Raw genomic sequence first — 57,671 nt, forward strand, 5'->3', positions numbered from 1 at the left:
CTTCAGCCACTTTGTGGCCTGCCTCGTCCCAGGTGATCCAGGTGCCGTGCATCTTGTTTTGCCGGAAGACACGGGTTTCGTTTTTCTGGCCGCTTTCAAAATAGATGGTGGTCACCCCTTCTTTTTCACCCTTGCAACGGCCATTTCAATATGGATATTTCCTGAGGGGAAGTATTCGATGTAAGTGCCCGAATAGAGTTGACCTTTATGGTCATAGAATTTACCGTCTTCACCCTCTACCAATTGGGCATGGATGAGTGAAAATGAGGCGAAAAAGGCAAAAAATAGCAAAATTGTCTTCATGGTTTTAATCTTTAGCAGTGGCTACTCCGTTATTATCTTTGACAGAGATCATCGATTAAAAACTCCCGACATTGAATTCCTGTGTGTAGAATATAACGTAAATATAGCACTGAGGTTGTGTTTTTCCTATTAATATTTTTGGGGGCGATTCAAAAAAAACACCACTCTGATGACAGAGTGGTGCTAAATTGTTTGTTTTGAATGAATAATAGATTGTGCCTTTTAACTTATTTGTCCAAAGTTTCCATTTGAAGATTCAAAGCGTGCAGCTCGTTACTGTTGACCTTAATGGGTTTTGTTTCGTTGTTGCCGTATGAAATGTAGTTGGCCATGACTTTATATTCTCCTGCTTTCACGTTTTCAAAAACAAACTTACCATCAAAATCGGTATAGGTCTTTAAATCGGTGCCTTCTACACGTACTTCAACGCCAGTCAGTGACTCACCGGTGGTTTTATCCAATACCACACCTGTAATGGTGTTGTTCAGCGCAGGGGCTGCAGCGGGTTCTGCCGGATTGTTGGCGATGGTTACGGTGCTGATGCTACTAACATTAATGCGACCAGAATAATTGCTTTAGCTTTCATATTTTTATATTTTTAGTTTAAGTAAAGCCCATTGCAGGCTTTTTCTCTCTTTGTTCAACAGCAAAAGTAGTGCAGTCATGTTAACTGAGTATTAAATGCCGGTTATGAGTGCTTTAATAAATTGTAAAGAGAATGGTATCGCCTGATACCTGCTATACCAATTGTACATTCGTCCATTATGCCTATATTTAAGGAAGCGTAATCAAATCTCTATAAATTCGAACCATTATGGCCATGAGAAAAAAAGCATTATTTGGTATGATCCCTTTGCTGTTGCTTGCCTGTTTTCCCACATTGAACGCTCAGCAAACCTGGGCAAAAACCGGCTCATTTACCACATTTACGGATGTGGGTGAGCCTGGCATTAAAGGCCAGGCCAGTTATCGTGAGCCCGACCAAAAGTACCGGATCTCCGGTTCCGGAGAAAATATCTGGTATGGTAGGGACAGTTTTTCCCTGCTCTCAAAAAAATGAAGGGCGACTTCATCGTTCAATCCCAATTTCAGTTTTTGGGGGAGGGACATGACGCGCACCGTAAAACCGGCATCATGTTCAGAGGCTCCGTGTCGGAAGGATCGCCCATGGTGGCTTGTACGGTTCATGGGGACGGGCTGACTTCGCTACAGTTTCGAAGCGTGGAAGAGGCGGCGAAGAAGTGCGCTTAACCAGCGCCAAAGGTCTGGATGATGGTTCCGAATATTCGCCGGACGGCCAATTTATTTACTTTTGCTCCACAAGAACCGGCACCATGCAAATCTGGCGGATGGAGCCCGATGGTGCCAACCAGACGCAACTGACTTTCGATGACCTGAACGATTGGTTTCCGCATGTTTCTCCCGACAACAAGTGGCTGGTTTTTGTTTCCTTTCCCAAGGAGGTGCCGGCCGACCAGCACCCCTTTTACGAGCGGGTGTACTTGCGGCTAATGCCCATTGAAGGAGGCGAACCTAAAGTGATTGGTTACCTGTACGGTGGACAGGGAAGCATCAATGTGCCCAGCTGGTCGCCCGACAGTAAAAAAGTGGCCTTTGTCAGTAATGGTGACTAGCGTTTATTTCTTTTTCGATAATAGGCTGGAGATTGTCGCATCATTCGTTTAAAGCTCTCCCGACTATGGTCCATCGAAAGAGGGATTACCGTTTCTACAACGGTTAATGAATTTGGGGTTATATTTGGAATAAAAAAATGGATGTTATGGGACAACGAGTGGATAAAGTAAAAAGGAATAAGGGTGTTTGGTATTTGGCTCCGGGAGTAAAGAGCCATTTATTTCGACTGAATCTTTGGGGGATTCTGTTTTCTGTTCTTAGTATGGCCTCCTCTTGCAGCAGCGACGTCAGGCAAATTGATTTATCCGGAAATTGGGGCTTTGCGCTGGATTCTACGGATGTGGGTGTATCAGACAAGTGGTTTGAAAATGAACTCTCAGGGAGTGTAAAACTACCCGGGACCTTAGACGATGCTGGAATAGGAACACCCAATACCCTGATGCCAAAGCTTGAAAAGCCTCAGGTTTTACGCCTGACGCGGAAACATTCTTACACAGGGCCAGTCTGGTATCAGAAAAAAGTGCTTATTCCTGAGAATTGGAAAGGCAAGAATATAAGCCTGAAATTAGGCAGGGTCATATGGGAAAGCCGGGTTTGGATCAATGACCAGCCGGTTGGCTCGCAAGAAAGTCTCATAGCGCCACATTATTACGATCTTTCACAAGTCTTAACTCCCGGAGAACACTTGATTACCATACGGATCGATAACCGAAAGAAACACAGTATCAGTGTTCGTGAAATGGCACATGCTTATACCAACGAAACACAGATCATCTGGAACGGGGTCATCGGAGATCTCAATCTTACTGCTTCTGACCCTGTTTTTGTATCCAATATTCAGGTATACCCCGATGTGGACAATCAAAATTGCAGGGTGGTGTGCCAGGTTTCCAATCAAACTTCGCAAGAAGTAAGGGGTGTTTTGAATATCTGGAGTCAATTGAAAGGTGGAAGTGATGCCTTATCTTCACTAAACAGGGAAGTTTCTCTGGCCCCCGGCCAACAAATGGTTGAATTTATCTACCCGATGGGTGATGACATCAAGCTTTGGGATGAGTTTAATCCAAATTTATACGTCATGCATGCCAGTATTGAAGGAGACGGCTTTGCTGATCAGCACACCACGACCTTTGGTATGCGACAGATTACGAACAACGACGCTAAATTCCAAATCAATGGCCGAAGGTTGTTTCTACGTGGAACACTGGAATGTAACATATTTCCTTTAACCGGGCATCCGCCAATGGATAAGGCTGGTTGGGAAAAGGTTTTTACTACTGCCAGAGAATGGGGATTGAATCATTTGCGTTTCCATTCCTGGTGCCCGCCTAAAGCCGCCTTTGAGGTCGCCGATGAGATGGGCTTTTATCTTCAGCCTGAGTTGCCGGTATGGACCCTGGATATTGGTGAAGATATGCCCACGGTTGCGTTTTTGAAGGATGAAGCCGATCGCATGATTCGGGAATATGGTAATCATCCGTCCTTCAGTTTCTGGTGCCTGGGCAATGAATTACAAGGAGATTTTGAGATTTTAGAATCCATTTTACTGGATTTGAAAGACAGGGACAAGCGTCATTTGTATGCAACAACTGCTTATACCTTTCAGGAAGGTCATGGGAAGTGGCCCGAACCCCATGACGATTATTTTACCACGCAAATTACGAAAAAAGGCTGGGTGAGGGGTCAGGGCCTTTTCGACACGGAATACCCCAGTTTTGATAAAAAGTATACTTCATCCATTGAGGGTTTGCCGGTTCCGCTGGTTACCCACGAGATAGGGCAGTATGCCGTTTTTCCCAATTTAAGGGAGATTGATAAATACACAGGCGTTTTAGAACCTTTAAATTTCAAGGCAGTACGTGAGGATATGCAACAAAAGGGCTTGTTAGACAGAGCGGATGATTATTTGAAGGCTACCGGAAAGTTTGCGGCCATTCTCTATAAAGAAGAGATAGAACGCGCCATTAAATCGGATGGTTTAAGTGGCTATCAGCTTCTTGATTTGCATGATTTTCCGGGACAAGGTACAGCACTTGTTGGTTTATTGGATGCTTTTTGGGAAAACAAAGGAGTAATAAGTTCTGAAGAATACCGGCAATTTTCTGCGCCGGTTGTACCTTTTGCCAATTTTCCAAAAGCAGTTTATCTGAATAATGAGGAGTTTTCTGCTGTATTGGCCGTCTCCAACTATTCTGATACCATACTACCAGGTGGGGAAATATCCTGGGAGCTGACATCCACAATGAGTGATTTCAGAGAGAGTGGCATTGTCAAAGCACCTGAGATAAATATCGGTGCCAATTCTGATCTGGGAACAATTTCCGCCAAATTGAATGAGATTAATAAGGCAGAAAAACTAAATCTGGAAGTAACAGTTGGTGATTATGCCAATAGCTGGGATGTGTGGGTTTATCCGGCGGAACTAAATACCGTAATGGGAGATGTATTATACACCAGAGACTTGTCCGAAGCGTCCAAAGCTTTGGATGAAGGCAGAAAGGTTCTTTTCAATCCTGATTTTAACAAGATAAATGGTTTGGAAGGTAAATTTGTTCCTGTTTTCTGGAGTCCGGTTCATTTCCCGAATCAGGCAGGAACTATGGGTTTACTTTGTGATCCGACCCATGCTGCGTTTAATGATTTTCCCACGGATGCTCATTCTAACTGGCAGTGGTGGGACCTGTGCAAACAGTCCCGTGTTGTTTCAATTGACAGTATTCCCGGCGCCGATCCGATTTTGATTAATATAGATAATTTTAATCGGAACAGCAGTTTGTCATCCATTTTTGAAACAAAGGTGGGAACAGGAAAATTGCTTTTCTGTACCATGGATTTATCTACGGACATGTCCAACCGTCCGGTAGCCAGGCAATTGTTGCACAGTTTATTGAACTATGTGAAGGGTGAAAGTTTCCATCCTTCAGGAGATGCATCCATTAATGAAATCGTTTCACTTATTAGCAGAAGTGAATCGGACATCAACAACGGAAGCATTTACGACTAATGATAAAATTTGAGAAAGGTTGATCCGCTAAAAAAAAACCGGCCCATCATCGATGGACCGGGATTTTTTTCTGAATAGATATCATTCACTGTGGGTTGTACTGGATTCGAACCAGTGACCCCTACCCTGTCAAGGTAATGCTCTAAACCAACTGAGCTAACAACCCCTTTGTTGTGGTGCAAATGTAAGGGAAATTTCTAAAAATGCGGTGCTTCCTAAACAAAAAAAGATCCCTGATTAAGGACCTTTTTTTGAGATTTTTCTTCGGGCTGATTTTTAAGGAAAGGCTTTTTGCGTTTCGGGGACAAATATAGACATAAATTAACACCAAGCCAAATCCCGGGGGTGATTATTTTTCTTCTGTAGCTCTTTTGGCATCCAGATCGGCAATGATTTCCTCCATTTTTTGGTCGCTCAGCTTGTAAAAAATCATAAACAAACCTGAAATAAGTGCGGCAATGCCCGGCACATAGCTCATCATGTACTTAATGCCCTTAATGGTTTCAGGTGCCTGTTCCACATTGGCCTGAAATCCGTAGAGCGCCAACAGCCAAAGGGTGATGGAACCACCCAGGGTCCATCCCAGTTTTTGCGTCATGCTGGAGGCTGAAAAGACCAAACCGGTGGCCCGTCGGCCCGTCTGCCACTGCGAGTAGTCGGCCGTATCGGCATACATCGACCACAACAAGGGGAAAATAATACCGGCACAGAAGCTGATGAGGGCCTGCAGGATGTAAATAAGGTAGAGGCTGTCGCGGGTCACAAAGTTGAAGAAAACACTTAGAATGGCGGCGCCAAACATGGCATACATAAAGGTTTTGCGCTTGCCAGAATGGCAGAGACCGGTTTGGCCATTATCACACCAATCATGTTGGTGGCCTGACCCAGGAACAGGTAAAAGGTGCTGTAGGCAAAGGTCATTTTGGAAAAGGCCACGGCCGATTCACGGGAAAAATCATCGCTGATGTAGTATTTAAAATAGTACATGGCTACACCATCCCGCACCGAGTTGAAAATGAGGGTGGCGACACCGGCCCCTAACAGGACAAACCAGGGAATGTTTTTCCCCAGATTTTTGAGATCTTCTTTGAGGTTGTTCTTCTGGTCTTTGGGTGGGGTGATGCGTTCCCGGGTCCACGAGAAGGTCATCAGGAAAAAGCCGATGGCAATGACCCCTATCACCACCATGGTGAGCTGGTAAGCCGTTGACACCGGGACCATTCCGCCGAAGAAGTCTACCATGGGTTGAAAGATGGCGACCACCAGCAGACTACCCCCGAAGGCAAAAATCATGCGGTAGGAGGCAAAGCTCGTGCGCTCATTGCCATTGGCCGTCATTACGCCCAGCAGACTGGCATACGGCACGTTGATGGCCGTATAGGCCATCATCATGAGTGTGTAGGATATGTAGGCATAAACAATTTTGCCGGTCAGATCGAGATCGGGCGTGGTAAAAAGCAGCACCCCGATAATGGCAAAGGGGAAGGCCACCCATAACAGGTAGGGCCTGAATTTGCCCCAGCGGGTCTTGGTGCGGTCGCCAATGATGCCCATAATGGGGTCGTTGGCGGTATCCCAAATTCGGGTCACCAGAAACATGGTACCTGCTGCGGCGGCGGGTATGCCAAATACATCGGTATAGAAAATGGCCAGATAGAAGGTGAAAATCTTCCAGAACATGGATGAGGCTGCATCGCCAAATCCATAAGCTATTTTTTCTTTGAGCGTGACTTTAGTAATGGTCATACGAGTTGAATTGATTTTTAGGTAACAATAGATCGTAAGGTTATTAGATCATTAGGTTGATAGGTAAAGGGATGACTGTTTTATTCGACTGGTCAATTCCATGAGGGCCCGGGTATTGTGATAGGGGCATTTCCAGAACCCCCCTTTGGGGGCCGTCAATTCTGGTTTTCCTGTTGCATCGATGCTTAAGAACCATTCGCCGTTTTCCCGATCGATGAGGTTTTGCTCAATGTAGGCCCATAAAGCATACACCTTTTCCAGGTACAGCGGTTGGCCGGATATTTGCCAGGCATCCATGAAACCAACCATGCCTTCGGCCTGCACCCACCAGTGGCGGTCCTGATCCAGATGACCGGAAGATAAGTCTTTTTCATAAAAGATGGAACCATCGCTTGAACATCCTTCGCGCAAGGTGACCTCGGCCATACGCAGACTCATGGCCTGCACTTCTTTGAGCAATTGTGGGTCGCCCAACACCTCCGCGGCTTCATGTAAAAGCCAGGCCCCTTCAATATCGTGGCCATAGGATACCATATTGGATTTGACCGTCCAGTCCCTTTCAAAGAAAAGTTGGAAGTGGGCGGTGGTGTTATCAATGATTTTATCCAGAAAAACACGGATGAGTGCCTCCATTTTTTGTCCCAGCTCCGCCTTGGGCCACACACGAAACAGGTTGGTATAGGGCTCAATGATGTGCAGATGGGTGTTCATCGACTTGGGCTCATTGGCATCCTTGGGACTCAGGCGCATATCTTCCATGGGGCCCCACTCCCGTGAAAGGGCTTCGAGGTAGCCGCCATGAACCGGATCGGCACTGTGTTTTTCAATCAGATGGTACAGTTCAAGGGCATAATCCAGGCTCTCCTGCTTGTGGGTGGCTTTATAGTATTCCGACAAACCATAGATGCCAAAGCCTTGGGCATAAATTTGCTTGCGGCCATCCAGCAGCTCCCCTTTGTGGTTGAGACTCCAGAAAAGGCCGCCATGCGTTTTGTCCCAGAAGTGGTCGATGAGGTATTGATAAGCGCGATGGGCCACCTGAAGGTAGGCCTCCTCCTTTAAAAAGTTGTAGGCGGAGGAGAAGGTCCACAGGATGCGTGCATTCAGCACAAGGCCTTTGGGGGCTGATGGAACGGCCTTTCCCCGGCGATCCATCTCTCCGTAAAATCCTCCAAACGCCTGATCGATGGAGTGTTCCTGCCAAAACTGAAGGATGTCTTTATACCCTTCTATTAATGACGTTTTAAAAGTATGTGACAATGCTTGCATGGTGTTGAATGGTCGGTGAATCAGATGTATTTTTGGTTGTTGTCAACCAGTTGGTTGATGCGCTCTACAGAAGCAGCGCTTGTGAGGTCGTCCTGGGGGGTGTTCAAACAATAATCCACCAGTTGCTCCAGACTTGAAACGGCGACGTGCATGCGGGTGTCGGATGAGGCATAATAGATGAATACCTTTCCATCGTCATCGGCGATCCATCCGTTGGAAAATACCACATTGGACACATCTCCCACGCGCTCTGCTTCCAGCGGAGCGATAAAATGTCCGGCCGGTTTGTGGGTAATGACCCAGGGCTTTTCCAAATCTGTCATGAACACATACAAAGTATAACGTAGTCCCGCCGCCGTATTTCTAACCCCGTGGGCCAGTTGCAGCCAGCCGTTTTCCGTTCGGATGGGGGCAGGGCCCAGACCGTTTTTGACTTCGTAGATGGTGTGATAGGTTTTGGCATCCACGATGACTTCCTCCCTGACTTCGGCTTTGGTGATGCTTTTTGACAGACCAAAGCCGATGCCGCCGCCTTTGCCGGTATCAATGAAACCGTCCTGGGGACGTGTGTAAAAGGCATATTGACCTTCAATCAGATGCGGAAACAACACCACGTTGCGTTGTTGTCCGGTAGTGGAAATTAAATCGGGCAGGCGCTCCCAGGCGATTAAGTCCTTGGTCCGGGCAATCCCTGCTGCTGCCACGGCGCTGCTGGTGTCGCCCTTGGGTGCCGATGGGTCTTTGCGTTCGGTGCAGAATACGCCGTAGATATAGCCATCATCGTGTGGTGTCAGGCGCATGTCGTACACATTGGTGTCCGGTTCATCGTTTTGGGGCAGCGTGATGGGGCGGTCCCAGAAGCGGAAATTGTCAATGCCATTCGGACTTTCGGCGATGGCAAAGAAGGATTTTCGGTCGTTGCCCTCCACGCGCACCGCTAAAAGATACTTGCCCTTCCATTTGATGGCACCGGCATTGAAGGTGGCATTAAAGCCAATGCGCTCCATGAAATGCGGGTTCGTTTCCGGGTTCATGTCAAATCGCCAGTGCAAGGGAATATGGTCGCGGGTCAGAATGGGGTTTTTGTATCTGCTGTAAACACCGTTTGTGCTGAAGAGCGCTTCGTTGGACTTTTCTAACAGTTGTTCATGCGTCGCCCGGATATGTTGAAAGCGACTCGTAAAAGAATTGTTTGGCATAATGGTATGTTATTTTGTTTTTTACTTGTTTGAGGGTGAGACCTTTATTCTTTGTCCGTGGTATAGGCTGACCAGTCCTTTAATAACCAGATGTTTTCCTGTTTCACGAAGGCCTTAAAATCTTCGGCTGCCGGATGCCCGGTGTGCGGTACATAAAAGTGGCTCAGGTCGTGGTTGCGCCATACCATGGCATAGGTTGTTTTACGGGTCCACTCAGAAGCGTTGATCAGGGCACCTAAGGTTTCTGTGTACCAGTTTTCGTCACCAATACCGTCGAGGCCGGTTTCTGTAAAGGCAGCCACTTTGCCGGTCTGGTCGGCATACTTCGCCACAATCTCCAGCTTTTGGATGGCCGCCTGCAGTCCGGTTGCTCCCTGACTCAGATCGTAATAATTGTCCACCCCAATGATGTCGACCAGGTCATCGCCCGGGTACCAGGTGAGATATTCTTCCTGCGAATTAAAATGGCGGTCGGGCGAGTAGGCCGTCAGAAAATTAGTGACGCCATTTTTGTGCAGATATTCGATGCTGAAGCGGAATAGTGCTTTTAATTCTTCGGGTGTTGTCAATGAGGCGCCCCACCAGAACCAGCTGCCATCCATTTCATGCCAGGGTCGGAAAATAAATGGGATGCTTCGCCTTCCCCGGTTTTGAGTGCTTTGAAAAAGGCAACGACCTTATCCAGGTGGTCCAGAAAGACCTCGTGGTGGGAACCACCGGGCAGGATGTGTCGAACGACCACCTCATCGGTTTCCCAGGAACTTTTGGTGCTGTCCACGGCCGAATAGGGGTGCCAGCTAAAGGTATTCACCGCGCCATTTTTGTGTGCCCAAAGGGCCAGTTCCCGCATGGTATCAAAAGGCACCTGGTCGAGGTTCACCGCATGGCCCAATTCTATACCGCCCAACTCCCAACCGAACAGGGCCGGATAATCACCGGCCAGACGCTTCACGTCTGACTCCCCTTCCACATACTTCCAGCCAATGCCATAGGCCAAATCGTCCTGGTGGCCAAAGAGGGTGGCTTCTCCGGCCATGGACTGCAGGTTTTCAAATAGTACTTGGGAGGAAGATTTAGGTGCTTCCTCTTTGGCTTGGGACTGGCACGACAACAGGGTGGCCATCCACACATCACGACCGGGTATCCCGATACTCAGTTTTTTGGAGGTGGTGCCCTGGTCTTTTTTGGCCCAGACATCACGAATGCTATGGGTGGATTTTGAAAAATCCACCTGTCGGTTAAATACCTCGTCGGTAATCACATGGTCTTTCCAGTCGAAGGACACATCAATGGCTGCATCCCCCCTGTTAAGAAACATCACGGCCCATTGGTTTTCGCTTAAAGGTTTAAACCAGATTTCCAGGTCGCCATCTACCAGGTAGCGGAAAGCCTGAATCGCCAGTTTGTCCTGGTTAACGGCAATCACCTCATCGTTGGTGAGTATTTCGAGGGTTTCTTCGGTCATGTTGCGCAGGTCGTTTCCGGATATAAGGGGTGCCGATAGCATGGCCCAAATGGAGAAATGGCCCCGGTCTTCGTTGACACTCATTCCGTTACCAACCTGCAGCATATCGGGGTCATTATAGTGACCGGGGCCTGATACTTTCGGATGTTGAATTCGCGGTGCATGTCCAGTATTTTCAAAATGCCCCAGGACGACCAGTCACCATGGCTGTGTTCGCAGTCCCAGCAGTTGTATATATCTCCGGTGGTGCGCCAAAGGTGTCCTACTTCACGGGCCCATTCCCAAGGTTTATTGTGGCCCCAGTCGCACAGGCTGAAAACGATGGGTCTGCCGGCTTCTTTGAGTGCCTGACTCATGGTGGTATAAGCGCCAATTCCCGTCAGGCCTTCGGTATCGCACCAGTCATACTTTAAATAGTCGATGCCCCAGGAGGCATAGGTTTTGGCATCCTGGTATTCATGTCCCCGACTCCCGGGGTAACCGGCACAAGTTGTGTTGCCGGCATCTGAGTAGATGCCGAACTTTAAGCCTTTGGCGTGGATATAATCTGCCAAGGCCTTCATCCCTGAAGGAAAGCGATCGGGATCTGCCTGGATAAAGCCCAGACTGTCCCGTTGGGCGTGCCAGCAGTCGTCAATCACAATGTACTCGTAACCGGCATCTCTCATACCCGTTTCAACCATGGCATCCGCCATTTGGCGGATCATGTCTTCATTAATTTCGCACTGAAATTTGTTCCAGCTGTTCCAGCCCATTGGTGGGGTCAGGGCCAAATTTTCAAATTTCTGCGCATGTGGATTCAACGCCAATATCATCAGTGCCATAAATGTCAAAAGACTTGTCTTCATGTTGCCGGCTTTAAAAGATTAATAAGATCGGTATCTGCCAAAAAGCGGGGTGTAAAGGGGGTGGGCCAATGAGGTGTTTTAACGGCTGCAAATTAGATGGAAAACCCCTTCGCAACAAATACAATTCTATCACTTACTTATAAGATTATAAATCCGGCCATTTATCTGCCGACCTCTATTTTTAAGGTCTTAATTATTATTCCCTTAGAAGGCTTGTTCAACCTTTTTTGATGAATGCCTGTTACCTCTTTGCGCAATTTGTTATTTTTGTTTTTTTATTCTCACGGACGCTTTTAAGCCATTATTCTTATGTCGTTAATTCCCTTCACACACCTGCATGTGCACTCGCAATATTCTATTTTGGATGGTCAGGCCAGCGTTAGCGCTTTGGTCAGTAAGGCCGCTGAAGACGGGATGAAAGCCATTGCACTGACCGACCATGGCAACATGATGGGCATCAAGGAGTTTTTTGATACCTGTAAAAAGAAGGGGGTGAAACCCATTATGGGGGTGGAAGCTTATGTGGCTGAGCGGACCATTGCTGACCGGTCCGATAAGGTGTTGGACCGGTCGGGACGCCACCTTATTTTGCTGGCCAAGAACAAGACGGGCTACCGGAATTTGTTAAAGCTGACTTCGATTGCCAGTGTGGAAGGGTTCTTTTACCGGCCACGTATTGATAAACAACTGTTGGAGAAGCACCATGAAGGTTTGATTGTGACTTCTGCCTGTCTGGGTGGTGAGGTGCCCAGAAAAATCATGAATAACGATTTGGATGGTGCCCGTCAGGCCATTTTATGGTACAAGGATATTTTTGGGGAGGATTACTATCTGGAACTGCAGCGGCACCCTTCGGAAGATCCGCGCATGCGAGAGCTGGTTTACGATGAACAGGTGCGGGTCAATGAGCAGTTGTTGATGTTGTCGAAGGAGCTGGGGGTTAAGGTGGTGGCAGCCAACGATGTGCATTTTGCCGACGCAAAAATGGCAGAGGCGCATGACATTATGATATGTATGAATACGGGCAAGGATCAGGAGGATGAATCCCGTATGCGCTATACCCGCCAGGAGTGGTTCAAAACCACGGAAGAAATGAACCGGCTTTTTGCCGATGTGCCGGAAGCTTTGTTAAGCACGCAGGAAATTGCCGAGAAGGTGGAGGCCTTTGAACTCAACTCAGGCCCCATTATGCCGCTGTTCCCCATACCGGAAGATTTTGGAACCTGGGAAGGCTATAAAACCCAATTCACCGAAGACGATTTAAAGCAGGAGTTTGGCCCCGAGCGTTATGAAAGTCTGGGAGGTGATTACGACCACCTGCTGCGGGTAAAGCTGGAGGCAGACTATCTGGAGCATCTGACTTATAAGGGGGCCAAAAAGTTTTACGGTGATCCCTTACCGGATCATGTGAAGGAGCGGATTGATTTTGAGCTGGAGACGGTGAAAACCATGGGTTTTCCCGGATACTTCCTGATTGTTCAGGATTTTATCAATGCGGCCCGCGACATGGGCGTGCTGGTGGGCCCCGGCCGGGGATCGGCCGCGGGATCGGCGGTGGCCTACTGTGTGGGAATTACCTCGGTGGACCCCATTAAATATGATTTGCTGTTCGAGCGTTTCCTTAATCCGGACCGTATTTCCATGCCCGATGTGGACATCGATTTTGATGACGATGGCCGGGCTTTGGTACTCGATTGGGTGGCTCAGAAATATGGCAAGGATAAGGTGGCGCATATTTGCACCTTGGGAACCATGGCCGCCAAGTCGGCCATAAAGGACGTGGGGCGGGTGCTAAGGCTGCCGCTTTCGGAAACCGACCGCATTTCCAAATTGATTCCTGAAAAACCGGGCACCAAGCTGGCCAATGCTTTCAGGGAGGTTATTTCGCTTGAAAAAGAAAAGGGCAGCGTGGATCTGGCTTTGGTGCACATCGAGAAGAAACTCTCTGAAGCCCGTAATGGTGGCAAGGATAAAGAGGCCGCCCGTATGGAAATGCTGCAGATTTTTGCCCGCGAAATTATCAAGGGACGGATGGAGGAGGACGGCAAGTTGTTGAAGACGCTTGAACTGGCCTGTGATTTGGAAGGTTCTATCCGGCAGACCGGTGTGCACGCCTGTGGCGTGCTCATAGGGCGCGATCCGCTGGATGAGCACATCCCCCTGATGCCGGCCAAGGAAGCCAATTTGTTGGTGACCCAGTACGATGGCACGCTGGTCGAATCCATCGGTTTGTTGAAGATGGACTTTCTGGGCTTAAAAACTTTGTCGATTATCAAGGAAGCTTTGGAGCCATCAAACTTTCCAAAGGCTTGGATGTGGACATGGAGCAGATTCCGGATGATGACGAAAAAACCTTTCAGTTGTTCAGTAAGGGAGAAACCACCGCCATTTTCCAGTTTGAGTCGGCCGGTATGAAAAAGTACCTGCGGGAGTTGCAACCCAACCGTTTTGAAGATCTGGTGGCCATGAATGCCCTGTACCGCCCGGGTCCCATGGAATACATTCCCAACTATGTAGCACGTAAACACGGTCGGGAAGACATCTACTACGATCACCCCTTGATGGAATCCTATCTGAAAGACACCTATGGTATTACGGTCTTTCAGGAGCAGGTGATGCTCTTGTCACGTAAGCTGGGCGGCTTCACCCGTGGTGAATCCGACTCCCTGCGGAAGGCCATGGGTAAAAAGCTTTTTGACATGATGGCCAAACTGAAGGCCAAATTCGATGAAGGCTGTAAAGCGAACCCCGATTTTGTCAAAGGCTGCGAGGAACTGGATAAAAAACCGCAGGAGGTCATCGACAAAATATGGAAGGACTGGGAAGCCTTTGCCAGTTATGCCTTTAACAAGTCGCACTCGGTGTGTTATGCCAATTTGGCGTATCAAACGGGTTACCTTAAAGCCCACTATCCGGCGGAGTTTATGGCGGGGGTATTGAGCCGCAACCTCAGCGACATTACCAAAATTACCACCTTCATGGAGGAGTGCCGGCGCATGGGCATGGATGTGCTGGGACCCGATTTGAATGAGAGTTTCCTCAAGTTTACGGTGAATAAGGAAGGCGCTCTGCGCTTTGGAATGGCTGCCATTAAAGGTGTGGGTGAAGGCGTGGTGATGGAGATTATCAAAGAACGGGAGAAGCGGGGCCCTTCAAAGATGTGTTTGATTTTGTGGAGCGCATCAGTCTCCAGGTGATCAATAAAAAAGCCGTGGAAGCTCTGGCAGCCGCTGGTGCCTTTGATAATTTGGGTAAAATGCACCGGGCGCAATTCTTTGCACCCATGCCCGGAGAAGAGGGCTCCTTTATTGAGCGTATTCTGCGTTACGGCAACCGTTACCAGGTAGATAAGGCCTCGGCACAAAATTCCTTGTTTGGTTCGGGTGATATGGCCATCGAAATTAAGAAGCCGGAAATTCCCATGTGCAACGAATTTACCACGCTTGAGAAGCTCGAAAAGGAGAAGGACCTGATTGGTATTTATCTGTCGGCCCATCCCCTGGACGATTACAAGCTGGAGCTGCGGAATTTCTGTAATCTTCAGGTGAGTGCTTTCAGTGATCTGGAAGCCATTCGTGGCAGGGAATTTACCGTGGGTGGCATGGTCACCAATGTGCGTAAGGGACTCACCAAAAAAGGAAATGATTTTGCCATTGTGACACTGGAGGACTTCAGCGGGTCCTTTGATTTTGCCTTTTTTGGTCAGGATTACATCAATTTTGTCAGTATCATCAATAATGCACGGTTTTTGATGGTGAAGGGCCGGGTTCAACCCCGCAAGCGTTGGAAGGAGGATCAGGAGGAGGTGCTGGAGGTAAAGGTGAATAAGATTTCGCTTTTGTCGGAGGTGCTCGAAAACCAGGTGCAAAATTTAACCCTGCGCATTCCTTTACAGGGCTTGACGCATGAAGTGGTAACGGAATTGGCCCAAATATCCATGGAAAACAGAGGCAAGGTGACTCTGCGTTTTCAGGTGTATGACGAAGAAAATGAGCGACAGCATGTGCAGCTATTGTCGCGCTCTGTATCTGTTAGCCTGACCAGCGAGTTGGTTCGGTTTTTTGAAGAGCGACCGGAAATTTCTATGTCGCTGAGTTAGGTAATAAATGGCAAATTTGGTTATCTTTGAACAAGGCAGGCTGTTAAGTGTTTAATCTTTCACAGTGATTACCAATGCGTAATCCCTTGCAAGTTAATGTATCGTATTAATTATATTAGAAAATTTAGAAATTATGGCAATTGAAGTAACTGATGCTAATTTTGAAGAACTGGTTTTGAAAGCGGATAAGCCGGTTTTGGTGGATTTTTGGGCTGAGTGGTGTGGCCCTTGTAGAATGGTAGCTCCTGTTGTAGCTGAACTGGCCGAAGAATATAAGGACACGGCCGTCATTACCAAAATGGATGTGGACAGTAACCCTGAAACTTCTGTAAAGTTTGGCATTCGCAACATTCCAACCATTTTGTTCTTTAAGAACGGAGAAGTGGTGGACAAGCAGGTAGGTGCCGTACCAAAAACCATTTTGGCCTCTAAATTAGATGCCATCGTATAACTCAGAAAAGCCAAAAGCTTTATAAAAAAACGGCTGTCGCAAGACAGCCGTTTTTTTTAGCCTAGGATCATTCCGATAATAGTGGCAGAAAGCAGCGACGCCAGCGTACCCGCCAGCAGCGCCCGCATTCCCAACTGAGACAGCAGCACCCGTTTGCCGGGGGCCAGTGACCCGATGCCGCCAATCTGAATCCCGATGGAGGCCACATTGGCAAAGCCGCAGAGAATGTAGGTGGCCATGATGATGGATTTTTCCTGCATGAAGGCGCCGGTTGATTTGAGTTCTCCCAGACTGACATAACCAATGAACTCCGTCATGATGAGTTTCTCACCCAATACCCGTCCCACCAGGTCGATGTCGGGACCCGGAACCCCCAACAACCACATTAGGGGGGCAAATAAATAGCCCAGCATGAATTGCAACGAAAGTTCCGTGTAGCTGCCATTGGTGGCGGAAGCAATGATTTCATTCAGGCCGGTCCAGTCGCCCACCTTCAAAAAGATGAAATTGAACATGGCAATGAAGGCGATAAAAACCAGGAGCATACCGGCCACATTCACGGCCAGGCGAACGCCCTCGGTGGTGCCGTTGGATATGGCATCCAGTACGTTTTTGCCGATGCGTTCCTTGCTGACTTCCACCTCTTTCTCAATGGCTTCGGTCTGGGGCACCAGAATTTTGGCAATGACCACCACGCCGGGTGCGGCCATGATGGAGGCGGCCAGCAGATGCTTGGCGTAAATGAGTTCCTGAACCGGGTCGCCACCCCCCAATACTTTTATGTAAACGGCCAATACCCCGCCGGCCAGGGTAGCCATACCGCCGGCCATGACCAGCAGCATTTCTGAGCGGTTCATTTTCTCCAGGTAGGCCTTGATCATCAGGGGCGACTCGGTCTGTCCCAGAAAAATATTTCCCGCCACCGAGAGACTTTCGGCACCGGAGAGTTTGAGCAGTCGGGTCATGCCCAAAGCCAGAAAATAAACCACCTTTTGAATGATGCCAAAGTAAAACAGCACACTGGTGATGGCGGAAAAGAAGATGATGGTCGGCAAGATGGTAATGGCAAAATTGATCAGTGAAGACTCAATCTGACCAGTGATCATGCTGCTGAAAAGGAACTCAACGCCCGCCTCGGTAAAGCTGAGGATTTTGACAAAGATCTTGCCCACCACATCGAAAATGGACTGGACAAAGGGAACGTAGAGAATGCTGAGGGCCAGCGCCAATTGAAGGGCCAATCCGATCAATACCACCCGCCAATTGATGGCTTTGCGGTTGGTGCTGAAAGCCCAGGAAATGGCTATGATAACAGACATGCCGACGATTCCCCGAAGCAAACCGGTCAATGAAAAGCCGCCGCCTCCGGGAACAGCGACCTCGCTTAGGGTGGCTGTGGATTCGGCTAACAGACTTGAGGCGCTAAAAATGGCAAGGAGCAGCAGGGCAATGAATTTCTTCATAGAGGTGGTATGAGTAGGACTATTTATCTCTTTTATTGATTTCGTCCCTGATTTTTGAAGCCTTCTCGTAGTTTTCAGATTGAACCGCCTCGTCGAGCATCACCTGAAGTTCTTCGAGTGATTTGGTGACTAAAGGATTGTCTGGAGTACCTTTGGTTCCGCTGGTGGAAGAGGCGGAAGTTGTTACGGGTCCGTTGGCATCTTTGGCATCACCAAAATCCAATACAATGCCGGCTTTGGCGAGAATTTCTTCGTAGGTAAATATGGGGCAGTTAAAACGAAGGGCCAGAGCTACGGCATCTGAGGTGCGGGAGTCAATGCGTACCACTTCGTCATTTTTAACACAAACCAATTCAGAATAAAAAATGCCTTCTTCCAATTTGTAAATCACCACTTCGAGCAACTGAACATGAAAGGCTTTGGCGAAATTCAGAAACAAATCGTGGGTCAGGGGACGTGGCGGTTCCAATCCTTCTAATTTGATGGCAATGGATTGGGCTTCCACGCCGCCGATGATAATGGGGATTCTTCGTTCGCCTTCTTCTTCCGCCAGTACAAGCGCGTAGGCACCTGATTGCGTTTGCGAATAGGAAAGTCCCAGTATATTAAGTTTTACTTTTTGCTTGTTCATGAAAAAGGTGATTTTCTGCCTGAATATCAGCTGTTACGTTTTTGGTACCGGCCAAAATGATGGTTTTAAAATTCAATTTATGGTTCCAAAAACAAATATAGGAATTTGTTTTTAGAACAGGGATGTTCGGGCCAATTTATTGGGAATCATCTCTTGGTTGCAGGAGGGCTGCCACTATGGATGGAAGCGCCAGGTTGATGACCCAGATTAAGAATACGGAGGCAACAATGCCTGCGCTGTTGGGCGATAGCATGCTGAAAAGAAACAGGGCGATCGAACTTCGTATGCCCAGGTCGGCCACCGCCATAGTGGGCAATAGGGTGATGGCTGCGTAGTAGGTCATTATCAGACCCAGGTCTGATAAGCCCGTTGAAATATCAAAAAACCAAAGCATCAGCCACAGTTGAAAATTGTAGATGGCATACCGCAGAATGGTTAGTCCGCCCACTTTCACTGTCCGTCTCACGCCCAATTGACCAATGGCCCGGAGATGGGCCAATAGTTGCCGGACGAGGGGCCGGCTCTTAAATATGCGGGCCAGGACGTACAGGAAGATGGCCATGAGGGCGACTGCAGGGTGGTGATGAGCGAATATTCCAGGATGCCTTTTTGCAGGTTGGCAAAGATGGTATTGTCTGCCGCCGTGAGGTTTTGGGTGAGTATGATCCCGGCCAGTCCACCCAACATCAAAACGACGTTTTGAATGATGCTGCCCGTAGCTGAAAGCAGAAAACCCTTCGTGCGCAGTCCCGAACGCAACAAAAGTCCCTTAACCACCGGTTCGCCTGCACGGGCCGGGGTGATCATGCCCGTCTGTATGCCTTTGACCACCTGATAAAGGGTGTTGTGCCAGGATTGATGGACGATGGCGCCTGAAAGTTGTCGCCACTTAGCGCTTTCCAAGGCAATGTTGATGACGGCCAGCATCAGTTGCAGACAAAGAAGGCCGGTCAGTGGCCAGCGTTGGTGATAGAGCGTGTCAAAAAACAGTTCCCAATCCTTAAATTGAATCAGGCGCCAGGTGATGTAGGCCAGCGCTGCCAGGGATAGGCCCCATTGTAAAAAGCGGGCTACGACCTTATGGTGGCGCCTCCTCATTGAGCCGGCTTATTGACGAAGGGCAGGGCCAGCAGAGCGAGGAGTCCCAACACAATGATCATGATGTTGAGGGCGCCATGCACCACCAGCGCAAAGATGCCGGCATCACTGCTGCTGACGCCATAGGCCACCAATGCAATGATCACCATGAAGTGCCAGGGGCCGATGCCACCCTGTACGGGAGCGACCATGGCCAGCGTGCCAAAAACGAAAACGGTGAGTGCTGCCAGAGGGGTGAGGTGACTGGTATAACCGAAGGCAAAGAAGTTGAGGTACATCATTAAAAAATAGAACACAAAGATGAGAATGCTATGTCCTATAAACCAGGGTTTGTTGGGCACGTTGCGGAAGGAGAGAAAGCCTTCCTTGAATTTTACCCATAAGCCCTTTATTTGGTAAAAGGCTCTGCTGGCTCTTATTTTTTTCTGAAGAGCCAAATGGAACCAGCGATTAAAATCACAATGACATAGGGCGTGGGCGTGGTAAAGGAGCTGAAAAGTTGGGAAAAATCGAAGGCACTGCCGGTAATGGAATGGAGGACTTTGAATTGCAGAAGCACGACCAATAGTAAGGAAACGAGCATCGAAAGGATGTCCAGGGCCCGCTCGGCCACTACCGTGCCTATGAGTTGGGTGAAGGAAATATTTTCATGTTTGCTGAGAACGGCACAACGGGAGACTTCACCCATACGCGGAATGGCCAGGTTCGCCAGATAGCCGATGGTAAGGGCCAAAAAGGTGTTGAGGAAACGGGGGCGCTTGTCGTTTAAAGGGGTAATCAGCATTTGCCAGCGGATGGTGCGACTGACATTACTCAGTAGTCCGGCCAATAACGAGGCCAGTATCCACCAATAATTGACATCTTCTTTGATGGCGGTCAATAGTTTTTGCGGATCCTGATCGCGGTACAACCACCATAGAATCAAGGCGCCTGTTGCCAAAAACAGGATGAATTGGAGGACTTTCGCCTGCTTTGTTCTCAAAGTCTGTTTTTTTACGTATATTTATTGCAATCGGCGCTGTGCAAAAGGTTCGGGTGTGAAAAATAGTTTTACCTTTGCAGCGCTTTTGGCATGCAATGTTACAAAATGTATCGTTTACCGCCAAAAATGGCAGGGCCTTGTGCCAACTTTAGCATGTATAAACTGTGTAACCATGGACTATGAAACGTGTAAGAGCGAAGAAATACCTGGGGCAGCACTTTCTCAACGATCTGGATATTGCCAGACGGATAACTGAAAGTCTGACAACTCCTCCGTCTCAAGTCATTGAGGTGGGGCCGGGAATGGGTGTTCTTACACAGTTTTTGTTACAGCGCAGTGATATGGACCTTCATCTGGTCGAGATTGATACCGAATCGGTAGAATACCTCCACCAACATTATCCCCAATTACAAAAGCGCATCATTGAAGGCGACTTTTTAAAAATGGATTTTAAGAAGTTGTTTCCCGATAAATTCTCGATCATCGGCAATTTTCCCTATAATATTTCAAGTCAGATTTTCTTTAAGGCTTTTGACAACCGCCATCAGGTGCATTCAGTGGTGGGCATGTTGCAGCATGAAGTGGCCAGGCGCATGGCTTCGGGACCGGGCTCCAAAGAATACGGGATTTTAAGTGTGCTCCTGCAATCCTTCTTCGATGTGGAGTATCTGTTTACGGTGGATCCTGAAGTGTTTACACCGCCCCCCAAAGTTCAATCGGGCGTTTTGCGCATGGTTCGAAACAATGTAGAACAACTACCCTGCGATGAACGTTTGTTTATTAGGGTTGTCAAGGCGGCCTTTCTGCACCGCCGAAAAACCATGCGTAACAGCTTAAAAAAGATCGCTTTTAATCATGAGGCCGTTATGCACTTACCTGTTTTCAATCTGCGCCCAGAGCAAATGTCGGTGCAGGCCTTTCAGGAACTGACTCAATTGATCCAGGATCACCCCCTTTGTGAGTGATTTCGTTTTGTGTAACCTTTAAAAATTTCCGTGTATGGCTAATTTTGAACTGACCAGAGAGTTGATCGAAGAAATCAGATGGCTGATTGATCAGAAGGATGAAGCTTTACTGTCGGATATATTAAAGGACATGCACCCGGCCGATATTGCTGAGATATATGAAGAGCTCAGCATTGAAGAGGCCAAGTTTCTGTACTTTTTGCTGGATGATGATACCGCCGCCGATGTTCTGATTGAACTGGAGGAGGACGATCGGCTGCGCTTTTTAAAGGCGCTGCCCAGTGAGGTCATTGCCCGCCGGTTTATCGGTCGGATGGATTCCGATGATGCCGCCGATGTGATTGCAGAGCTGGATGAGGATCGCCAGAAGGAGGTGCTTTCCTACCTGGAGGATATCTCCATGGCAGGTGACATTGTGGATCTGTTGAACTACGATGAAGATACGGCCGGTAGTTTGATGGCCAAAGAGCTGATTAAGGTTAAGGAGTCGTGGAACATTGTCACCTGCCTGCGTAGCATGCGCCGCCAGGTGGAGGAGGTGGATGATGTCTATTTTGTTTATGTGGTGGATAACGACGGCGTTCTCAAAGGAACCCTTTCCCTGAAAAAAATGTTGCTGAGTTCAACCGACACCCTGGTTCGTGATATCTACAATCCCGATGTTATTGCCGTGAGTGCGGATGTGCATTCTGAGGAAGTGACCAACATCATGGATAAGTACGATTTGGTAGTTTTGCCGGTAATTGATAGTATTGGCCGTTTGGTGGGTCGCATTACCATCGATGATGTGGTGGATTATATGCGGGAAGAGGCCGAGAAGGATTATCAGTTGGCCTCTGGTATTACCGAGGATGTGGAAGCCTCTGACAGTGTGTGGCGACACACCCGGGCTCGCATTCCCTGGCTGATGATTGGTCTGGCAGGCGGTTTGTTAGGTTCACGTGTCATCTCTGCCTTTGAAGGCAACATCTCGGAGCATCCGGAAGTTGCTTTTTTCATGCCGCTGATTGCTGCGATGGGCGGTAATGTCGGTATTCAGTCGTCGGCCATCATGGTGCAGTCTATTGCCAGTGGCGGCCTGGGTTTTGATACCAATTTTAAAAAGCTGCTTAAGGAAGTCTCCATCGCCCTGCTCAATGCCAGTGCCTTGGCGGCCCTGGCCTTCATTTATAATTTTGCGATCGGTTCTCATTTTGCCCTGACCTTTACGGTGGCCTCTGCCATGTTTTCGGTGGTGATGTTTGCCTCTTTGTTCGGTACCTTTTTGCCCTTACTGCTCAACCGCATGAAAATTGACCCTGCATTGGCGACAGGGCCTTTTATTACCACGCTCAATGATATTTCGGGGATGTTTGTTTATCTCATACTCGCCGCCTACTTCTTCGAAGTCTTTTTGTAACTAGAAAATTAAGAAATCAGATAGAGATTCAGTTTTGGATAAAAAGGCGTCAAAGACAAGGTTTCGAAGTTTTTGAAACCAAGGAGTTTACATTTCGTAAATGACTGTTTCAAAAACGAGAATAACGTAGTATTTGGTGTTTTCTTACCATAGATTAGCTGCCAATTACTTCTCGGAAGACTTTTAGGAACAAAGTCTTCGAAGGCTTGGCATAGTATTCATCGGCAGGTGATTCTTCTTTGGCCTTGTCCACCACCGGATCCCAGTATTTCACATGCCAGTCCTTATCATAGTATTCCAGGGAGCTCATGTTCTCTACCCAATCTCCCGAATTGAGGTAGGTCACACTGCCTTTTTCGTTGCTGATTCGTTTTTTATCTACGCGGTGCACATGACCACAAATGGCATATTGATAGCCTTTGGATATGGCCAGGTCTGAAACGGTTTTTTCAAAACGGGTTATTTCGTTTTGGCTGCCATTGGTCCTGGTTTTGAGTTTTTTGGAGATAAGCATACGTTTCTTTCCCATCAACTTTAAGAGAAAGTCGAGGCTTTTGTTGGTAATGGTGAGGATGCCATAGCCTTTGGCGCCAAGTTTGGCGAGCCACTTCACCCGGTGCATGTAGCCATCGAATACATCGCCATGAAAGATCCAGGTTTTGGTGCCATCCAGATGAAGGACAACTTTGTTGAGAATGGTGAAGTCGCCCATCGATATACCGGCAAAGCGCCGCATCATTTCATCGTGGTTGCCGGCCATGTAGTAGATTTTGGTGCCTGCCTCCATCATTTTTAGAAATTGCCGCAGCAATTTGATGTGGTCAACAGGAAAATAGTTTCGGCTAAACTGCCAGGCGTCGATGATGTCGCCGTTAAGTACCAGAATCTCCGGATGGATGTTTTTTAGATAAGTGTTCAGTTGTCTGGCCTTGCTGGCGTAAGTCCCCAGATGGACGTCAGAAATCACAACTGCTTTGACCGGGCGTTTGGGCTTCTCATTGAATGGCATCATGCTTGAATTGGTTATATCTTATTGGTCTGTTCATAACTACTATGAACGACCCTACAAGAATACAACAGCAATGAGAATTGAATGTAAGCCTAACGCTAACAGATTGTTAAAAGTGTTTTTTTAACCACACATGGGCTCAATAATGGCGTTGCGGTGACGCACGCTCCATTGCCAGTAGGCGTATAAGTCCTTGTTCAGGTTGCGGGAATTACCTTCGGCCTGTACCAGTTTGCTCCGTCGGGCAATGACAAAAGATCGTTGATGCTGAATTTTTCCGACCATGAAGTCAATGGCTCCCATAAACCGGTCGTTAAGGCCGTGTACCTGAGAATCGCAGTTGACGATTAAGGTCAGTTTGCGGCGGTTGATTAATTGTAAGAGTTGTTCCAGATCGCTATCCGACAATGTTTCGGTGTCTGACAAATTGAGCAGGACGTGGGTTAAACTGTGCTGGGTGTGCAGGTATTGCTCAATGACCGGAAAATCCAGATGATCGGATGGGTGATGGATGATATCAAAGAACACCGATAAGGCGTTGAAGTTTAAATCAGTTACGCCGGAGTTCAGAACGAGTAAAGCCTTATCCCAATGAATCACAGAGGATAAGACCGTTTCAAGCGCAAAGTTTTTATCCTGTTCAAAATGAATGGTCTCAAAGCCGGTTTGGTAAAACCGGCCTGCGATGATTTCTTTTTTTGACCACATTTGAAGGACCTGGGTGTCCATTTCTTCCTCCATCAGCAGGTTGCCGACCGACAGGTGTTTTTCAATGTCAGGGTTCATCATGGTGTTTGGGTTGTTAAATTCCTGTGTGGACATTTCTCGCTAAACGTTTGAATGAACTATTTTGTTTGGGGTAAAAATAGTCAGAAGCCGTCAGCCGAATGTCAATACAATATTAAGAAACTGTTTAATCTGACGCTAAGATTCTGTCCCAATCGTATTTAGGTATAGGACAATCCAAGGGCTGCCTGCACGTATGGGAATGGCGTTCATTTACAGGAACGGACTACTTTTTGGGATGAAGGTGGATAAAAACCATTTCCAAAATCAAAAACAAATGGCTTCTTCATACCATTTAGTATCTTTACATTTTGCTAAAAGGAGTTGAAGTATGCCTCAAATGTTTGCTGATATCGTGTTGCCGGTGCCCTTGCCTAAATTGTTTACCTATAGTGTTCCTGAAGCGTTCAGGTCCACTTTGGCTAAGGGCCAACGGGTGGTGGTTTCTTTTGGAAAAAAGAAGCTGATGTCGGGCCTCGTTTTTGGTATTCACACCCAGGCCCCGGAGGCCTATGAAACCAAGCCCATACAATCGGTCCTCGATAGCCAGGCAGTGGTGACCGAAGAACAACTGGCGTTGTGGCAATGGATGGCGGATTATTATCAGTGTACCATTGGAGAGGTCTATAAAGCGGCTCTGCCGTCGGGTTTGAAACTGGAGAGTGAAACACGCGTTTTCTATAATCCGGATTTTGAGGCTTCTCTGGACTTGCCTGAACGGGCCCTGGCCCTGCTTGATTTTTTGAGTCACAAAAAGCATACGACCATCCATCAGATCAATGAGGTTACAGGGCTCAAAAACAGTTATGGCCTGATAAAGGATTTAATAGAGCTGCAGGCCCTGTTTGTCAATGAACAGCTTAGCGCTGCATTTCGTCCCAAAACCGAATCGGTCCTTTCGCTGCATGCGGAGGTACGCAGTGAAGAAGCTTTGAAAACGGTTTTTGATCAATTGGCGCGTGCGCCAAAGCAGTTGCAGCTATTGATGACCTTCCTGCAGCAGGCTGGTGGTGTTGAAAAAGCTGTGGCGGGTCGGCTGGTCGGGCGAACGGAATTATTGGCAGCGGTGGAAGGTGCCCCCAATGCCCTGAATGAGTTGGTCAGGAAGCATTACCTGACTCAGGAAAAGCGGGAGGTATCCAGATTAAACCTGGAGGATCAGGTGGTGATCGAAAAAAAGAGCTTGTCCACCGAACAGGCAACGGCCCTGCAAGAGGTGAAGAACGGCTTTGCCGAAGGCAAGCCGGTTTTGCTGCATGGCGTTACCTCCAGTGGAAAGACCGAGTTGTACATCCATTTGATTGAGGAGGTGATTCAAAAAGGACAACAGGCGCTGTATCTCTTACCTGAAATTGCTTTGACGACGCAGATAACGACCCGCCTGAAGGCTCATTTTGGAAACGATCTGGGCATTTATCATTCCCGTTTTTCGGATGATGAACGGGTGGAGGTGTGGAACAATTTGCTGAGTCAGAAAAGTTACAAAGTGATTTTGGGGGTGCGGTCGGCTGTTTTTCTTCCTTTCAAGCACCTGAAATTGATCATTGTGGACGAGGAACACGAAAATTCTTTTAAGCAGTATGACCCGGCGCCCCGCTACCATGCCCGGGATGTGGCCATGATTATGGGCAAGCGCTATAAAGCCCAGGTTTTGCTGGGCACGGCCACGCCTTCGCTGGAGAGTTACTACAATGCTAAAAGTAACAAGTTCGTTTTGGTCCAGTTGGCCACACGATTTGAGGGGATGCAAATGCCGGAAATTGTGGTGGTCAATACCCGGGAGGCACAGCGGAGAAAAATGATGCAGTCGCACTTCACACCGCAGTTGGTGGATTATATGACCAAGGCCCTGGAGCGAAAGGAACAAATCATTCTTTTTCAAAACAGGCGGGGCTTTGCCCCCTATTTGGAATGCACCGCCTGTGGTTGGATTCCCAAGTGTCAGCATTGTGATGTCAGCATGACTTACCACAAGCACATCCATCATCTGGTGTGTCATTATTGCGGCTATTCCGTTCCCAATTATACCACCTGTCAGGCCTGTGAGAGTCCGGCCATGCAGTTAAAGGGGTTTGGAACCCAAAAAATAGAAGAGGATATTCAGGCCCTTTTCCCCGGGGCCGGCGTGGCGCGCATGGACTATGACACCACCCGCTCGAAAAAGGGCTATGAAAACATTATCGGAAGTTTTGAACAGGGGAAACTGGACATTTTGGTGGGCACCCAAATGGTGACCAAGGGACTTGATTTTGACCGGGTGAGTCTGGTGGGTATTTTAAATGCCGACAGTATGCTCAACAATCCCGATTTCAGAGCTTTTGAGCGCAGTTTTCAGATGATGGCCCAGGTGAGTGGCCGGGCGGGACGAAAAAACCGACGGGGCACGGTGGTCCTTCAAACAGGGGATCCGGAACATCCGGTCATCCAGTTTGTCCGTAATAACAACTTTTCCGGGTTTTACGAACAGCAAATTGCCGAACGTGAGCAGTTCAAATATCCACCCTTTTACCGTTTGATTCATTTAACCATTAAGCACAAAAACCGGCCCACCGTGAATCAGGCCGCCAATGCTTTGGCTGCGCACCTGAGGGCCGTTTTTGGCAGCCGGGTTTTGGGTCCGCAAGAGCCGCCTGTTTCAAAAATTCAGGACCATCATTTGCAAAAAATTATGCTGAAGTTGGAACGGACGGCTTCTCCGGTAAAAGCCAAAGACCTCATGCAGGACTGTATCAACCGGATTATTGCGCATCCACCCTGGCGCTACGTGGTGGTTGTGGCGGATGTGGATCCTTTGTAAAATTTTTTCCTTGGGGAGAGCTGAAAAGCGTATCATTTTCTCACCTATTGGAATCAAGCTGTTTCAATATTGGGGAAATATCTGTATTTTTGCTGTAATGGTGCTTGTTTGATTGGTTAACCACTACTGATTGAAAAAGTCATTTTAATGATGGGAAGGATATGTTAAAACAGAGTTTACAACAAAAATTGCTTCAGAAACTTTCACCTTTGCAAATACAGGTGATCAAGCTTTTGGAAATTCCTACTGCTCAACTTGAACAGCGTATCAAGGAGGAGATGGAGGTAAACCCTGTGCTGGAGTATGCCGGCGATAGCCCGTCCAGCAGTGATGATTACGGAGATGAGCCGGAAACACCGGAAAACGATGTGGAAAAAGAGGAATTCTCCATCGACGATTATATCCAGAACGATGACATTCCTTCTTATAAATTGCAATCGCGCAATTATTCCAGGGACGATAAGCACGAGGATATTCCTTTTTCCAACGGGACCACTTTTCATGAGTTTTTGATTGATCAGCTGGGGTTGCGCATCATGACAGACCGCCAGCGTAGTATTGCGGATTATATCATCGGCAATATTGATGAGGATGGTTATCTGCGCCGGGAAATTGATGAGATCGTGGATGATCTGGCCTTTTCTCAAAACATGGAAATCGATGAAAAGGAGGCTTTGGAAGTGTTGGAGGTGATTCACGACTTTGACCCGCCAGGCGTGGGTGCCAGAGATTTACAGGAGTGCCTGATTTTACAGATGAAACGCCGCAGTCAGGAAGCCAGGTCCGCTGAAAATGCCTATCTCATTTTAAAAAATCACTTTGAAGAGTTCACCCGAAAGCACTACGATAAAATTGCCAGAAGATTGCATCTGGATGACGATGAACTGAAGGATGCCATTGATGAAATTCTTAAGCTGAACCCAAAGCCGGGGGGCTCCTATAGTAATCCGATGAGTAAAACGGTGCAGCACATCATGCCGGATTTTATTCTGGAGGTGGAGGATGGTCAGTTTCAGTTGAGTCTCAATGGCCGGAATTTACCTGAATTGCGCGTCAGTCACACCTATTCTGAAATGTTAACGGATTACCAATCCAATAAGAAGAATCAAAGCAAGGATCAGAAAGAAGCCGTCATGTTTGTCAAGCAGAAACTGGACTCTGCCAAATGGTTCATCGATGCCATTCGTCAGCGTCAAAACACATTGATGACGGTCATGGAGGCCATTCTCGAGTACCAGAAAGACTACTTTATAGAGGGGGATGAAATGATGTTGCATCCCATGATTCTGAAGGATATAGCCGATAAAACAGATCTGGATATTTCCACCATTTCCCGGGTGTCCAACAGCAAATACATACAGACCCATTTTGGGATATTTCCGTTAAAATACTTTTTCTCGGAGGGCTTGCAAACAGATTCCGGAGAAGAGGTGTCCACCCGGGAGATCAAAAAAATTCTGGAGGAGTGCATATCCAATGAAGATAAAAAGCGGCCGCTGACCGATGACAAACTGGCACTTATTTTAAAAGAGAAATCCTACAATATTGCCCGGAGAACCGTGGCCAAATACCGCGAGCAATTGAATATTCCGGTCGCCCGGTTGAGGAAGGAGCTTTAAACAGCCTAAAAGAGATAGATGAAATTATTCAGCAAGATCGTATCCATTTTATTTCATCCCATGTTGATGCCTACTCTGGGGGTGTTTGTGATTTTTCAGGCGGGCACACATGTTTCTTTTATGCCCTTTGAAGCCAAACGTATTATTTATATTACTGTTTTTCTGACCACTTGTCTCTTACCCCTTTCACTGTTGCCTTTATTGTATCAGTTCGGCGTCATCAAAAGTTTTCAGATGGAAAGTGCCCGTGAACGGGTGCTGCCCGTTTTTTTTACCGGCTTTTTCTATTATATGGGGTATCTCCTGCTTAAGAAGCTGGGCGTGTCCGGAGTTATAGGCAGTTTTATGCTGGCTTCTTTGGTAGCGGTACTTTCTGCGGTAGTGGTGACCTTGTTTTGGAAAATTAGTCTGCATACCATCGGCATAGGCGGAGTAGCCGGCGCTGTCATGGCTCTGGCTTTTCGTTTTGGAATCGATTTAACCCTGCTGATTTTCCTCCTGTTCCTGGCGTCAGGTATTACTGCTTCGGCCCGGCTGTATTTAGGGGCCCACCAACCGGCACAGGTTTATGCCGGCTTTTTATGGGGGTTTTTAATCGTGTTTGCTTCGGTACTTATCTAGGTCCTTATTTTAGGATAAAGCCCAGATCTTTCAAAATTTGTCTGGTTTCAGAGTTTGTTTGGGCGTGGGGCACTACCGTCCATTTATGAAATTCCCGCCTTACAGGATAACTGCCGCGCTGCTTCTCAAAATTTTGGGGGTTTTCTCTCAGGCGCGCATCGTCTTCTGATACATTGTAAGTCTTTAGAATGGCCTTGGCCGCAGTGATGTAACCGGGTTCATCTGTGGCTTCCAGGTAAATAAAAGGATTCTCCGGCATGGGTAGCGTTTGAGGTTGCCATTGGGTCAATGGCAGGTCAAATTCTTTGGCTATGGCGTGAATGGTCATGATGGAACCGTTGGCTTTGCCGTCCACTGAATAGCCGGCAATGTGAGGGGTTCCCAACCAGACTTTCTGGTGCAGGTCATGGTGTATGTCGGGCTCACTTTCCCATACATCCAAAACAACTCTGGCTAAATGTCCATTGTCCATTCCCCGAAGTAGGGTCCGGGTATCCGTTACTTCCCCCCTGGAGGAATTAATCACGATGGCACCTTTTTTCAACTGACGAAGGGTGTCTTTGTTAAACAGGTGGAAGGTGGCATCCTGGCCCCGCTTATTGAGCGGAGTATGGAAGGTAACAATGTCTGCGTGCTTCAATAAATAACTCAGATCACAAAACTGGTCACTTTTTTCCATTCTTTGTCGTGGCGGATCGTTGAGCAATACTTTAAAACCCAGGGCATGGGCCAGCTGGGCCACCTTTTTACCCACCATGCCTACACCCACGATGCCTATCGTGGTGGCTGCGGGAACCATACCTTCCAGAATCAGATGGGCTAAAACTGAGGCGATGTATTGCCGGACCGACCCTGAATTGCAACCCGGTGCATTGCACCATTTGATGCCTGCCTGCTCCAGCCAGGGAACGTCGAGATGGTCTGTGCCAATGGTGGCGGTGGCCACCATTTTTACCGGGGTGTCTTCCAGCAGGGCCTGGTGGCATTTGGTCCGGGTTCTGACAATCAGAGCATCGGTGTTTTTAAGATCCTCTTTGGATATGCTGTTCCCCGGTATATAGGTGATTTCTGCGTAAGGTTCAAATACCCCTTTCAGGGTGGGAATTTTGTCGTCTGCAACTATCTTCATACTTAATTGGTTATTGAGTGGATTCCTGACTGGATCTTATTTTTATGTTCGTTTCGGGGGGAAGGTAAAATATCACATAAAAGTATTTATTACTTTTTAAAATTGCTATCTTTGTCATCGCTTGTTTTTATGCCTTATTTATTGCTTTTTTATCGTCCGGCAGATGCCGGTGATGAATGTTGGATGGCTGCTAATATCGGCCGGTGAACAGGGTTGAATCAGGTCATTAGTTGCGGTACCGGTTTTAGCAAATCAAAAAAAAATAACTACTTTTGTGTTCTGCTCTTTCCTGTATTGTGAATCAGGATGTTTGCCGGAGCATGGCCGGAAACGGACCTTAAAGATATTAAAATAATTTAACAACAAATCTTAATAATTGCCACTAGTTATGAGTAAAGACATTTCAATGAAAGCTGCGGATAATATTCGAATATTGTCAGCGGCCATGGTAGAGAAAGCCAAATCTGGTCACCCTGGTGGTGCCATGGGTGGAGCTGATTATATCCACATCCTTTTTTCTGAATTTCTGAATTATGATCCCAATGACAGGAGCTGGGCCAACAGGGACCGCTTCTTTTTGGACCCGGGCCACATGTCGCCCATGTTATATTCCATTTTAGCCCTTACGGGTACTTTCAACATGGAAGATTTATCCAACTTCCGTCAGTGGAGCAGTTGCACGCCCGGTCACCCTGAAAAGGATTTAGACAGAGGCGTGGAGAATACTTCCGGTCCGCTGGGGCAGGGACATACCATGGCGGTTGGTGCAGCCATAACTGAGCGTTTTCTGAGTGCCCGTTTTGGTGAATGGATGACGCATAAGATTTATACTTTTATTTCTGACGGTGGTGTTCAGGAAGAAATTTCACAGGGTGCTGGTCGTATTGCCGGATACCTGGGTCTGAATAATCTGATCATGTTTTATGACAGCAATGACATTCAGCTGTCCACGGAGACCAGTGCGGTTACCATCGAAGATACGGCTAAGAAATACGAAGCCTGGGGTTGGGCCGTTAAGACCATTGATGGACAAAACCATGATGAGATTCGCGCTGCGCTCAAAGAAGCCAATGCGGAGAAAGAGAAGCCCTTCCTGATTATTGGTAAAACTATTATGGGTAAAGGTGCTGTTAAAACCGATGGTAGTACGTTTGAACGTCAGGTAAGCACGCACGGTCAGCCCCTGGGAGCTGCCGGTGCCGATTTTGGTGCCACGGTTAAAAAATTAGGTGGCGATCCGGAGAATCCTTTTGTGATTTTCCCTGAAGTGGCAGAGTATTACGCCAAAGTAAACGCTGAGAAAGCCGCTTTTGTGGCCGAAAGAAAAAGTGAACAAAGCATTTGGGAAGCTAAGCACCCCGAGCAGGCCGCCAAGTTGAAGACCTTCTTTTCCAACCAGGCACCCAACTTTGATTTTTCTGCCATTGTACAAAAAGCCAACAATGCTTCACGTGCTTCTTCTGCTACGGTATTGGGAGAATTTGCGGGAAAAGTTGAAAATATGATTGTTATGTCGGCCGATTTGGCCAACTCTGACAAGACGGATGGGTTTTTGAAGAAGACCACGGCCTTTGCCAAAGGAGATTTTTCAGGATCTTTCTTTCAAGCGGGTGTTTCTGAATTGACCATGGCCGCCATTGCCAACGGTATGGCCTTGCATGGTGGTGTGATTCCTGTTTGCGGAACCTTCTTTGTTTTCAGTGATTACATGAAGCCGGCCGTCCGTTTGGCCGCTTTAATGGAATTGCCGGTGAAATATGTCTGGACGCACGATGCCTTCCGGGTAGGTGAAGATGGACCTACGCACCAGCCGGTTGAACAGGAAGCGCAAATTCGTTTGATGGAAAAACTCAAGAATCACAAGGGCGAAAACAGCATGCTGGTCATCCGTCCGGCCGATGCTGAGGAAACCACTGTGGCCTGGCAAATGGCCCTTGAAAATGTCAAAACGCCTACAGCTTTGATCTTGTCGCGTCAGAATATTACCAATTTACCAGGCAGTACTTATGAGCAAGCGCTTCAGTCGATGAAGGGGGCTTACATTGTGGAGAAGGATACGCCAAAGGTAGATGTTGTTTTGGTAGCCAATGGCTCTGAAGTCTCTACTTTGGTAGAAGGTGCCAAACTGTTACGCGAGAAGAAGGGACTTAAAGTTCAGATTATTTCTGTTCCATCCGAAGGTTTGTTCCGCAATCAGCCCAAAGCTTATCAGGATGAGGTGCTTTTACCCGGAACACCTAAATTTGGCCTGACCGCCGGATTACCTGTGAACCTTGAAGGTCTGGTGGGTGCCGATGGTATCGTGGCCGGTTTGGATCACTTTGGTTATTCAGCACCTTACGATGTATTGGACCAACAATTTGGTTTCACGGGAGAGGCTGTATTTGACAAGGTGGTGGCCATGTTAAAATAGAGGATCATCTCACGACCATAGCCTTTTTGGATAAATTAAAAGGATTTCTTTTAATGGATGGAGTGCCCGAACGTTTTGTTCGGGCATTCTTTTTGGTCATGATGCTAAGTCGTTGAAAATTCCGTACATCTGTTGTGCTTTTTCCATAAAAAACTATTTATCTTTAACAGATTAATTGGATGGTGCTAAATCTGTTCTTCCAAAATAGCTGTTTTATGGAAAATTACCTACTGGAATTAATTAGAGAAAACAACCGGATTATCATTCCCAATTTCGGGGCATTCATTGTCTCCCGGGAAAAGGGACAAAATATTTTATTCAATAATTTTTTGAGTTTTAATGATGGCCTTCTGATCAGCCATATATGTGCCGTTGAGGGTGTGGACTCTGCCACGGCCGCTCAAAAGGTCGAGGATTATGTGGCCCGGATCAATCATACACTGGATGAAAAGGGCCTCTTTGAGATTGAGGGTATTGGTCGCTTTACCAAGGACGATAGTGGTGTTTTGCGGTTTGAGCAAGTTCTGGCGGATGAGGATGAAGGCCCTCAGGATGAAGCGCCTCTGACTTCCGCGGGCACTCAGGTGAACCGCGGTAGTGATGACGGGGATTTACTGGATCTGGATCCCTCCGGGGTCGAAGAGGTGCCTTCAAATACGCCTCCGCCACCGGCTCAGGAGGACCGCAATCATAGAACAATGGATGAACCTGCTCCTTATTCCGCCGGGTCGGCGATGGCCGGTATTCCCTCCCTGCAGGAAGTGGACCATTCCACCAAAGATATACCGGAACGGCCCGCGTCAGAAGACCATGTTTATATCAAGAAAGAGGATCGAAAGGGACCTGTAGGACTCATTGTTTTGATCCTTCTAATTCTGTTGTTACTGGTAGGGTCTACGCTTTGGTTTTTCACAGGCGTGTTTGATGAGTTTAAAAACCGGGCTAAGCAGGAAGCCGCTGAAACCGAGCAGGTGGACGTTCCCGAAATAACAGAGGAGCCGCCAGCTGAAGAGGAAATCGGTTTTGTGGAAGAGGAGGTGGTGGAAGAACCTGTTGTTGTTTCCACGCGTCAGCACCATATCATTGTCGGCAGTTTTAGGGATGAAGCCAAGGCGCAGGAGCAGATGAATACACTGTTGGGCAAGGGCTACGAGACCGCTCCATTCTGCCCTATGAAGGCAGATACTTGTTGAGTGTAGAGTGGTATCCTTCTGTGAATAAGGCTTTGCAGCGTCAGGAAGAACTGCTGAATGAGTTGCAAATGGAAAACTGGGTACTTTCGCTTACCGTGAAGTAATCCCCGACCAATGGCTGTCCTTGTTGACCCCTTTTTTAGTTTCCTTTCTGTAGGCGCGCTTGGCATCTTTTTCGTGGGTACTTATGCCGTGGTGATTCTTCTTTTTACCATGGCCTGGCAACGAAAGAAACACAGACTATCAGTATTTAAAAGCACTCAAACCTCTTTTATCAGTGTGATTGTTCCGTATAGAAATGAGGCAAAGACCTTGCCCGCCCTTCTGGCGGCACTGGGACAACAGAATCTGAGCAGCCATCTGTTTGAAGTGATTGCTGTTAATGATCACTCGGAGGATGGAGGGGAGAATTGGCTGTCCGGTCAAAATCTTTTTAAGGGATCACTTAGACGGATCGATGCCCAGGGCCAGGGTAAGAAATCGGCCTTAAAGGAAGGCATCGCTTGTGCCAAGGGGCCCTTGATTGTCACCCTGGATGCCGATTGTGTGCCACACCGTGGATGGCTGAAGACCCTGATGGATGGTTTTGGTCAATGGGAGGCGGATATGTTGATTGGTCCCGTGAAGATGCGGTCTTCCGGGTCTTTTTTGAGCCGTTTTGAATCGGTGGATTATTGGGCTTTGCAAATGAGTGGGGCGGCTGCAGCGATGCTTGGTTTCCCTGTCTTTTGCAGCGGGGCCAATTTGGCGTTTAAAAAGTCTGTTTGGGAAGAAGCGGTGCCGCATTCTTCAGGTACCGATGTGGCATCCGGAGATGATGTTTTTTTATTGCATGCCTTTAAGAAACTGCATAAAAAAATTTGCTTTCTGAGGCACCCCTCAGCTCTGGTAGAAACCTCTACCAGCGGGTCGGTCGGTGCATTCCTGCGTCAGCGCATGCGCTGGGGCGGTAAAAGCACGTCTTATAAGGATGCGGCCGCCATTGCCTTGGCCGTTATTGTGTTTATGGCCAATCTATGGTTGTTACTTTTGTTGGCCTTCTGGATGCTTACCGGGATGCCTTTCCGGATGTTTGGTCTGGCTTTTTTGTTAAAGGTCGCGGCCGATTATTTTCTCTTGCGACAAGGCCGCCGACTCTTTGATGTGCGGTATTCGTTTCTCAAACATTTACTTTTTTCTGTTATGTATCCCTTTGGCTTGGTAGCTACGGCCATAGGTGGGCTGATTTTACCTGAGAAATGGAAATAAGCCATTTAAACCAAAAAAGCACCAGACCTGGGGCCTGATGCTTTTCATACAATGGTTGAAAAATGCCTTTAGGGCATTTTGTACATAAAGGCATTGATGTTCATGCCGGCGCCGACAGAAGTCATCATGACATTGTCTCCCGACTGCAGTTCATGTCCTTTCAGCTGCCCTTTTACAATAAGGTCGTAAAGGGTGGGGACCGTTGCCACACTGCTGTTACCCAAGGTACGGATGGTCATGGGCATCACATTGAGATCCACCTCTTTTTCTCCGTATAAGCGGAAAATGCGCTTAAGGATGGCTTCATCCATTTTAGCGTTGGCCTGATGAATGAGTACTTTTTTAACGTCCTGAAGCTGCATGTCGTTTTTGGTGAGACACTGCTGAGCGACCAGTGGCACGTAAGTCAGTGCGTAATTGTAGAGCTTGCGCCCCAGCATTTTTAAATAGATGCCGTCCTGCTCCGGATTATAGGAAGGACCCATTTGAAGCAAATCCAGATAGTCGGCCGTGTCTGTCCGCGCTATGTGCTTGAGCATGCCCACCGGCTCCTCACTTTCACGGGCTTCCAAAATGGTGGCACTGGCTCCGTCCGCAAAAATCATGATGTCCCGGTCGTGAGGATCCACCGAACGACTCACCGTATCGGCCCCTATGACCAGCACTTTTTTAGCATCGCCTGATTTAATGTAATAGTTGGCCTGAATCATGGCCTGTGTCCAGCCCGGGCACCCAAAGGTCATATCGTAAGCAACGGCATTGGGATTTTTTATTCCCAATTTGCTTTTACCCGGGAAGCCAGGTGGGAGGATATCCGGATAGAGGGAACCCTTTTTCATATCACCCAGGTTATGGGCAACTATTATGTAATCCAGTTTTTCTTTGTCGATACCGGCCGTATTGATGGCTTCTTCGGCGGCATAAGTCGCCATATCCGAAGTGACCACTCCCTCAGGCGCCACCCGACGTTCAATAATGTCGGTAATCTGCTCAAATTTATCGGTAATTTCCTTTCCAGGCGTTTCAATTCGTGAACCATCCTCATTCATGAAGATGTTGTTCTCAAATTCTGAATTTTTAACTACTACAGGTGGTATGTAACTACCTGAACCAGTTATTACTGCATAAATAGATTGTTTTGCACACATGCTTTACTTGTCAAGAATTGATACTAATCTTTATAAAATTTTAGGTGGAATTCTGAACCATCCCATTCTCCATAAGAAAAATGCGTAATCCAGTCTCCCAAATATATAAGTTTTGATTGCTCGTTCAACGGAATGGTTTTGGCCATATGTCGGTGTCCAAAAATAAAATAGTCATAATGTTCGTTTTTGAGCAACTCTTTGGTCCACAACACCAGCCACTCTTTTTCTTCGTCCTGATACTGAACCCCGTGTTTGTCCTTGTTCTGTTCACGGCTTTTGCGCGACCAGTAGGTGGCCAGCCATATGCCGATGTCGGGATGAATGAAACGGAACAACTTTTGTGCCAGCTTGTTGGTAAATAGGGCTTTTAATCTGTTGTATGATTGCTCATAAGGGGTTAGTCCATCACCGTGTGCCAAAAAAAAGCGTTGGCCGTTCATTTCTTTGATAAGTGGTTTTCGGTAAACCTGAATGCCTGTTTCTGCTGGCAGATAGTCAAAAACCCAAATATCGTGATTGCCGGTGAAAAAGTGCACCGCAATACCTGCATCTGTTAATTCACACAACTTACCCAAAAAGCGGCTATACCCTTTTGGAATCGCTTTTTTATATTCAAACCAGAAGTCAAATATATCTCCCATCAAATAAATTTCGGAGGCGGTGGGCTGAATGCTGTTCAACCAATTAACGAAGCGCTTTTCGTGGGTGCGGTGGTCGTTGATGGTTGGTGCGCCCAAATGCACATCCGATGCGAAATATATTTTTTTACCTGGTACCAAATTGTCTGCTCAAATTGTCTGTTTTTTTGAAGGGTCAAAGATATCTGTTTTTCAGCATATTTTCCAAACAAAATAAACTTAACATGCCTCGTATTTTAAACGAGTTAGCCCATTAAATGTTCAGAAATGAGCCTATAATACCTCTTTTAGCTTTTCTTCTAAGCGGGCTCCAAAAAGATCCTTGCCAATGATTTCGCCTTCGCGACTAATCAGATAATTGGCGGGCAATTTCTGGATATTGTAGGTGCGTGCCGCCCTGGATTCTGTATAGTTCAGGTCAGAGACACTGATCCATGGGATTTCGTTTTGGAGCAGGGCATTTTCCCATAAAACCTTGCTTCGTTCCAAGCCCACCTGATATATTTCAAAACCCCGGTTCTTGTATTTTTGGTAGATCGGCTTAAGCTTTTGATCTTCCCTGACCGAAGCGTTGTCCCAAGAGGCAGAGAAGGAGAGCAGTACCACTTTTCCTTTTAAAGAAGACAGGCTGATCTCCTTTCCATGAATGTCCGGTACCGATAGGTCCGGTGCACCAGAGCCGTCGGCATTGTTGATGATATCCATTAAGCGGGCTTTGCGTTCTTCTGCCTTGGCTTGTAATACCAGATCATATAGTTGCCGCACGCGTGGGGACTCGGGGTAAAGCAAATTCAGACTGGTGGCAATGGTGGAAAAATAGATCTGGTCCTCTTTGTCCATGATATTCATGACCATGGTCTCATCACTGAGCGTCAAAAACAGGGCGTAGTAGCTGGCAAATGACCTGGGGTGATCCATGATGAAGGAACCGACTTCCGTTTTATAGTTGGCGATTAAATCTGTCAATTCCCCGCTGATGGCCTCCATTTGCCGGACTTGCTCTTCTGCTGATAAATGGTTGTAGACAGCCATAAGGCTGTCAACCGCTTGCCGTAATTGGGTGATTTTTTCCTGAAGCATTTGAACATGCTTGGATCCAAGGGAGTTTCTTACCGAGTAGTTGGTGGAGAATTTCGCCTCCTGGCCGATGACTTCTATAACTTCGGTTGTGTCTCCTAAAAGCGTAATAAACCGTTTGGGCGACAAGGACAATTTGAAGAAGGTGGGTTCATGTAACCCGGGCTGTTCCATTTTGAAGGACCCATCCCGTTTAATGGTGGCACTATCCAGGAGGACATCCTGAGATAAATCCATACGGTAGAGGTATATTTTTTCGGTTTCTGCGTTGTCAATCTGACCTTTTACAATGAATTCGTCTTGTTGTGTACAACCGGCAAAAAGGGTCAAAGCCAGTACCAGATTCAATATTTGCTTCATAGCAAGATGCGTTGTAAATTATAAATGTTAATGGTTTGCAAAGATAGCGTTATTTTTGAAGTAATTGTTCAGCGATCTGTTGTAGCTTGTTGCCCCAAACATTTTTAGCCACGATAATGCCCGACTCATTCAGTATGAAATTGGCGGGCTGTCTCACAATTCCCAATTCTTCCTGGATGTTTCCCGGCAATCCTGTGCGGTAATTGTGGTAATGGAAGCGCGGGTGCTTTTGGGCAATGGTGGCCGAGTCGGTTAGCAAAAAAGCGACCTGGAAACCTCTCGATTGCAAGCGAACCAATTGGGTCAGACTTTCCTCATGAAGGGCATTTTCACCGGGGTCCGAGGGATTATAGATGCCGATATAAACGGGGGAAGCACTTAGTTGGGAGACGGTGATGGTATCGGCCTGATCGATAGACAGAATCATTTCGGGGAAGGCATCACCGGGCCGCAGTTTGTTCGACAATTGCTCTGTGGCCTTTAATTGGGAAACTTTTTCGGAAAAGCGCCCGACTTCCTCCATAAACTGATAGGATGCTAACAGGGAGTCGGTGGTATAAAACAGTTGTCGGTTTTCCCAGGGGTCAAATAAGGTATGCCGGCCCGCCGTTTGCAAAAGGGCGTACATCCTGACCAAAGGAGGCTTTGCGGCATCCAGAATGACCTGCCGGTAAAAGTTGGTGACCGAATCGAGTTGTTCTTTTAGTTGATGGACCGCGCCTGGCGTGGGAATCCAACCGGAATCGGAGGTGGCAGTTGTGGCTTTTTGAAGCGCCTGATGCCAGTTATTACGGATGGCTTCTACCTTTGAAAAATCCTCGGCGTGGTTTGAGCCGCTGACTTTGGCGTTATTCGGAAAATTAATGTATTGGGCGTCTATCTGCACGGTGTTTTGGCCGGTAAAGATGAGCACCAAATGATTGTGGGGACCTTTTTCCAGAAAATAGAATCCCGGAATGACGGTGTCCGGGTTCCAGACAAATTCGCCCTGGTGGTCGATCAGCAGGGTGTCGTTGACCCGTTCTGTATCGTAGGCAGACCGGATGACCATGCGACTGCCTTCTCCCCCCCATAGCACTCCGGAAAGTACTGGCTGGTCTTCAGTTGGTTGGCAGGCCCACAACAGCGTGGTGGTGATAAGAATAACATAAAATCGTGACATGCTTTTCTATTTTAGCCGGTTTTCAACTTTGATGGAATGGATGAAAACAGCGTGTTTCGCAGGGGGATTATCCTGATAGACAAAGATAGGGGATTTTAATAATTGCGCTACTATTCTGATAAACAAGTGTTATTAAGAAATAAAAGCCGGTACTCCCAGAGGAGACCGGCTTAAAATTGAAACAGGTTTATCAAAGGGACAGGATATGGTCCAAAGGTTCGGCCCTCGTGGACAGGTTTCCCGCCTAATTGTTCTTTTTAATGTAAGCCGCCAACCAGTCGCCCACTTCAGAGGTCTTTTTGGCCTGGCTCTTGTCAATGTCTTCGGTGACAAAGTTTTCATCCAAAGAGGCACTGACCGCCTTTCGTATCATCTGACCTTCTTCTTTCAGGTCGAAGGCATACTCAAATAGCATGGCTGCGGAAAGCACGGTGGCAATGGGATTGGCGATGTCTTTGCCGGCCGCCTGTGGGTAGGAACCGTGGATGGGTTCGAATACGCTGGTGTGCAGACCTATGGAGGCCGAGGGCAGCAAGCCCATGGATCCGGTGATGACCGAAGCTTCATCGGTGAGGATGTCGCCAAACATGTTCTCGGTGACCATCACATCAAAATTCTTGGGCCACTGAATGATTTGCATGGCGGCATTGTCCACAAACATGTACTGGGTCTCCACTTCCGGATAGTCGGGCGCCATTTCCTGGGCAATCTGACGCCACAGGCGGGAGGTTTCCAGTACGTTGGCCTTGTCGACCACCGTTAGTTTTTTCCGGCGCTTCATGGCATATTCAAAACCCAGTTTTAAAATGCGCTCAATTTCTTCACGGGTATAAACGCAGTTGTCGAAGGCGGTGTTGCCATCCTCTGAACGGCCTTTCTCACCAAAATAAATGCCGCCGGTCAGCTCACGGATGCACATGAAATCGGCACCTTCGACCAAATCCCGGCGCAGGGGCGATTTGTGCAGGAGTGAGGGAAAGGTCTCTACCGGACGCAGATTGGCGTATAGACCCAACTGCTTGCGCATGCGCAGTAAGCCTTGCTCGGGGCGGACTTTGGCCGTTGGGTCGTTGTCGAATTTGGGATGTCCGATGGCGCCAAACAAAACGGCGTCGGCCTCCATACAAATTTTGTGGGTGGCTTCGGGATAGGGATCTCCCACTTCGTCGATGGCTGCGGCACCAGTGATGGCTTCCTGGTAGCTTATTTGGTGGCCTTTTTTCTCGCCTACGGCGTTGATGACTTTGATGGCCTGGGCCACGACTTCCGGGCCGATGCCGTCACCGGCCAATACTGCAATGTTGAGCTTCATATTTAAACAGGGTTTGATATTTGATTGTTAGTCCTTGAATTTCACCTCATCGTTTTCGATGATGTTGAGCATTTTAATGGTGGCCTTAATGGCCGCCTCTGTCTGGTCGGCATCCAAACCACGGGTCTTGAACTCCTGGTTTTTGTATTCCCAGGTAATGATGGTCTCCACCAGGGCATCGGTCTTTCCGCCCGGAGGTATCGACACCCAATAGTCGCTCAACACCGGATGATCCCGTCCCAGTCGGTCATAAATGATCCAGAGCGCCTTCATAAAAGCGTCGTACTGACCATCCCCCACCGATGTTTCGGAGTAGATGTTTTTGTTGATTTGAATGCGAATGCTGGCGACCGGTTTCATCTTTCGCACCAGATTGAGGCTGTAATTCAGGAGTTTGATGTTCTCTTTGGTAGCCCCATTTTTCAGCACGTCCGAAATAATGTAGGGCAAATCCTCTGTGGATACCGATTCCTTCTTGTCGCCCAACTCAATCACCCGTTGGGTGACCTTCTTCATGTCCTCCGGCGCCAGTTCAATGCCCAGTTCCTCCAGGTTTTTAAGAATATTGGCCTTGCCGGAGGTTTTACCCAGCGCATAGCGCCGGACCCGACCAAAGCGTTCGGGCAGCAACTGGTTAAAATAGAGATTGTCTTTGTTGTCACCATCGGCATGCACGCCGCTGCATTGGGTGAAGACATATTCACCGGTCAACGGTTTGTTGGCCGGGATGCGCACCCCGCTGAAAGATTCCACCATTTTAGACACGTGCGTGAGCTTGGCCTCATTCAGGGTATTGGATAGCTTAAGGTGGTCGTTCATCATGCCCAAAACACTTGCCAGAGGTGCATTGCCGGCTCTTTCGCCCAAGCCGTTCACCGTTGTGTGTATCCCTTTAACGCCTGTCTTCAAAGCCATGTAGACATTGGCTACCGAAAAATCATAGTCGTTGTGTGCGTGAAAGTCAAAGTGGACGTCCGGATAGCGCTGCGTCATGGCCTGACAGGCTTCGAAGGCCTGGTCGGGGTTAAAAATCCCCAGCGTATCGGGCAGCATGATGCGCTTCACCTTGGTTTGACTCAGGAAATCCACCATCTGAAACACGTAGTCGCGGGAACTCAGCATGCCGTTGGACCAGTCCTCCAGATACACATTGACCGTAATGCCGCGTTTTTCAGCCTCCACCACCACATGTTGGATGTCTGCCATGTGTTCTTCCGGCGTTTTTTTGAGTTGTCCCAGTACATGTTTCAGGGAGCCTTTGGTCAGGAGGTTAACCACCTTTCCACCGGCTTCCTGAATCCAGTCCAGGGATATGTTCTGGTCGACAAAGCCCAGTATTTCTACCTTCTCCAGACAGTTGTTTTTACCCGCCCATTCCGTTATGCGTTTGACGGAGCGAAATTCGCCCTCTGACACGCGTGCCGAGGCCACTTCAATGCGGTTGACCTTGAGCTCGTCGAGCAGTAAACGGGCGATGGCCAGCTTTTCCGCCTCACTAAATGAAACGCCTGTGGTTTGTTCTCCATCCCGCAGTGTGGTATCCATTACTTCTATGGGGGTCATTAGCTGTTTGTTTAGACGGTTTTTAAAACTGCTTATTGATTAATTAGAGTTCTTCGCTTCCCAGGCTTCAATCTCATTCTTGATGCTGAAGAGGTAGTCGATGTCGTCGTATCCATTAATCATACATTTCTTTTTGTAGGGATTAATGTCGAAGGACTCCGAGATGTTCTTGGCCGGCAACGAAATGGTCTGGTTTTCCAGATCAATTTTGATGATGGTCTTGGGATCGGCTTCCACGGCTTCAAAAATCTGCTCCAAAAACGCATCCGAAATCTGAACCGGTAAAATACCGTTGTTCAGGGCATTGTTCTTGAAGATGTCCGCAAAAAAGCTGGATACCACTGCTTTAAAGCCATAACCGCCGATGGCCCAGGCCGCGTGCTCGCGGCTTGATCCACTGCCAAAGTTTTTACCGGCTACCAGAATTTGTCCCGAATAAGTGGGGTCGTTCAATACAAAATCCGCTTTTGGGTCGCCGTTTTTATCGTAGCGCCAGTCGCAAAACAGATTGTCGCCAAACCCGTCACGGGTGGTGGCTTTTAAAAAACGGGCCGGAATGATCTGGTCGGTGTCCACATTCTCAATGGGCAGCGGCACACAGGGGGACTCTAAGGTGATGAATTTATCTATGGGCATTGTTCTTGTTTTTGATGGTTGTTTGCAATTGATGGATGAAACCCGTGCCTGCTTAAAGCATGGTGCGCGGGTCGGTGATGACCCCACTCAGGGCGGTGGCAGCTGCGGTGAGCGGACTGGCCAGCAGGGTGCGGGCACCGGGTCCCTGACGGCCCTCGAAATTTCTGTTGGAGGTCGAAACCGCATACTGGCCTTCCGGAATTTTATCGTCGTTCATGGCCAGACAGGCCGAACAGCCTGGTTGACGCAGGAAAAAGCCGGCCTCTTCCAGAATGTCGCGCAGACCTTCTTCAATGGCTTGCTTCTCTACCTGCTTACTGCCCGGAACGATCCAGGCCGTGATGTTGTCGGCCTTTTTCTTGCCTTTTACAAAGGCGGCGAAGGACCTTAAATCTTCAATGCGACCGTTGGTACAGCTACCCACAAATACGTAGTCTACTTTTTTACCAATCATGGGCTCGTCCTGATTGTATCCCATGTATTGCAGCGACTTCTTAAAGGAATTTTGTGAGGACTTGTCGATGTCTTCCACCTTGGGGATGTTGGCGCTGATGCCAATACCCATACCGGGGTTGGTTCCGTAGGTGATCATCGGTTCAATGTCTTCGGCTTTAAAATGCAATTCCTTATCGAATACGGCATCGGCATCGCTCGGCAACTGACGCCATTCGGCCACCGCCTTTTCCCAGTCCTGACCCTTAGGGGCAAACTCACGATCCTTGACATATTCAAAGGTGATTTCATCGGGGGCAATCATACCACCGCGGGCACCCATTTCAATGCTCATGTTACAGATGGTCATGCGGGCTTCCATGGAAAGACTGCGAATGGCCGATCCGGCAAATTCAACGAAGTAGCCGGTGGCCCCTCCGGTGGAAATTTGAGCGATGATGTACAAAATGATGTCTTTGGATGTGACCCCCTTGTGGAGCTCGCCATCCACATTGATGCGCATGGTCTTGGGACGCGACTGCATCAGACACTGCGTGGCCAGTACCATTTCCACTTCGCTGGTACCAATACCAAAAGCAATACTGCCAAAGGCACCGTGCGTAGAGGTGTGACTGTCGCCACAAACAATGGTCATGCCCGGACGGGTCAGACCCAACTCTGGTCCGATGACATGCACAATGCCGTTGTACGGGTGTGTTAAACCATACATCTGAACGCCATTGGCCTCACAGTTCTCTTTTAATTTGTTCACCTGGTAGCGACTCAGCTCATCGTGGATGGGCAGGTGCTGTTCCATGGTGGGGATGTTATGGTCGGGCGTGGCCACCGTTTTTTCGGGGCGACCTACTTTAATCCCTCTCTCTTTTAAACCTGCGAAAGCCTGAGGACTGGTTACCTCGTGTATTAAGTGGCGATCGATATACAATACACTGGGTCCTCCTTCAACAATGTTCACAACATGTTTCTCCCAGATTTTGTCGAAAAGCGTTTTTCCAGCCAAGATATTTAAGTTTTAATGGTTATGTATTAGAAATAAAGACTATTCAATTTTTGACAAAGCATCGAGGAAGGCTTCCACGGATGCGGTGACGATATCGGTATGGGCCGCAAATCCATAATAGAGCTGTCCCTTGTGTTCAATTTTCACGTGCACCTTACCCAGATCATCGCTTCCACGGGTTATGGCCTGAATCAGGAATTCCTCGAGGCGCACACGTCGTTTAACCAGCGCTTTTACAGCCGTAAAGGCGGCATCGATGGGACCGTTGCCCGCGGCTGTTTCGGTGAATATATCGCCGTTAAAGCTGACCTGCACGGTGGCGGTAGGAATGGTCGATTTACCACTCACCACCTGCAATGAAACCAGTTGCAGGGGCTTTTTGCCGGCTTGCTTTTCGCTGCCAATGAGGATTTCCAGGTCTTCGTCGGTAATGTCCTTTTTCTTATCGGCCAAATCCAGAAAGCGGTTGTAGATGTTGTCCAGTTCCGATGGCTCATACTGGTAGCCCAGCACAGTCATTCTGTGTTTCAGTGCGGCCCGTCCGCTGCGGGCGGTCAGCACAATGGACGACTCTTTGACGCCTACTTCCACAGGATCGATGATCTCGTAGTTTTCGCGGTTTTTTAACACGCCATCCTGATGAATGCCGGAAGAGTGCGAAAAGGCATTGCGACCCACGATGGCCTTATTGGCCTGCACGGGCATGCGCATAAGGGTGGAGACCAGGTTGCTGGTCCGCATGATTTGCTTCGAGTCGATGCCGGTATCAAACTCCAGGTCTTTGTGACAGCGCAGGGCCATCACCACCTCTTCCAGGGCTGTATTGCCGGCTCTTTCGCCAATGCCGTTCATGGTGACTTCCACCTGACGCGCGCCGTTCATAATGCCGGAAAGGGAGTTGGCCGTGGCCATGCCCAAATCGTTGTGGCAATGGGTGGAGATAATGGCCTTGTCGATGTTGGGCACATGGTTAACCAGGTAGGCAATTTTTTCGCCATACTCTGAAGGCAGGCAATAGCCGGTGGTGTCGGGGATATTGACAACGGTGGCACCGGCCTTAATAACGGCTTCGATGACCCGTGCCAGGTATTCATTGTCGGACCGTCCCGCATCTTCGGCATAAAATTCCACATCCTCTACAAACTTTTTGGCATACTTAACGGCTTCCACAGCCCGTTCAATGATGGCATCGGGATTGGAATTCAGTTTGTTGAAAATGTGATAGGGGGAGGTGCCAATACCGGTATGGATGCGACCTCTTTTGGCAAATTGCAGGGCATCGGCCGCTACTTCAATGTCTTTTTTTACGGCCCTTGTTAAGGCGCAAATGGTGGGGTTGGAAACCGCTTTGGAGATCTCCACCACAGAGTTGAAATCGCCCGGACTGGAGACCGGAAAGCCGGCTTCTATAACGTCCACGCCTAGTTTTTCGAGCTGTCTGGCCACTTCAATTTTTTCAATGGTATTCAGCTGGCAGCCGGGAACTTGTTCGCCATCCCTTAAGGTAGTGTCGAAAATATAGACTCTGTTGCTCATGTTTGTCTCTTTTAGTCCGGCGATAACCGGATGAAATTTGTTGAATGGGCCCATAAGTGGCCAATGTTTTTGGGGTAAGATGATAAGGCCGGTCAAGGCATCCACAGGAAGAAAGGTCTTCCTGTGGATGAGATACCTGAATAGTCTTTAACCCCTTCCTGTTAAAGGGTGAGAGATAGTTGCTATCAAGTTGTATGACCGGTCTTTTTCAGGCTAAGCCTGAAAAGAGGGGCTATTTTTTGTCGTTTTCAGGACGAAGCTGACGAACGGCCGCACCTGCGCGCCACATTTCCGATTCGCGGAGCTCGGTTAATTCCGCTTCCAATTTTACGCGGTAGTCCGACTGGCTGTTAGAGTCGATCGAACGCTGCGCCTCGTTGCCTTTGGCCACTTCGCTGTACAAATCGCTAAATACCGGAAGGGTGGCATCACGGAATTTTTTCCACCAGTCCAATGCACCCCGCTGAGCGGTGGTCGAGCAGTTGGCATACATCCAGTCCATACCGTTCTCAGCCACCAAAGGCATCAAACTCTGGGTCAGTTCTTCAACGGTTTCGTTGAAAGCTTCTGAGGGACTGTGACCATTCTTTCTCAAAACCTCATACTGGGCGGCAAAAATACCCTGGATGGCACCCATCAGGGTTCCACGCTCGCCGGTCAAGTCACTGTAAACCTCTCTTTGGAAGGTGGTTTCAAAAAGGTAACCACTACCAACACCAATACCCAAAGCGACTACACGGTCTTTGGCTTTTCCGGTGGCATCCTGGAAAATGGCGTAGCTGGAATTCAAACCTCTTCCTTCAAGGAACATGCGACGCAGGCTGGTGCCTGATCCTTTAGGAGCTACCAAAATAACATCTACATCTTTGGGAGGGATGATACCGGTACGCTCTTTATAAGTAGCACCAAAACCATGCGAGAAATAAAGGGCTTTACCTGGCTTCAGGTATTTCTGAACAGTGGGCCAAACAGAAATCTGGCCGGCATCTGACAATAGATACTGAATGATGGTTCCTTTGTCCAGGGCCTCTTCAATGGGGAAAAGGGTTTTGCCAGGCTCCCAGCCGTCGGCCACTGCCTTGTCCCAGGTCTTGGAGTCCTGACGCTGGCCAACAATAACGTTAAAGCCATTGTCTTTCAGGTTAAGTGCCTGACCCGGGCCCTGAACACCGTAACCAATAACTGCAATCACTTCGTCTTTAAGCACCTCACGTGCTTTTTCCAATGGGAATTCTTCTCTTGTTACTACATTTTCTTCGGTTCCTCCGAAATTAATCTTAGCCATAATAGTGTTTGTTAATTGTATTGATATGGGATAAATTTAATAGTTTATCGATTCTTACTTGCTAGCGCCCACCCTTAGTTGAGTACTTTTTTGTCCATTTCCATTTTTCTCAAATAGTTGTCGAGCAACTCCGCCTTGAGTTTGGTAATGGCAATACGTCCGGAGCGGGTAAACTGCACCACCCCGTATTGGTCCATTTTTTCAAACAACTCCTGGGTCTCCTGCTTGTGGCCGGTCTTTTCAATAACGGTGTATTCTTCTGTTATTTCCAGAATACGGGCGCCGTACTGACGCACCAGCTTTTCTATCTCATTGCCATTCAGCAGGGTTTTGGTCGGCACCTTGTACAAGGCTATTTCCTGGTGAATGATGTCCTCATCGGTGAGGACAAAGGCTTTGATGACGTCAATGCGCTTTTCGATTTGCTTGGCCACCTTGTCGATTTCTTCGCGGGTGCTGAATACCACAATGGTAAATTTGTGTATGCCTGCGATGGCCGACTCAGAGGTGGTCAGGCTTTCGATGTTGAGGCTCCTGCGGGTAAACACGTTGGTGATCTGATTGAGCAAACCAACCTGGTTCTCCGAGAATATGCTGAGTGTGAATTCTTGTTTCATTCTCATTTTTCTAAATTGTTAACATTGTAAGGGAACAGCTGTTATTCTAATCGGATATCTGAAACAGAGGCGCCGGATGGAACCATCGGGAATACGTTACCTTCCTTTTCCACAATTACTTCTAACAGAAAAGCGCCCTCATGGTTCACCATTTTTTGAATGGCTTCCTCCAGATTGTCTCTTTCGGTCACTTTTAAGGCTTCAATATGGTAACCTTTGGCAATGGTTTGGAAGTCCGGATTGATCAATTCAGTGGACGCATAGCGGCTGTCGAAAAACAGTTCCTGCCATTGGCGCACCATGCCCAGAAAGTTGTTGTTCAAAAGCACGATTTTGACCGGTATCTTGGTCTGAAAAATGGTGCCCAATTCCTGAATGGTCATCTGAAATCCACCATCGCCCACAAAGAGACAAACCGGGCGGTCCGGGGCGCCCAATTTGGCACCCATGGCAGCGGGCAGGCCAAAACCCATGGTGCCCAAACCACCGGAAGTCACCACACTGCGCGATTGCTTGAATTTGAAATAGCGACTGCCCATCATTTGGTGCTGGCCTACGTCGGTTACCATAATGGCATCGTCGTTAAAGGCGTTCGATATTTTGTGCACGACTTCTCCCATGGTCATCCCCGGTTTGGAGGGCGCCAGTTCTTCGTTGATGATGCGGTCGAACTCAATGCGGTCACAAGCCCGGAACTCCTGCAACCAGTCCCCGTGCTTGTTGGCACTTATTTTCTGGGTCAGCATGGGCAGCGATTCCTTCACGTTGCCCAGAATGGGCACATCGGCATGGACGTTCTTGTTGATCTCGGCATCGTCGATTTCCAGGTGGATGACTTTGGCGTTGGTCGCATAGGTTTTTAAATCACCCGTTACCCGGTCGTCAAAGCGCATCCCAATGGCTATGATCAAGTCGGCGTCATTGGTCTTTACATTGGGTCCATAATTACCGTGCATGCCCAGCATACCCACGTTTTGGGGATGATCTGTTGGCATGGCCGATAAGCCCAGCAAGGTCCATGCCGCCGGAATACCTGATTTTTCAAGGAAGGCCAACAACTCTTTTTCGGCTGAGCCCAGAATAACCCCTTGCCCTACCAGGCCAAAGGCTTTTTGGCCAGGTTAATCAGTTGGGTAGCTGCTTGAATCTGAGCCGGATCACTTCGGGAATGGGCTTGTAGCTGCGGATATGGGTGACCGGCTCGTAGATGTAATCAAAGCTGGCAAACTGGGCATCTTTGGTGATGTCGATCAATACGGGACCCGGTCGACCGCTGCGGGCAATATAAAAGGCACGGGCAATGGCATAAGGTATATCTTCTGCTCTTTTTACCTGATAGTTCCATTTGGTAATAGGTTGGGTAACACCAACCACGTCGGTCTCCTGAAAGGCATCGGTACCCAAAAGGGTTGAGCCTACCTGTCCGCTGATGACCACCAGAGGGGTGGAGTCAATCATGGCATCGGCAATGCCGGTAACGGCATTGGTGGCACCCGGACCGGAAGTAACAATGGCAACACCGACTTCTCCCGTTACCCTGGCAAAACCTTGTGCGGCATGTATGGCTCCCTGTTCATGGCGGACCAACACATGGTGCAACTCATCCTGGACGGAAAACAGGGCATCGTAAACCGGCATAATGGCACCACCGGGATAGCCGAATAGTATTTTAGTCCCTTCAATTTGAAGCGACTTAACCAGCGCGTCGGCACCTGTCATTCTCACCGCCTGCTGGCTTTTTCCTTTGATCGCTGTTTGGGATTGTGTTTCCATAATATAATGCTTAAAAGGGGGTTGTTAACTGATTCATTATTCTGTTTCGCCGGGCAAGAGGCGCACCGCTCCGCGGTCTGCCGATGTCACCATGCTGGCATAGGCCCTGAGGGCTTTTGAAACCGCACGCTCGCGCTGTTTGGGTCGATAGGCCTGGTTGTCCTTGGCCTCTTCCCTGGCTTGTCGGTTTTTTATGGTTTCGTCGCTGACCATGATGTTGATGGAGCGCTGGGGGATGCTGATTTCTACGGGATCTCCATCTTCAATAATGGCGATGTTGCCACCGGCCGCTGCTTCAGGTGAAACGTGTCCGATTGAAAGTCCGGAAGTTCCTCCGGAGAAACGGCCATCGGTCACCAGGGCACATTGGGCACCCAGCTGGCGTGATTTTAAATAGGAGGTGGGGTACAGCATTTCCTGCATGCCCGGACCGCCCTTGGGACCTTCGTAGCGGATGAACACCACATCGCCTGCTTTGACCTCTCCTGAAAGAATGCCGTCGCAGGCATCGTCCTGCGACTCGTAAACCCTGGCCACACCTTTAAAGTTGAAGATGGACTCGTCTACCCCGGCTGTTTTGACGATGCACCCGTCCTGGGCAATGTTGCCAAACAGAACGGCCAGTCCGCCGTCCTTCGAATAGGCGTGCTCCATATCTCTGATGCAACCAGCTTTTCGGTCGGCATCCAGGTTGCTGTAGGTCGCTTTTTGCGAACCCATCACCAGGTTGATAAATCCACCCGGTGCACTCTGGTAAATGTCTTTGGCCTTGGGTGTGCATTGCGGATCCATGATGTCAAATGCTGCCAGAGCAGCTTCCAGATTGGGAAAATCAATTCTGCCAACGCTGGTATCCAACAGTCCGGCCCGATTGAGTTCGGCCAGGATGCCCATGATGCCCCCTGCCCGGTTCACATCTTCGATGTGGTAGTCGCTGTTGGGGGCCACCTTGCACAAAACCGGCACCTTACGCGACAATTGATCAATGTCCGCCATGGTAAAAGGCACCTGCGCTTCATGTGCGATGGCCAGCAGGTGAAGGACCGTGTTGGTGGAACCGCCCATGGCTATGTCCAGCGTCATGGCGTTCATAAAGGCTTTTTTGGTGGCAATGTTGCGGGGTAAAACCGAAGTGTCACCATCCTGATAATACTTATAGGCCAGTTTAACCACCTGATGGGCGGCGTCCTGAAACAATTGCTTGCGGTTGACATGGGTGGCCACAATGGTGCCATTGCCCGGCAGTGCCAGTCCCAAAGCCTCATTGAGACAGTTCATGGAGTTGGCGGTGAACATACCGGAGCAGGATCCGCAGGTGGGACAGGCGTTTTGTTCTACGGCCAAAACATCTTCGTCGGATACCGAATCGTCGGCTGCCATCACCATGGAGTCGACCAAATCCAATGCCTTACCCTCCAGTTTGCCGGCTTCCATGGGTCCGCCCGAAACAAAAACAACCGGGATGTTCAGGCGCATGGCGGCCATTAACATACCCGGTGTTATTTTGTCACAGTTGCTGATGCATATCATGGCATCTGCCTGATGGGCATTTACCATATACTCTACACTGTCGGCGATTAAGTCGCGCGATGGCAAAGAGTACAACATGCCATCGTGCCCCATGGCAATGCCATCGTCGATGGCAATGGTATTAAATTCAGCTGCAAAGCAGCCCTGTTTTTCTATTAATTTTTTAACGTCCTGACCGATTTGGTGCAGGTGGGCATGCCCCGGAACAAATTGGGTGAAGGAGTTAACAACGGCTATCAGTGGACGTCCCATTTGTTCGTCCTTCATGCCGTTGGCGCGCCATAAACTTCTGGCACCTGCCATTCTGCGACCCTGCGTTGTGGTATTGCTTCTTAATGGAATCTTCATTCTTGCTTATTTATATCCTGGTTCCTAAGCAGAAACCCCTCTCACGTATGAAGTGAGAGGGGTTTCAAGTTTTTTATAGCTTAACTTTTTACATACCTATCTCACTTCTCTAATGGTTCACCACGAGAATAATAATGACGACGAGAAGGAGAGATGTAAAAAGTGTCATGATCTGGTTTTTGTTTAATTACAATGCAAATGTATGAATTTTGTCATAAATACAAACTGTTGTGCAAAAAAAAGTTTCACTTTTCTGTTATTTTTTTACAAAACAGGGGGTTTTGGCGTTGAAAAATCAAATTTTCTGTATAAATATTCACAAATTCTTGTTATTAATATGCAAAGCTTCGGTTTGGAGCCAGGCTTTCTACATAAACACTTTTGGGTGAAAAAGGTTTGCGCCGATGTTCTGATTTTTCCTGTTATTTTTATGGGGGACCCGGCCTCTTCTGATCCTGGGTGTTTATTTCAGCAGGCAGTGATAAAAAACATCGGGTCAGCAGGCCGTTGTCTGCTTTTTGATAAATTCTGAGGGTGTCTGACCAAACTGTTTTTTAAAACATTTGCTGAAATAGTAGGGATCCTCCATTCCTACGGCCAGTGCGGTTTCGGAAACGTTTAAATCTTCATTTTGCAAAAGTTCTGCGGCTTTTTTTAATCGAATGGTCTTAATTAGATCGTTGGGAGAAAACCCGGTGAGTCCCTTCACTTTGTGGTAGAACAAGGTTCGTCCCATTTTGGTCGTCTCCATGATGCGCTCTACCGATAGCTGGGGATCACTGATGTGGGCATCGATGAAGGCGTGAATGCTTTGTAAAAACTGGGCATCCTTGTCGTTGGCGTTTTCGGGCAGGGTGCTTAAATCGGGCGTGCTGGCATATTTTTGTTTGATAACCTCCCGCTGTTCCAGCAGTTTGGTGATTCGTAATTTGAGGAGGTCCAGACTAAAGGGTTTGGTTATATAAGCGTCTGCCCCGGCATCAAAACCTTTAAACTGAAATTCCTCAGCTGTATAGGCGGTAAGGAGGATGATGGGTATATGGCAAGTGGCCATACCGGATTTCAAGTGTTTGGTCACCTCGTATCCATTCATCTCAGGCATCATGATGTCACACAGAATCAAATCCGGCTGCGTTTTTTCGCTTAATTGCAGTCCCTTTTTGCCATTGGGGGCCGTTCGTACCCGGAATTGGCGGGATAAGTGATGTTGCAGATATTCGGCAATTTCGGGGTCATCCTCTATAATGAGAATCTGTTTATTGGTTTTTTGAGCGCCTGGAGTGGCGACGGGCGCGAAAGTGTCGGTTTCCGGAGCGATGGGGCGGAGGGCTTGAGTTGAGTCGGCGGCACACGGGTTGACAGGGACTTTGACTACAAAACCAGCGCCACCGATGGGAGAATCTTCGTAATGGATAGATCCGTTATGGGCCTTCAGTAGCTCGTGGATGAGGTTCAGTCCGATCCCTGTTCCGGGCATGTCGGAGTCGAAACGCTTGAAACGGTGAAACAGTTCCGGCAGAAGTGCCGTGGCAATGCCCGGTCCGCTGTCGTCCACTCTCAGGGTCATCTGACCCAAGGCTTCGTCTATATGGAGGCTTACATTTACGGCGCCGTTTTGTGGTGTAAATTTAAGCGCGTTGGACAGCAGGTTGTGCAGGGTTTTTTCTAATATCCCCTCATCGATGAGGCCTGCATAATGGGTATGACTTGAACTCAGCGTCAGTTTGATTTTTTTTCGATTCGCCTGACTGTCAAAATGACTGCTTATGTTTTTGATATGGCTGACCAGTTCCAGAGGGGTAGGTCTGACAACCGGAATGTTACTTTGGAGTTTTCGGAATTCGAGCAGTTGATCAATCATTCTCAGCAGTCGTTCTGAACTTTTTTCAAGAAAGCCGACCTCCCTGGAAATGAAAGCAGGATCCTGGCTTTGCCGGACATTTTCAATGGTTCCCTTAATGATGGTTAAGGGGGTTCTGAATTCATGGGAGATATTGGTGAAAAACTGAAGTTTGTAGGCGGTCAAATCTTTCTCTATTTTTATTTCGGCCGATAGACGGTCCATACGCCGAATAGCGGTATTGACGGCGTATATAAGCAGGGCAATAACGACGCTGTAAATAAGAAAAGCCAGGGTGCTTTGCCACCAGGGCCCATTGACCCGGATGGGTAAACGGGCTTCGGAATCGCTCCAGATGCCCTGACTGTTTTTGGCCTTTACTCTAAATGTGTAGTCTCCTGGCGGCAGATTCCGGTAGGAAGCAAAGCTGTGACGGGTTAAATGGTTCCACTGCTCTTCAAAGCCCTCCAGAATAAAGGTATAGGTATTGGCTTCCGGATTCAGGTAATCCGGAAGCGTGAAGTGAATGTTGATGTTTCTTTGCTGATGGGATAATTCCAGTGTTTGGGTGTTATATAAGGCTTGAGAAAGGGGCGATTTGGGGCGTCCCGGCAGGACCATTTCGCCATTGATATCCAATGAGGTAAGATAAACGGGCGGAAGGTTCTTGTGCTTTTCTTCCCTTCCGGGGTTAATTCTGTGAAGTCCGCTGTGACTGCCAAACAACAGGGTGCCATTGTGGAGTCTGCAGGAAGCGGACTCAGACAGCAAGTCCCCTTCCCAGGAATCCGACAGCTTGATGTTTTCAAAGGTTTGATTGGCGGTGTTGAATTTTGAAAGTCCGCTCTCTGTGCTGATCCATAGGTTGCCCTCCATATCCTGACGGATGTCCTGAACAATATTATTGACCAGACCATGATTGATGTTGTAATGTTCGAACCTGGTTTGGTAGATGGGATTTCCTTCCAATACTTTGTTGATGCCTCCGCCGGAGGTGCCTATCCACAATTGTCCACTACGGTCTTCCAGGATCGCTTTAACTTCGTTGTTGGCCAATGATAGCGGATTTCTTCTGCTGTAGTGGAAGTTGTGAAATGCCTTGGGGTTATTAAGCAGAGAATCCGGCAGAAAAGTAAAAAGGCCGTTGTTGCCGCCCACCCAAATTCTGCCCTTCCGGTCCTGCACCAGACTTCTTACTCTGGATTGTTGCTGATTTATTTCTGAAAAATTCTGGTATTGTACCCGATTATTTTTAAAAGCGGCCAGCAAAATCCCTTTTCCATAGGTCCCTATCCACATTCGGCCGTTTTGATCCCTTAAGATGTCATAGATATTTTTATCCTGTTCCGAGTCCGGCCCACTTTGGTAGAGCACCGAAAAGTCGGGGTCGATGACTAAAAGCCCTTGTCCTTTGGTGCCTATCCAGATGTTTCCCTCCGGATCTTCGTAAGCCGTATAAGGCAGCCCTCTGTTGAAAGTGTATTCCCAAAGAAGGGTCTTCAGGTCACTGCTGTATACATAGAGCAGTCCTTTTTTGGTACCGATCCAAATCCTGTTTTGTTGGTCCTGAAAGACCAGACGAACAATTTTGTTTCGCTCGGTTTCGTCGTTGCCGGGTATGAAGGTCTCCGATACAGATTGTTTTCTTGAAATCTTGATGAGTCCGCCATGCTCGGTTCCGGCCCATATCTCTCCCGATTGATCTTCCGACACGGAAAGCAAATAATTGGTGGGAATTTGGTTGTAGCGATCCGGATGGTGTTTTAGGTGGGAGATCTCTCCACTTTGCTGGTCCAAAGCAAAAAGACCGTTGCCATAGGTGCTTATCCAGATAATATCTTTGGAATCATGCCAAATGCTGTATCTTTCCAGGTCTATGGTAGCCATTATTTCCGGCGGAATCAGATTGTGGCAGATAAACTTTTCCTTTGCTTCCTGGTATTGCCAGATTTTCCCGCTGTTGTTGTATAGCCAAAGTTGTCCCTTGTTGTCCTTTAGAAAGCGGGCGTCCCTGATCTCTTCCCCATCAAAAAGCCGGGCGGCGGAAGAAAAAGTTGCGTTTTGTTCCGTGTTAAAAAGAAAAAGGCCGGATGCCTTGGCCAGGAGGTAGTGGTTTTCTTTTAATTTTTCTGTTTTTAATACTTCGGCCGTTCTTAAATACTCAGGAAGCTCCTCGGTGTTTTTGAGCTGGTTGGTCGTCTTCCGGATTATTTTAAGTTCGGCATTTCTGGTGAAAAGATAAAGGTTTTCGTTGTCCTCCAACATGCCCATAATGCCTTCCTGTACGATTCTTTTTAAAGTACCGTGGTGATAGCGGAAGAGCGCATTGTTCGTGGCGATGTAAACGGACTGGTCCGCACCTTCCGTGAGGAAGTAAACCTGAATATTGTTGAGTTCCGTGGCAAAAGTAGTGGTGACAATCTGCCCATCTTCCTTTTGAATGAGCAGGCAACCGTTGTGATGGTCCCACAACCAGATGTTTCCGTTGGAAGCCTGCAGGAAACTGCCGTAAGACGTTTGGTTGCCTTCGAATTTTTCAAACCTTTGGAGATGGATGTTGTAACAATTGAAGTGATTGGTGTTGGTGATGGCCCATATATAGCCATCCGGGTCATAAAATAGGGTCCTTATGCGATTATCAGACAAGGAAAGCTCTTCCCCGTATTCCTGTTGCAGCACATGGAAGCGGGTGCCATCAAAGCGGTTGAGGCCGTTCAGGGTACCAAACCAAAGGAAGCCTCTATGGTCCTCAGCCATGGAAGTGACCGTGTTTTGGGACAATCCATCCCGGCTGGTGATGTTTTCAATACTTAGTTGAGACTGGGCCTGGATGGAAGTTTCCAGAATCAGGAAAAACAAAAAAATCAAATACTTTCCAATTGTTGCAGATTTGCTCCCCATATCTATTGTCAATTTCTACTTCCCCGCAAGGAAGCGGCAGTTTCTACTTTGAGTTGTGAAGAGTCGTACACTTATGCAAATATAAACTAAATCGGACAGATTTCTTTTAACGCTTTGTGAATGCTTTTGGGTTAGCGATGTAAGGTATTGAAAATCAACTGTTAACACAGTGTGTGTGGGTGTCCCGTATGGATAACTTTATAGGTAAACGGACAATTTTCCATTTTTTGAGGCCCCTCTACAGGTTAATTTTGTCAAACAAATAAGAATAGGTGTTAATGAAAATGATACCAATGCATATGTACAAGTTGAAAGATAGGTCTGTTTTTTGGGTTTTAGCCGGCATTTTGCTCCTGTTTGCTGCCTGTGAACCTAAAATGGAAGAATATTATGAGGTCCCGGGCTGGCTAAAGGGCAACGCCTGGGAGGTACTGGAAGCCAGGGGCGACTGTTCCATGTTTCTTGAAGCTATTGAAGCAGCAGGTTTCAGGGATGTCATTCAAGGGCGTGGAATCATTACGGTTCTGGCCCCCGATGATGCGGCTTTTGGTGCTTACCTGAACAGTCGCGGCTTATCTGCCCCTGCTGAACTTCCTTTGGAAGAACTGAAGGAGTTGATAGGCTTCCATTTGGTGTATTATTCCTTCGATCAACAGCGCTTTGCCGATTACCGGCCCGATGGAATGACCAATGAAGAAGAGATCTCTGATCCCGGATTGTACTATAAGTTCCGAACCAAAAGCGATCCTGGTACCGAGGTACGCATGGACTACACGGTACCCGTCAATGAAACACCTCCGGCCCTCACCATTTTTCATAAAGAGCGGTTTTTGCCGGTTTTGTCGGGGAATCTTTTTAAAAGCAAGGGGATTGATGCCGGTTCAAATTACCGTTACTTTTTCCCCGGAAAGGCTTTTCCCGAAGGTTTAAACGATTTTAACTTTATGAATGCGGCGGTTAAGGATTACGCCTTGGTTGCTGACAATGGTTATGTATACATTATTGATGAGGTGCTTGAGTTGGCCGAATCGATTTATGAAACCATTGACCAGAAGGAGCAGTATTCTCAGTTTTTGGGTTTGTACGACCGGTTTGCCGACTATCAATTTTCTCCCGACTT

The 57,671-nt window shown here is 48.0% G+C and carries 50 protein-coding genes, 1 tRNA gene and 1 pseudogene (2 of these 52 running past the window's edge); 17 read left to right on the plus strand and 35 right to left on the minus strand.

What is annotated here, in order from left to right; all coding sequences use genetic code 11:
• The 3 genes from JCM15548_RS22600 to JCM15548_RS01830 form a co-directional block, all read right to left on the minus strand.
• Positions 1-115, minus strand: partial view of a toxin-antitoxin system YwqK family antitoxin gene (locus JCM15548_RS22600; RefSeq protein WP_227625336.1) — the 5' end (the start) only. 155 nt of this gene lie to the left of the window's left edge; 115 of the gene's 270 nt are visible here — the first part of the coding sequence; it begins with the start codon at positions 113-115; its stop codon lies beyond the left edge, outside the window.
• Positions 112-303 carry a hypothetical protein gene (locus JCM15548_RS22605; protein WP_227625337.1) on the minus strand — a complete coding sequence of 64 codons (192 nt, stop codon included), beginning with the start codon at positions 301-303 and terminating at the stop codon, positions 112-114. Before JCM15548_RS22605 ends, JCM15548_RS22600 begins: the two co-directional genes overlap by 4 nt.
• Before the next feature lie 227 nt (positions 304-530).
• Positions 531-770, minus strand: a complete 240-nt coding sequence (locus JCM15548_RS01830; protein ID WP_227625338.1) for a beta-sandwich domain-containing protein — start codon at positions 768-770, stop codon at positions 531-533.
• Between the two features lie 353 nt (positions 771-1,123).
• On the opposite strand from JCM15548_RS01830, the gene JCM15548_RS01835 reads away from it, so the two are divergent.
• The 4 genes from JCM15548_RS01835 (at position 1,124) to JCM15548_RS01850 (ending at position 4,942) form a co-directional block, all read left to right on the plus strand.
• Positions 1,124-1,363, plus strand: coding sequence for a hypothetical protein (locus tag JCM15548_RS01835; RefSeq protein WP_157482317.1), 240 nt, complete (start codon positions 1,124-1,126; stop codon positions 1,361-1,363).
• Entirely contained in the window at positions 1,360-1,554 is a 195-nt protein-coding gene (locus tag JCM15548_RS21425) for a hypothetical protein (protein WP_062122183.1), read from the plus strand. Before JCM15548_RS01835 ends, JCM15548_RS21425 begins: the two co-directional genes overlap by 4 nt.
• Positions 1,545-1,937 (plus strand): TolB family protein, encoded by a 393-nt coding sequence (locus JCM15548_RS01845; protein ID WP_062122184.1) that lies wholly within the window; start codon positions 1,545-1,547, stop codon positions 1,935-1,937. Before JCM15548_RS21425 ends, JCM15548_RS01845 begins: the two co-directional genes overlap by 10 nt.
• Before the next feature lie 146 nt (positions 1,938-2,083).
• The gene (locus JCM15548_RS01850) at positions 2,084-4,942 is read left to right on the plus strand and encodes a DUF8487 domain-containing protein (protein WP_083984923.1); all 2,859 of its coding nucleotides are present in this window, start codon (positions 2,084-2,086) and stop codon (positions 4,940-4,942) included.
• Positions 4,943-5,033: 91 nt separating this feature from the next.
• Here JCM15548_RS01850 and JCM15548_RS01855 read toward each other — a convergent pair.
• The 8 genes from JCM15548_RS01855 to JCM15548_RS01880 all read right to left on the minus strand — a co-directional run bounded on the left by JCM15548_RS01855 (position 5,034) and on the right by JCM15548_RS01880 (position 11,469).
• Positions 5,034-5,108: transfer RNA gene (locus tag JCM15548_RS01855), tRNA-Val, on the minus strand.
• Between the two features lie 183 nt (positions 5,109-5,291).
• Complete coding sequence (locus JCM15548_RS22610) at positions 5,292-5,753, minus strand: MFS transporter (RefSeq protein ID WP_262486851.1); 462 nt, start codon at positions 5,751-5,753, stop codon at positions 5,292-5,294.
• Positions 5,723-6,688, minus strand: a complete 966-nt coding sequence (locus tag JCM15548_RS01860; RefSeq protein ID WP_227625339.1) for an MFS transporter — start codon at positions 6,686-6,688, stop codon at positions 5,723-5,725. The genes JCM15548_RS22610 and JCM15548_RS01860 overlap by 31 nt, the downstream gene beginning before the upstream one ends.
• A 51-nt stretch (positions 6,689-6,739) precedes the next feature.
• The gene (locus JCM15548_RS01865; protein ID WP_062122185.1) at positions 6,740-7,957 is read right to left on the minus strand and encodes an AGE family epimerase/isomerase; all 1,218 of its coding nucleotides are present in this window, start codon (positions 7,955-7,957) and stop codon (positions 6,740-6,742) included.
• A gap of 20 nt (positions 7,958-7,977) precedes the next feature.
• On the minus strand, positions 7,978-9,156 hold the full coding sequence (locus JCM15548_RS01870) for a glycoside hydrolase family 130 protein (RefSeq protein ID WP_062122186.1): 1,179 nt from the start codon (positions 9,154-9,156) through the stop codon (positions 7,978-7,980).
• Between the two features lie 44 nt (positions 9,157-9,200).
• Positions 9,201-9,758, minus strand: a complete 558-nt coding sequence (locus JCM15548_RS22615; protein ID WP_083984913.1) for a glycoside hydrolase family 26 protein — start codon at positions 9,756-9,758, stop codon at positions 9,201-9,203.
• Complete coding sequence (locus tag JCM15548_RS22620; protein ID WP_262486852.1) at positions 9,722-10,726, minus strand: hypothetical protein; 1,005 nt, start codon at positions 10,724-10,726, stop codon at positions 9,722-9,724. Before JCM15548_RS22620 ends, JCM15548_RS22615 begins: the two co-directional genes overlap by 37 nt.
• On the minus strand, positions 10,702-11,469 hold the full coding sequence (locus JCM15548_RS01880) for a glycoside hydrolase family 27 protein (RefSeq protein ID WP_262486853.1): 768 nt from the start codon (positions 11,467-11,469) through the stop codon (positions 10,702-10,704). The genes JCM15548_RS22620 and JCM15548_RS01880 overlap by 25 nt, the downstream gene beginning before the upstream one ends.
• Before the next feature lie 309 nt (positions 11,470-11,778).
• Here JCM15548_RS01880 and dnaE point away from each other — a divergent pair, with 309 nt between their 5' ends.
• The 4 genes and pseudogenes from dnaE (at position 11,779) to trxA (ending at position 16,019) form a co-directional block, all read left to right on the plus strand.
• The gene (gene dnaE / locus JCM15548_RS20885) at positions 11,779-13,884 is read left to right on the plus strand and encodes a DNA polymerase III subunit alpha (protein ID WP_083984914.1); all 2,106 of its coding nucleotides are present in this window, start codon (positions 11,779-11,781) and stop codon (positions 13,882-13,884) included.
• Positions 13,791-14,677 (plus strand): annotated as a pseudogene (locus tag JCM15548_RS20890) (helix-hairpin-helix domain-containing protein); the annotation flags it as partial. The gene dnaE and the pseudogene JCM15548_RS20890, both read left to right, overlap by 94 nt.
• Before the next feature lie 393 nt (positions 14,678-15,070).
• The gene (locus JCM15548_RS22625) at positions 15,071-15,568 is read left to right on the plus strand and encodes an OB-fold nucleic acid binding domain-containing protein (protein WP_227625354.1); all 498 of its coding nucleotides are present in this window, start codon (positions 15,071-15,073) and stop codon (positions 15,566-15,568) included.
• Between the two features lie 133 nt (positions 15,569-15,701).
• The gene (gene trxA, locus JCM15548_RS01890) at positions 15,702-16,019 is read left to right on the plus strand and encodes a thioredoxin (protein ID WP_062122187.1); all 318 of its coding nucleotides are present in this window, start codon (positions 15,702-15,704) and stop codon (positions 16,017-16,019) included.
• A 56-nt stretch (positions 16,020-16,075) separates the two neighbouring features.
• Here the strand turns inward: trxA and JCM15548_RS01895 are convergent, their stop codons facing one another.
• The 6 genes from JCM15548_RS01895 to JCM15548_RS24945 all read right to left on the minus strand — a co-directional run bounded on the left by JCM15548_RS01895 (position 16,076) and on the right by JCM15548_RS24945 (position 20,193).
• Positions 16,076-17,482: a NupC/NupG family nucleoside CNT transporter gene (locus JCM15548_RS01895; protein WP_062122188.1), complete on the minus strand. Its 1,407-nt coding sequence runs from the start codon at positions 17,480-17,482 to the stop codon at positions 16,076-16,078.
• A 19-nt stretch (positions 17,483-17,501) separates the two neighbouring features.
• Entirely contained in the window at positions 17,502-18,113 is a 612-nt protein-coding gene (locus tag JCM15548_RS01900) for a bifunctional nuclease family protein (protein WP_062122189.1), read from the minus strand.
• A gap of 136 nt (positions 18,114-18,249) precedes the next feature.
• Positions 18,250-18,579: a hypothetical protein gene (locus tag JCM15548_RS01905; RefSeq protein WP_062122190.1), complete on the minus strand. Its 330-nt coding sequence runs from the start codon at positions 18,577-18,579 to the stop codon at positions 18,250-18,252.
• Positions 18,576-19,211 (minus strand): lysylphosphatidylglycerol synthase domain-containing protein, encoded by a 636-nt coding sequence (locus tag JCM15548_RS01910; RefSeq protein ID WP_062122191.1) that lies wholly within the window; start codon positions 19,209-19,211, stop codon positions 18,576-18,578. Before JCM15548_RS01910 ends, JCM15548_RS01905 begins: the two co-directional genes overlap by 4 nt.
• Complete coding sequence (locus tag JCM15548_RS24940) at positions 19,208-19,648, minus strand: lysylphosphatidylglycerol synthase domain-containing protein (protein ID WP_262486854.1); 441 nt, start codon at positions 19,646-19,648, stop codon at positions 19,208-19,210. Before JCM15548_RS24940 ends, JCM15548_RS01910 begins: the two co-directional genes overlap by 4 nt.
• Positions 19,627-20,193, minus strand: coding sequence for a lysylphosphatidylglycerol synthase transmembrane domain-containing protein (locus JCM15548_RS24945; RefSeq protein ID WP_262486855.1), 567 nt, complete (start codon positions 20,191-20,193; stop codon positions 19,627-19,629). Before JCM15548_RS24945 ends, JCM15548_RS24940 begins: the two co-directional genes overlap by 22 nt.
• 179 nt (positions 20,194-20,372) lie before the next feature.
• On the opposite strand from JCM15548_RS24945, the gene rsmA reads away from it, so the two are divergent.
• The gene (gene rsmA / locus JCM15548_RS01920; protein ID WP_062122192.1) at positions 20,373-21,158 is read left to right on the plus strand and encodes a 16S rRNA (adenine(1518)-N(6)/adenine(1519)-N(6))-dimethyltransferase RsmA; all 786 of its coding nucleotides are present in this window, start codon (positions 20,373-20,375) and stop codon (positions 21,156-21,158) included.
• 34 nt (positions 21,159-21,192) lie between these two features.
• Positions 21,193-22,557 carry a magnesium transporter gene (gene mgtE / locus JCM15548_RS01925; protein ID WP_062122193.1) on the plus strand — a complete coding sequence of 455 codons (1,365 nt, stop codon included), beginning with the start codon at positions 21,193-21,195 and terminating at the stop codon, positions 22,555-22,557.
• Between the two features lie 154 nt (positions 22,558-22,711).
• On the opposite strand, the gene JCM15548_RS01930 is transcribed toward mgtE, so the two are convergent.
• On the minus strand, positions 22,712-23,569 hold the full coding sequence (locus JCM15548_RS01930; protein ID WP_227625340.1) for a UDP-2,3-diacylglucosamine diphosphatase: 858 nt from the start codon (positions 23,567-23,569) through the stop codon (positions 22,712-22,714).
• Positions 23,570-23,689: 120 nt separating this feature from the next.
• Positions 23,690-24,388 carry a hypothetical protein gene (locus tag JCM15548_RS01935; RefSeq protein ID WP_062122194.1) on the minus strand — a complete coding sequence of 233 codons (699 nt, stop codon included), beginning with the start codon at positions 24,386-24,388 and terminating at the stop codon, positions 23,690-23,692.
• 295 nt (positions 24,389-24,683) lie between these two features.
• Here JCM15548_RS01935 and priA point away from each other — a divergent pair, with 295 nt between their 5' ends.
• The 3 genes from priA (at position 24,684) to JCM15548_RS01950 (ending at position 29,389) form a co-directional block, all read left to right on the plus strand.
• Positions 24,684-27,149, plus strand: a complete 2,466-nt coding sequence (priA, locus tag JCM15548_RS01940; protein WP_062122195.1) for a replication restart helicase PriA — start codon at positions 24,684-24,686, stop codon at positions 27,147-27,149.
• Positions 27,150-27,310: 161 nt separating this feature from the next.
• Positions 27,311-28,768 (plus strand): RNA polymerase factor sigma-54, encoded by a 1,458-nt coding sequence (gene rpoN, locus JCM15548_RS01945; RefSeq protein WP_062122196.1) that lies wholly within the window; start codon positions 27,311-27,313, stop codon positions 28,766-28,768.
• 18 nt (positions 28,769-28,786) lie between these two features.
• A complete protein-coding gene (locus tag JCM15548_RS01950) occupies positions 28,787-29,389 on the plus strand; it encodes a hypothetical protein (RefSeq protein ID WP_062122197.1) in 603 nt (200 codons plus the stop codon).
• A gap of 4 nt (positions 29,390-29,393) precedes the next feature.
• Here JCM15548_RS01950 and JCM15548_RS01955 read toward each other — a convergent pair whose 3' ends face one another.
• Positions 29,394-30,518 (minus strand): 4-phosphoerythronate dehydrogenase, encoded by a 1,125-nt coding sequence (locus JCM15548_RS01955; RefSeq protein ID WP_062122198.1) that lies wholly within the window; start codon positions 30,516-30,518, stop codon positions 29,394-29,396.
• 388 nt (positions 30,519-30,906) lie between these two features.
• Between JCM15548_RS01955 and JCM15548_RS01960 the strand changes: the two genes are divergently transcribed.
• From JCM15548_RS01960 to JCM15548_RS01970, 3 genes are all read left to right on the plus strand, one after another.
• Positions 30,907-32,931, plus strand: coding sequence for a transketolase family protein (locus tag JCM15548_RS01960; protein WP_062122199.1), 2,025 nt, complete (start codon positions 30,907-30,909; stop codon positions 32,929-32,931).
• Positions 32,932-33,146: 215 nt separating this feature from the next.
• Positions 33,147-34,124, plus strand: a complete 978-nt coding sequence (locus tag JCM15548_RS01965) for a hypothetical protein (protein WP_062122200.1) — start codon at positions 33,147-33,149, stop codon at positions 34,122-34,124.
• 114 nt (positions 34,125-34,238) lie between these two features.
• Positions 34,239-35,372, plus strand: coding sequence for a glycosyltransferase (locus JCM15548_RS01970; protein WP_062122201.1), 1,134 nt, complete (start codon positions 34,239-34,241; stop codon positions 35,370-35,372).
• Between the two features lie 68 nt (positions 35,373-35,440).
• On the opposite strand, the gene JCM15548_RS01975 is transcribed toward JCM15548_RS01970, so the two are convergent.
• The 15 genes from JCM15548_RS01975 to JCM15548_RS02045 form a co-directional block, all read right to left on the minus strand.
• Entirely contained in the window at positions 35,441-36,520 is a 1,080-nt protein-coding gene (locus JCM15548_RS01975; protein ID WP_062122202.1) for a 3-oxoacyl-ACP synthase III family protein, read from the minus strand.
• Positions 36,521-36,543: 23 nt separating this feature from the next.
• Positions 36,544-37,299, minus strand: coding sequence for a UDP-2,3-diacylglucosamine diphosphatase (locus tag JCM15548_RS01980; RefSeq protein ID WP_062122203.1), 756 nt, complete (start codon positions 37,297-37,299; stop codon positions 36,544-36,546).
• A gap of 132 nt (positions 37,300-37,431) precedes the next feature.
• The gene (locus JCM15548_RS01985) at positions 37,432-38,595 is read right to left on the minus strand and encodes a TlpA disulfide reductase family protein (RefSeq protein ID WP_062122204.1); all 1,164 of its coding nucleotides are present in this window, start codon (positions 38,593-38,595) and stop codon (positions 37,432-37,434) included.
• Positions 38,596-38,644: 49 nt separating this feature from the next.
• A complete protein-coding gene (locus JCM15548_RS01990; RefSeq protein WP_062122205.1) occupies positions 38,645-39,757 on the minus strand; it encodes a hypothetical protein in 1,113 nt (370 codons plus the stop codon).
• 244 nt (positions 39,758-40,001) lie between these two features.
• Positions 40,002-41,069 carry a 3-isopropylmalate dehydrogenase gene (leuB, locus tag JCM15548_RS01995; RefSeq protein WP_062122206.1) on the minus strand — a complete coding sequence of 356 codons (1,068 nt, stop codon included), beginning with the start codon at positions 41,067-41,069 and terminating at the stop codon, positions 40,002-40,004.
• A 27-nt stretch (positions 41,070-41,096) separates the two neighbouring features.
• Positions 41,097-42,632: a hydroxymethylglutaryl-CoA lyase-like TIM-barrel protein gene (locus JCM15548_RS02000; RefSeq protein ID WP_062122207.1), complete on the minus strand. Its 1,536-nt coding sequence runs from the start codon at positions 42,630-42,632 to the stop codon at positions 41,097-41,099.
• 39 nt (positions 42,633-42,671) lie between these two features.
• Positions 42,672-43,268 carry a 3-isopropylmalate dehydratase small subunit gene (gene leuD / locus JCM15548_RS02005; protein ID WP_062122208.1) on the minus strand — a complete coding sequence of 199 codons (597 nt, stop codon included), beginning with the start codon at positions 43,266-43,268 and terminating at the stop codon, positions 42,672-42,674.
• A gap of 52 nt (positions 43,269-43,320) precedes the next feature.
• Complete coding sequence (gene leuC / locus JCM15548_RS02010) at positions 43,321-44,721, minus strand: 3-isopropylmalate dehydratase large subunit (RefSeq protein WP_062122209.1); 1,401 nt, start codon at positions 44,719-44,721, stop codon at positions 43,321-43,323.
• A 39-nt stretch (positions 44,722-44,760) separates the two neighbouring features.
• The gene (locus tag JCM15548_RS02015) at positions 44,761-46,257 is read right to left on the minus strand and encodes a 2-isopropylmalate synthase (RefSeq protein WP_062122246.1); all 1,497 of its coding nucleotides are present in this window, start codon (positions 46,255-46,257) and stop codon (positions 44,761-44,763) included.
• Positions 46,258-46,489: 232 nt separating this feature from the next.
• Complete coding sequence (gene ilvC, locus JCM15548_RS02020) at positions 46,490-47,542, minus strand: ketol-acid reductoisomerase (RefSeq protein ID WP_062122210.1); 1,053 nt, start codon at positions 47,540-47,542, stop codon at positions 46,490-46,492.
• Between the two features lie 74 nt (positions 47,543-47,616).
• Positions 47,617-48,159 (minus strand): acetolactate synthase small subunit, encoded by a 543-nt coding sequence (gene ilvN, locus JCM15548_RS02025; protein ID WP_173427637.1) that lies wholly within the window; start codon positions 48,157-48,159, stop codon positions 47,617-47,619.
• Between the two features lie 41 nt (positions 48,160-48,200).
• On the minus strand, positions 48,201-49,214 hold the full coding sequence (locus JCM15548_RS22630; protein WP_262486856.1) for a thiamine pyrophosphate-binding protein: 1,014 nt from the start codon (positions 49,212-49,214) through the stop codon (positions 48,201-48,203).
• A 70-nt stretch (positions 49,215-49,284) separates the two neighbouring features.
• Positions 49,285-49,932 (minus strand): thiamine pyrophosphate-binding protein, encoded by a 648-nt coding sequence (locus JCM15548_RS22635; protein ID WP_227625342.1) that lies wholly within the window; start codon positions 49,930-49,932, stop codon positions 49,285-49,287.
• 36 nt (positions 49,933-49,968) lie between these two features.
• Positions 49,969-51,810 carry a dihydroxy-acid dehydratase gene (ilvD, locus tag JCM15548_RS02035; protein WP_083984917.1) on the minus strand — a complete coding sequence of 614 codons (1,842 nt, stop codon included), beginning with the start codon at positions 51,808-51,810 and terminating at the stop codon, positions 49,969-49,971.
• 496 nt (positions 51,811-52,306) lie between these two features.
• Positions 52,307-56,551: a hybrid sensor histidine kinase/response regulator transcription factor gene (locus JCM15548_RS02045; protein WP_062122213.1), complete on the minus strand. Its 4,245-nt coding sequence runs from the start codon at positions 56,549-56,551 to the stop codon at positions 52,307-52,309.
• A gap of 278 nt (positions 56,552-56,829) precedes the next feature.
• On the opposite strand from JCM15548_RS02045, the gene JCM15548_RS02050 reads away from it, so the two are divergent.
• Positions 56,830-57,671 carry the 5' end (the start) of a fasciclin domain-containing protein gene (locus JCM15548_RS02050; protein ID WP_083984918.1) on the plus strand. The gene runs 1,411 nt beyond the window's last position, so 842 of the gene's 2,253 nt are visible here — the first part of the coding sequence; its start codon is at positions 56,830-56,832; the stop codon falls past the right edge of the window.

This window comes from Geofilum rubicundum JCM 15548 (genome assembly GCF_000974365.1).
GTDB classification, from domain to species: Bacteria; Bacteroidota; Bacteroidia; order Bacteroidales; family Marinilabiliaceae; genus Geofilum; species Geofilum rubicundum.

Excerpts from the sequence above, each read along its gene's own strand:
- JCM15548_RS01900 (WP_062122189.1), bottom strand. The coding sequence starts at position 18,113 with ATGAACAAGCAAAAAGTAAAACTTAATATACTGGGACTTTCCTATTCG.
- JCM15548_RS01970 (WP_062122201.1), top strand. The coding sequence starts at position 34,239 with ATGGCTGTCCTTGTTGACCCCTTTTTTAGTTTCCTTTCTGTAGGCGCG.
- JCM15548_RS02015 (WP_062122246.1), bottom strand. The coding sequence starts at position 46,257 with ATGAGCAACAGAGTCTATATTTTCGACACTACCTTAAGGGATGGCGAA.
- JCM15548_RS01975 (WP_062122202.1), bottom strand. The coding sequence starts at position 36,520 with ATGTGTGCAAAACAATCTATTTATGCAGTAATAACTGGTTCAGGTAGT.
- JCM15548_RS01865 (WP_062122185.1), bottom strand. The coding sequence starts at position 7,957 with ATGCAAGCATTGTCACATACTTTTAAAACGTCATTAATAGAAGGGTAT.
- leuD (WP_062122208.1), bottom strand. The coding sequence starts at position 43,268 with ATGCCCATAGATAAATTCATCACCTTAGAGTCCCCCTGTGTGCCGCTG.
- JCM15548_RS22605 (WP_227625337.1), bottom strand. The coding sequence starts at position 303 with ATGAAGACAATTTTGCTATTTTTTGCCTTTTTCGCCTCATTTTCACTC.
- JCM15548_RS01955 (WP_062122198.1), bottom strand. The coding sequence starts at position 30,518 with ATGAAGATAGTTGCAGACGACAAAATTCCCACCCTGAAAGGGGTATTT.
- JCM15548_RS01950 (WP_062122197.1), top strand. The coding sequence starts at position 28,787 with ATGAAATTATTCAGCAAGATCGTATCCATTTTATTTCATCCCATGTTG.
- JCM15548_RS01965 (WP_062122200.1), top strand. The coding sequence starts at position 33,147 with ATGGAAAATTACCTACTGGAATTAATTAGAGAAAACAACCGGATTATC.
- dnaE (WP_083984914.1), top strand. The coding sequence starts at position 11,779 with ATGTCGTTAATTCCCTTCACACACCTGCATGTGCACTCGCAATATTCT.
- JCM15548_RS21425 (WP_062122183.1), top strand. The coding sequence starts at position 1,360 with ATGAAGGGCGACTTCATCGTTCAATCCCAATTTCAGTTTTTGGGGGAG.
- JCM15548_RS01990 (WP_062122205.1), bottom strand. The coding sequence starts at position 39,757 with ATGTCACGATTTTATGTTATTCTTATCACCACCACGCTGTTGTGGGCC.
- JCM15548_RS01985 (WP_062122204.1), bottom strand. The coding sequence starts at position 38,595 with ATGAAGCAAATATTGAATCTGGTACTGGCTTTGACCCTTTTTGCCGGT.
- priA (WP_062122195.1), top strand. The coding sequence starts at position 24,684 with ATGCCTCAAATGTTTGCTGATATCGTGTTGCCGGTGCCCTTGCCTAAA.
- JCM15548_RS02045 (WP_062122213.1), bottom strand. The coding sequence starts at position 56,551 with ATGGGGAGCAAATCTGCAACAATTGGAAAGTATTTGATTTTTTTGTTT.
- trxA (WP_062122187.1), top strand. The coding sequence starts at position 15,702 with ATGGCAATTGAAGTAACTGATGCTAATTTTGAAGAACTGGTTTTGAAA.
- JCM15548_RS01935 (WP_062122194.1), bottom strand. The coding sequence starts at position 24,388 with ATGTCCACACAGGAATTTAACAACCCAAACACCATGATGAACCCTGAC.
- JCM15548_RS22615 (WP_083984913.1), bottom strand. The coding sequence starts at position 9,758 with ATGGATGGCAGCTGGTTCTGGTGGGGCGCCTCATTGACAACACCCGAA.
- rpoN (WP_062122196.1), top strand. The coding sequence starts at position 27,311 with ATGTTAAAACAGAGTTTACAACAAAAATTGCTTCAGAAACTTTCACCT.
- JCM15548_RS01910 (WP_062122191.1), bottom strand. The coding sequence starts at position 19,211 with ATGAGGAGGCGCCACCATAAGGTCGTAGCCCGCTTTTTACAATGGGGC.
- JCM15548_RS01960 (WP_062122199.1), top strand. The coding sequence starts at position 30,907 with ATGAGTAAAGACATTTCAATGAAAGCTGCGGATAATATTCGAATATTG.
- JCM15548_RS02000 (WP_062122207.1), bottom strand. The coding sequence starts at position 42,632 with ATGACCCCCATAGAAGTAATGGATACCACACTGCGGGATGGAGAACAA.
- JCM15548_RS01880 (WP_262486853.1), bottom strand. The coding sequence starts at position 11,469 with ATGAAGACAAGTCTTTTGACATTTATGGCACTGATGATATTGGCGTTG.
- JCM15548_RS22620 (WP_262486852.1), bottom strand. The coding sequence starts at position 10,726 with ATGCTGCAGGTTGGTAACGGAATGAGTGTCAACGAAGACCGGGGCCAT.
- JCM15548_RS22610 (WP_262486851.1), bottom strand. The coding sequence starts at position 5,753 with ATGTATGCCATGTTTGGCGCCGCCATTCTAAGTGTTTTCTTCAACTTT.
- ilvD (WP_083984917.1), bottom strand. The coding sequence starts at position 51,810 with ATGAAGATTCCATTAAGAAGCAATACCACAACGCAGGGTCGCAGAATG.
- rsmA (WP_062122192.1), top strand. The coding sequence starts at position 20,373 with ATGAAACGTGTAAGAGCGAAGAAATACCTGGGGCAGCACTTTCTCAAC.
- JCM15548_RS01860 (WP_227625339.1), bottom strand. The coding sequence starts at position 6,688 with ATGACCATTACTAAAGTCACGCTCAAAGAAAAAATAGCTTATGGATTT.
- ilvN (WP_173427637.1), bottom strand. The coding sequence starts at position 48,159 with ATGAAACAAGAATTCACACTCAGCATATTCTCGGAGAACCAGGTTGGT.
- JCM15548_RS01895 (WP_062122188.1), bottom strand. The coding sequence starts at position 17,482 with ATGAAGAAATTCATTGCCCTGCTGCTCCTTGCCATTTTTAGCGCCTCA.
- mgtE (WP_062122193.1), top strand. The coding sequence starts at position 21,193 with ATGGCTAATTTTGAACTGACCAGAGAGTTGATCGAAGAAATCAGATGG.
- JCM15548_RS01930 (WP_227625340.1), bottom strand. The coding sequence starts at position 23,569 with ATGATGCCATTCAATGAGAAGCCCAAACGCCCGGTCAAAGCAGTTGTG.
- leuB (WP_062122206.1), bottom strand. The coding sequence starts at position 41,069 with ATGAAGCTCAACATTGCAGTATTGGCCGGTGACGGCATCGGCCCGGAA.
- JCM15548_RS01870 (WP_062122186.1), bottom strand. The coding sequence starts at position 9,156 with ATGCCAAACAATTCTTTTACGAGTCGCTTTCAACATATCCGGGCGACG.
- JCM15548_RS22635 (WP_227625342.1), bottom strand. The coding sequence starts at position 49,932 with ATGGAAACACAATCCCAAACAGCGATCAAAGGAAAAAGCCAGCAGGCG.
- JCM15548_RS01850 (WP_083984923.1), top strand. The coding sequence starts at position 2,084 with ATGGGACAACGAGTGGATAAAGTAAAAAGGAATAAGGGTGTTTGGTAT.
- ilvC (WP_062122210.1), bottom strand. The coding sequence starts at position 47,542 with ATGGCTAAGATTAATTTCGGAGGAACCGAAGAAAATGTAGTAACAAGA.
- JCM15548_RS22625 (WP_227625354.1), top strand. The coding sequence starts at position 15,071 with ATGGTCACCAATGTGCGTAAGGGACTCACCAAAAAAGGAAATGATTTT.
- JCM15548_RS01835 (WP_157482317.1), top strand. The coding sequence starts at position 1,124 with ATGAGAAAAAAAGCATTATTTGGTATGATCCCTTTGCTGTTGCTTGCC.